Raw genomic sequence first — 57,671 nt, forward strand, 5'->3', positions numbered from 1 at the left:
GCGACGGCCGCACGCGCGGATTCGCTGGGGTCAGCGCAGGCGGCGAGGCGGATGCCTGCACCGGCCTGTTCCAGCGCGCGATAGACGCGGAGATGGTTGCGACCGAAGGCGCGGCGCCGATGACTGCTATGGCCGTGGCGCCGGAATGAGCGGTATGGCTCATGGTGTTACTTCGCTTCGACGGCCTGGCGGCAACGGTTGTAGAGCTCAAGCAGAGCGGTGACCTGATCGTCAGACTTGGGAGTGGAGGTGCCGGCGAATCCGGGTGTGCCGCCGCCGGTGGACTTGACCACGTTGGTGGTGGAAGCGATGAACTTCAGCAGGTCGAGCGCGATGTCTTCAGTACGGCGGGCAGCGCCGGGGATGGGCAGTTCCATGGGTCGGTTCCTCAGTTTCTGAGGATACCCGATGCAACCTTTTGTGTGCTTTGGGCTATCTGTAAGTAACTGATTCTACGTGTGGAACATGAAAGAATGCGCCAAAACACTGGTATTTTGCGGCCGAAGTTGGTAGGCTGACACAGGTTTGAGGGTTCTGCCGATCCCCAAAACCACAGTGCTGACAGGTTTCGGGCTTACCAGTCCACCTGCTGCCCAATCCGCGCGAGGCGCAGGCACACAGTGCCGCACCAGTCGCGCAGCAACCTTCGGGTTGCGCCAAGGCGACGGAAAGATCGCCAAATCCCAAAGAAAGAAGACAGGAAGACAGCGGAGCTCAGGGACATTGTCGTGCGTTTTTGACTGTCGCAATTTGCGACAGCAGGAAGCCGGTAAACCTACCCTGTGACCAGCACAAGCAGAAACACGCGCGCGCTCGTTGATTTTTCTCCGCCCCATTGCTCCTGGCCTAGCAGGCAGTTCATTGATCCACGCAACCGAAATCGGTTCGGAAAACATTCTCCCGGTTCACCCCGCGAAAGTTACTCGCGGATTTCTGTCACTCTCTCGCACCCTGTTCCGCAGCCGCGCTGTACTGCGGTTGGCCCGCAAGCGGCACTCCCTTGCCCTGGGACTGGCTCTGGCCACCGGCGCTGCCGTTTCTGCCGCGTACGCCACGGTTACCGTGGTGGAGCATCAGGTGGAAGCTCGCACCCGTGTTGAGCCTTTGGCCCCCGCGCCTGCTCCTCCCGCCGCTCCGCCGGTGGAACTGACGAAGAAGCGTCATCCGCTTCTGAATTTCCGCGCGACTACCTTCCGCGGATTGGCCTCCTGGTATGGAGATGTCTGGAATGGACGCACCACCGCCAGCGGCGAAACCTTTGACGAAACCAAACTGACCGCCGCACACAAGACGCTGCCGCTGGGCACGATTGTCCGCGTGACCGACATGGAAAACATGAAGTCGGTAATCGTGAAGATTAACGATCGTGGCACACTGGCTCCGGATCGCGTGATTGACCTGTCTTCTGCCGCAGCGAAAGAGCTGGGCATTATTGAGCAGGGATTGGCGAAGGTGAAGCTGGAGATTGTTAAGAAAGCTTCCTAACCGTTTCTCAAAGAGAACTAATTTCATGAAAGGGTCCGCGCTGCGCGGGCCCTTTGTGCTGTTTGTGAACGTTGGGGTCGTTGATTCTTCTTCAAGCCCACGTCTCAAAAGCGAGACGTGGGGCACCCGCATTCTCGTAAGGGAGAAGCATGCGGGTCTTTCAGCTCCGCTTCGCTTCGTTCAGGATGACGCGCTTTGCGCGTTGGAGCTTCGCTGGTGGATGGTTTTCATTCGTTGGAGTTTTGCTGAGTGACAGTCTTCGACCGTATGAGCTTCGCTTACGCAAAGCTGGCTGGGTTCTTTGGCTTAAAGCTTCGAGCCGTCTTGGCAGGATGAAGTTCGTCGGGTTCCTTCGCTTTGCTCAGGATGACGGGCGGAAGAGGATGGCCTGATAGGGCTTTACCTTCATGCGGATTTTTGACTTTCCTGTGTGCGTGCCGGGGACTGGTGTTGCGGTGGTTGTGAGTGGGTCGATCCGTTCTGCGGTGAAGGTTCCTTCGGGTAACGGAAACTCGTACCAGACGGGTTGATGTTCATCCATGAAGTAGAGAATGGTTTGCGCCTGCTTGCCGTCTGCGCCACCGTAGACCGTTGCGTTGAGATAGTACGGCTTGTCCTGTGCGAAGAAGCCCATGCGTGCGTTGGGTGTGAGCGCAGAGTCTTCTACGAGTTTGCGCAGTTGTGCGATGGCTGCGGAGCTTTCACCGTGCAGCGTGCCGCCGTGCGACCACCATAGTGTGGGTGTGGTGTCTTCGTTGAAGGCTTCTTCTGTGTCAGGCAGGTAAGTTTCGCCGTGCGTGACGTAGCAGCCGTTGATGACACCGAGCCAGAAGCGGCGCACCATTTCTGCGGCGCTGATGTTGCCCCAGCGCTTGTTGAGATTGCCCTCGTACTTGCATTCGTCGAAGAGAACGGGCTTCTTCCATGCGGCGAGCCACTGCGGTGCTTTGTCGAACTCGTCGGTCTGCAGGCTGGCGTGTGTTACCCACGGATGCGCGTAGTCATACTGCGTGATGGAGTAATGGATGCTGCGCAGGTGGTGATGCGCGTCTGCGGCTTCGAGGACGTGGAAGAGGCGATCGAAGTCAGCGAGTGTTTTGTGCTTCATCAGGTCCCACTCGTTGGCGAGTGACCACCAAACATTGCGATAAGCACCGAGGCGTGCGACGACATAACGCAGATAGAACGCGTCAGTCTCTGGCGACATGGACTGATAGCCCCAGCGGTCGTAGGGATGGAAGAGGATGAGGTCCGCTTCGATGTTGAGCTTTTGCAGATCGAGGATGCGCTGTTCAAGATGCGCGAAGAAGTGTGGATCGAAGCGCGTGTATTCGTTGGTGTTGCCGTTGCGCGGGAAGGGATAGAACGGTGGCTCGTTGTGGTTGTACTCGTAGTGCTTGGGGAAGATGCACATACGGATTTTGTTGAAGGGTGCGGACTTCAACGTCGCTAGCGTTTGTTGTTGCAGTGCTTCGCTTTGATGGATCCAGGCGTAGCTTGTGGTGCCGAAGGGGAAGTACGGTGTGCCGTCTGCATAAGAGAAATGCTGCTGGTTGTGAACGATGACGGGGCCGTGGGCGTTTGGCAATGGCTTCGTCACGGTGAAGCTGCCGGTCTTGCCTGCGAGCGATGCGTTGTTGCTGACGGTGGCGTAAGTCCATTCGCCTTGCGTGTCGGGCATGAAGCGAACTTTGTATGTGCCTTCACCGTCGTAGAAACTGGGAACGCGGAGGATGCGATGGCCGAGATGGAAGTCGGCGGAGAGATCGACGTCGACGAAGGGATTGCCGTTGGCAGGGCCTTGCAATGTGAGTTCGAAGATTTCCCACTGCGGTATGGGTGCGTGCTGCGGCCGGGCTTTGGGCTGTTGGGCGGTGAGCGTGGTGGGCAACAGGGCAGCGGCAGCTCCGCTGAACTTCAAGGCATCGCGACGAGTGAGGTTTGGCACGGCAATAGCGTATCTGGTTTGCATGACAAAAACTGAGGAACGAAGAAGCGACTTTGTGCGTATGAACCAGAACCCACGCTCTGCGGAAGATTTTCTTTCGCGGTGAGTGTTCCTGTTCTCGAATCTTTCAGGAGTTTCACTATGCGCTTTCGTTCGTATCGCACGCTGCTGCTGGCAGCGTTCCTTGTTCTTGCCGGTGTGCCGTTTGTGGCGCACGCGCAGGAGCCGCAGGCCGCGGCGGTGTGGGACATTGTGAGCATTAAGCCGCATAAGCCGGGCGACGATAACGTGAGCGAACGATATACGCCGTCGACCTACTCAGGACAGAATGTCAGTTTCAAGATGCTGATCAGCCGAGCCTACAACGTGAAGCAGTGGCTGATATTCGGTTTGCCTGCATGGGCCAATGACCAGCGATGGGACATTGAAGCCAAGGTCAGCGACCCGGACATGAAACAGCTACGCAACCTGACGCGCGAAGAACGCCGTGGCATGGTGCTTGCGCTGCTGAGAGATCATGTGGGATTGGTGGCACACCAGGAAACGAAAGTGCAGCCCGTGTTTGAGATGCGGGTGGCACCGGATGGCGCGAAGGTGAAAGAAGTGCCTGCGCCAACCGTTTCCGAGAATGGAGAAAAACCGAGACAGAGTAGCCAAACGACGATTGATGATGGCTCCATTGTGGGCAAGGGCATGAGCATGCTGGAGCTGGCGGATGCGCTGTCATACCAGGTGGAGCGCAACATTGTGGATCGGACGGGGCTGAAGGCCGACTATGGCTACATTGTTGATTTGCACTGGACGCCGGAACAACGAGACAAAGGCAATGACAACGGCAGCGGAACCGATGCTCCTCCACCATTTTTTGAAGCTGTGCGTGAGCAGCTTGGTTTGAAGATGACTCCCGGCAAGGCCGAGGTACCTACGGTGGTGGTGGACCACATGCAAATGCCGGAGGCGAATTAAGTTTCTGCATTCCGATACTGCGCTTGATGCGGATACCATCGTGACGGCGTTCGCGCCTCCACGGACCACCATGCTCACACTGAATCGTTGTCGCCTGTTTGTACTGGCCTTTGCCCTCATCGGCGTGGGCTCTGCGATGTGTCTGGCCCAGACGCCGTACACGGGGCCTTTGCCGGTGTTTGATGTGGTGACGGTGAAGCCGCATAAGCCGGGCGACACCAACACGAATGTGAGCCGCAGCCCTACGAGCCTGCAGGCGACCAACATCTCGTTGGAGGAGATGATTGCGGGCAACTACAACGTGAAGGCTTGGTTGATCTTTGGGCTGCCGCCGTGGGCGGAGTCGCAGAAGTGGGACATTGTTGCGAAGGTCAGCGAACCTGATCCGGCGGTGATGAAGAACCTTTCGCGCGAGCAGCGCAATGACATGGTGAAGGCGCTGCTGAAAGAACGCTTCGGTTTGCAACTGCACATGGACAGCAAGGTGCAGCCGGTGTTTGAGATGACGGCAGTACCGGAGGGCGTGAAGTTTAAGGAAAGCCCGCCACCACCGAAGAACGAAGATGGAACACCGGGTAAGAATCCGGGTGCAAGTTCCAGTTCGTCTGACAGCCACATGGTGATGCATCATGCTCCCTTGCGGTCGTTTGCAGAAAACCTGTCATATCGCGTGGAGCGTACGGTGGTGGACAAGACGGGTATGCACAGCGAGAACGGCTACGACATTGAACTGACGTGGACGCCTGAGATGCTGAACAATGGCGGCGATAACGGATCGGGGCAGGAAGCTCCTCCGCCGATCTTCGAAGCTGTGAAAGAGCAGCTTGGTTTGAAACTGACGCCGACGAAGGCTGAAGTGCCGACCATTGTGATTGACCATGTGCAGATGCCGGATGCGAATTGAGTTTCTGCATTCCTATAAGGCGCGTTGTGCGGATACCATCGTGACGTTGTTCACGTCCTACCAACAACCATGCGCTCTTTGAATCGTTCTCGCCTGTTTGTACTGGCCCTTGCTGTTTGTGGCATGGGCTCTGTGATGTGTGTTGCCCAGATGCCGCTGCCACCGCTGCAGTCCGGCAGTGGCGGGTACACGGGTGAGACGCCACAGTTTGATGTGATCTCAGTAAAACCGCATAAGCCTGGCGAGAACATGATGAGTATCCAATGGGGCGATACGGAATATCACACGAAAAACCTGTCGCTTAAGGGGCTGATCAGCAATGTGTATGACGTGAAGGACTGGCTGATCTTCGGGCTGCCGTCGTGGGCGGAGTCCTCCCGTTGGGACATCGATGCCAAGATAAGCGATCCGGACAGGAAGGCGATTGCAAAGCTGTCACGAGAGCAGAAGACGGCAATGATTGGCGGCATTCTGAAAGAACGCTTTGGACTGGTGGCGCACCAGGAAAGCAAGGTGCAGCCAGTGTTCCTGATGACCGTTCTGCCCGGTGGCCCAAAGTTCAAGGAGAGCGCTGCGCCTCCGCCGACACCGGAAGATGAAAAGCCGAAGCCGCATGGCGGATGGCGCATGGGGCCGGGCACGCTCTCTGCGAAAGAGATGTCGATGCAGTCACTGGCCGATAGCATCTCTTACCAGGTGGAGCGCACCGTCATCGATAACACCGGACTCACCGGCAAGTACGACATGGAAATGAAGTGGACGCCGGAGGACCGTGCCAATGCAGTGACAGATAACGGTGCGGGAGATGCTCCGCCGGCCATCTTTGAAGCTTTGAAGGAGCAGCTTGGGTTGAAGTTGACCGCAGATAAGACGCCTGTGCCTACTGTGGTGGTGGATAAGATTGAGCAGCCTGAGGCGAATTGATTTCTTTGATTTCCTTTTGTGTTGGAGCGACGCGAGAGGAATGCAGGTCCTTCCACTTCGCTCAGGATGACGGCCATTGGCCGTATGAGCTTCGCTGCGATGCTTCGCCGTATGAAGCTTTGCCTTGGGCGAACTTTGTTCGTGTGAGCTTCGCTTTGCGAAGCGGGTTTGGTTCTTTGGCTGAAGGCCTTTGGCGGTATTGATGCGTGAAGCGTGTTGGGATTCTTCGCTGCGCTCAGAATGACGGGCTTTCGCGCCGAGGTCTTCGTTCAAACGCGATGAACCCTTCTATGCTGAATGTATGAGCGATGTGGCGCGCATTCTTGGGTTTGATGTGGGGGAGCGGCGTGTTGGCATTGCTGTAACCGATGCGCTGGGGATGGCGCAGCCTTTGATTACGATGGGGCGCTCGACGCAGAAGGAAGAGTTGCGCAACATTGCTCGGCTGGTGCGCAAACACAACGTTACTGCGATGGTGGTGGGGCATCCGCGCAACATGGATGGCACTGCGAGTGCGCAGACGTTGAAGTGTGAAGCGTATGCGGCTGTGTTGCAGGAACACTTTGCCATGCCTGTTCATCTGCAGGATGAGCGACTAAGTTCCGCAGAAGCAGATGCGTGGCTGGATGCGCGTGGCTATCCTCGCGGGGCGGAGCGCAAGGGTTTGCTGGATCGTGTGGCAGCCATGGTGATATTGCAGGATTGGATGGACGCGCAAGATGGAACGAACATCGCACAGAGCGATGCGCCATAACACTTTTGCAGCAGCGATTGCATGTTGTTACAGGTGCGCAGAGGTACACCCTGACGCAATCTGTGGCAAGGGAAATCGTACCTTTTGATGTACGTATTTCTTACCGTTCTGGCACCTTTCACCAGCTTTGGTGCAAGTGTATTTTTCGTGAAATTTTTGCGTCATGGGGCTTCCAGAGAGAGGTTCTCATCGTGCTACCATCAGGTTCGTTCCTCAAGCAGAGACGGCTTCGTGCCCAGCTTGATTTGAATTTGCATCACATCACTGATCGATAGTTGTCAAGGCTCTATCGACGGTTTTCACAACAGAGACAGACATGCGCATCCGCCGGCAGTGCAGAGCGGAGATGATGTTGTTGTTTCAAAATTTCGCTCGCGGCTGCACTTCCCCCAAGGCGATGCAGCCAAGGTTTGACAGTGAACGCGCCGGACGCTGGTCCGGCAAGGCAAGGAAAGAACCGGATGTCATTTGGACCCACGGCATCGCCCGTAACCACTCCGCAGAACGCCTGGACACGTATCCTAGGCGCGCTTGAGATGAAGGTGAATCGGCAGTCGTTTCATACATGGTTGAAGCCCACGCGCTTCTCGCATGCAAACGGCCGTACGCTTTACGTTCGCATCCCATCGCAACAGTTTCAGCACATTGGCGACCGCTATGCGGACTTAATCCAGGAAGCGATTGAGAACCTGACGCTGGAAGTGGACGACGTCCGCTTTGTGACCGTAGAGGACGACCCCACGACTCCGAAGACGCGTGAGGATGGCGGCTTTGCGCCGCTGCCTTCGCACTCGCCGAATGCGCCGCAGAATGCGTCGTCGCTGGCGCCGGGACGTGGTGCCTCTCCGCAGGCTCCCAGTGCAGAGCAGGCTCGCTTTGACTGGAATACAGCAGCGCAACTGAACCAGCGCTACCTGTTTGAGAACTTCGTGATTGGCAGCGGCAACCAGTTTGCCCATGCTGCCGCACAGGCCGTTGCAGAGCGTCCGTCAAAGGCCTACAACCCGCTGTTCCTGTATGGCGGCGTGGGTATGGGCAAGACGCACCTGATGCATGCCATTGGGCATGAGGTGAAGCGCCGCAATCCGCACGCCAGCATTATGTATGTCTCGGGTGAGAAGTTCACCAACGAGATGATCAACAGCGTGCGTTATGACAAGATGACGGGCTTCCGCGATCGTTATCGCACGGTGGATGTCTTGCTGATCGACGATATTCAGTTCATCAGCGGCAAGGAACGTACGCAGGAAGAGTTCTTCCATACGTTTAATGCGCTGCACGAGAGCATGAAGCAGATTGTGATCACGAGTGATCGTCCGCCGAAGGAATTGGCGGAGTTGGATGATCGTCTGCGTTCGCGTTTTGAGTGGGGATTGATCGTCGACATTCAGCCGCCGGATCTGGAGACGAAGGTGGCGATTCTGCAGAAGAAGGCAGAGAGCGAACGCGTTACGCTGCCCACCGATGTTGCGATGTTTGTTGCAAGCAATGTGCGCACGAACGTACGTGAGCTTGAGGGTGCGCTGATTCGTTTGATTGCGTGGTCGTCACTGCATGGCGTGGAGATTACGCTGGCGACGGCGCAGCAGTGCCTGAAGCAGTTCATTGATACGCAGACACGCAAGATCACGATTGAAGCCATTCAGAAGGCCACGGCGGAACAGTTTGGCATGAAGATCAGCGAGTTGAAGCAGAAGAACAACTCGCGCCAGATTGTGGTGCCGCGGCAGATTGCAATGTACCTGGCGAAGCAGATGACGGAAGCTTCACTGCCTGAGATCGGACGCCAGTTTGGTGGTAAGCACCACACGACGGTGATGCACTCGATTGCGAAGATTGATGAGCAGCGCAGAACGGACAAGGCGCTGAGTTCCACCATCAACAAGCTGATGGAAACTTTGGCTTAACTACTCATGCCGTTTCGACGTCGCTTTCGCGACGTGGTTCTTGCTAAGTGATAACGCTAAAGAAGCCCGGCCTCGCGCCGGGCTTTTGCTTTGTACCAAGATTTCGCTTGCTGAAGTTCACAGAAAGGATGAATAGTCTGACTCAGCGAGATTAGAGAGTTCTTGAGATGGCGACGAGTCGCATTTTCCGAAATTCTTTCCGTGCGAGGACACAACGGCAAAATCGCTGGGATGTGCTTTGGTTTGCTGTGGTGTGTGTTGCCTGGATCGCTGCTCCTTTTGTGTGTGGCGACTGGAAGTGGGGCGCGATTCAGCCGACGCTGATACTCGGTTATGTTCTTGCGACGTCGGGAGCACTGCTGTCAAAGCGCACGCCGGGAGAGCGGAAAGTGTACGTCACTTCGCTGGACGATCGCGCGTTTCTGCACTACGGCAAGACTTTTCTGGAACTAAGCGAAGAGCAGCAAAACGATGTCATGAGTCGTTACCAGGTTGGGGTCTACATCCTGACTCTCAGAAACGAAGAAGACATACAGGCGCGTGCAGACATTTATTTGCGGGCAAAGCATGAGGCTCGAAAGATTCTGCTATGGGCCGCGCCACTGTTTGTGTGCCTTTGCCTGCTTCTCAGATACCTGCAGCTTCATGGCATTCTTCACATGCCGCCGGGAACGTGGGCATCCGTACTGCTTTGCGGCGGATTGACTGCGTGGGTTCTACCGCAGCTTCTGACCAAATGGCGTGAGCCAGATAACCTGCCGCCGTCAGCCTACCTTAAGACCACAGCAGTCTGAAGCAATCCTGCTAGGTGGCGGGGTAGGTGCGGTTCTTCCATTGGCCGCCTTTGCCGCGATAGAAGCGGATGGCGGAGCCTATGGTTGCCGCCATGTAGAACATGGCGATGAGTGGCAACGCCATGCCCCACAAAGGCGGCTGCTGATAGCGCCGCAGGATGGGCTGGAAAAGCGCAGCCATGAGTACCCATGTTGCCGCGCCACACCACATGGTTATGCCGCGTGTATGCAACGCGAGTGCGAGGGGTACGGCGTAAAGCAGCAGCATGCCTGCGACTGTTCCGAGCAGCAGCAGAGGCGAATACTGCAACTGCACATAGGCTGTGCGCGCGATCATCTGCCATATGTCTGCGAAGTGTGGGTACTTGCGCAGGCTTGTGGCGCGCGTGGCGTGGCCGAGCCATGTTGCGTAGCCGCCACGTTTCACTTCGCGCGCCAGTGCACAGTCGTCAATGAGCTCTGCGCGGATGCGCGAGACGCCATCGATCCTTTGCAGCGCGGCCTGCGATAGGAGCATGGTGCCGCCGGCGGCTGCAGCTACTTTGCTGCGTTTGTCTGCCACACGCGCAAAGGGATAGAGCATGGCAAAGAAGAAGACGAATGCGGGAATGGCGAAACGTTCTGGCAGCGTCTTGCAGCGGAGGCGCACCATCTCTGAGACAAGGTCGTAATTACCTGCCTGCGCCGCGGCTACCAACTGCGCCACATGGCTTGATGCGTGCACGATGTCTGCATCTGTCAGCAGCACGTAGTCCGCTTCAGGGGCATATTCCAGGCCCTGCGATACGGCCCACATTTTGCCTGTCCAGCCTGCGGGCAGAGGCTGGCCCTGGACTACGGTGAGGCGCGGGTCTTCTGCGGCAAGGTCGCGAGCAATGTCGCCGGTGCCATCGGTGCTGTTGTCATCGACCAGGATTACGCGGAAAGGCCATCGGTAGTCCTGCTGCAGCAACGCGCAGAGTGTGTGTTCGATGTGCTCTGCCTCGTCGCGCGCGGGAATGACTACCGCAACGCGCGCCATACGCAATGGGGTCACATGATGCGGAAGCTCTGGCCCAGACTGCCAAAAACGTCCATGCGCCACAGCAAGATAGACCCAGGCAGCGACGACGATGGAGGCAAGCACCAGCACACAGTTGATTGTGCGCCGTTTTCACCCAACGTGCGACTACAGCGCGAGCAATAGAATCTTGCCGCCAGCGCCGCCCTTTTCAGCAAAGGTTTGTGCCTCGGCTGCTTCATGCAACGCGTAGCGACGGACGATGGGAAGTTTGAATTTGCCGTCGCGGTAGTCTTCCGCGTAGGCGAGGACACGCTTGGGGTCAGGGTGCGCCATGATGCGAGCGAGGCGGACGCCGGGATGCAGCGACACATCTGGCGGAGGCGTGACCACGGTGCCGCAGACGCCTCCTTCGCGGACGTGGATGAGCAGCGGTGTGGTTGCGTGGGCTCCGGTGGTGTCGGCGATGGCATCGACGGTGCCCATGTTCTTGATGGCGGCTTCGTCGTCCATGGCGAGGATGCCGTTTGTGCCGAGTTCCTTTGCTTCCTCTACCTGCGATGCGCGGACGCCAGCGATGACCTTGGCGCCGAGCGTGAGGGCGCTATGTACGGCGGCGCGGCCCACGCTGCCGAGTGCGCCTGTCACCAGCACAGATTGGTCGGGCTGCAAGGCACAGGCTTCGCGGACGAGCTGATCGCCGGTGAGGACGACGAGGGGCAAGGCTGCGGCTTCGATGGGATCGAGGCCGTCCGGTATGTGGGTGACGTTAACGGCCTTGATGGCGACGAGAGAGGCGTACGTGCCGGAGTTGGGGCTGAAGGCCATGACGCGGTCGCCGACGTTGATGCCTTGCACGTCTTTCCCGATGGCTCGCACCACGCCGCTGACGTCGCGGCCGAGGATGGCCGGGAAGGTGAGCGGAAAGCGCGCTGCTGCTGCGCCAGAACGCATCTTCCAGTCGACGGGATTGATGCTGGTGGCGGCAGTGGCGATGAGTACCTCGTCGTCCGCCATCTGCGGGTCGGGGACGTCGGTTTCATAGTGCAGGTTCTTTGCCGGACCGTACTCGTAGAGGCGCACTGCGTTCATGGCTGGGTTCCGTCCTTTGCTTAGGTCAGATGCTATTGCCATCTTCGGCGAGATAGTTTTTCCATGCCTCGGTTGTGGCAATGCGGCGGATGCGATGGAAGCGACTGCGCATGAGGCGGAGGATGTGAGGAACCATGATGTATCGGGCGACGAGTCTTCCCGCCTGCCCATACGGCAGGCTGAAGTGCAGTTCGTCGTGGAGTTCAGTGACTCCGTTGGGCAGTTCTTTCAGATGATGGTCGTGCTGGAAGGTGCGGAAGCGGCCACCGAGCATGCTGTCCTGCAGAAACGTGGGGTGGACGTAGCCGCTGATGCGAGAGACGTGGAAGTGGCGCATGCCAAGCTGCCAGCCCTCCCATCGGACTGTGTCGCCGGGCTGCACCAGGCCGCTGGTGCGTCCGTGCACGGGCTTCATGCCTAACTCTTCCTGCACAAGCGCAATGGAACAGGTGAGCCGAAAACAGCGGTCGATGGGAGCGGGGATGGTCTCTGTCATCCGCAGGGTGAAGATGCCGTTGTCTTCGGTCCAATTTCGCATTGCACTCTATGGGATGCAGGTGTAGGTCTTACTGTCGCGGTTGCAGCCTTGCCGCGAGAAGATGGCCTCCGCTGCCCAGCACGTGCAGGTTGCTGCCGGTGAAGTAACGCGTGTTGATGGCGTTGCGATCGAGGTCGTGCAGGACTTGCCAGCCGGATTGATGCAGGCGGTGGTGGATCTCGTCGGGCATGAAGAAGAGGCGGAAGGGTTCGCCGGCGGCGGCGACGCGTGCGGACATGGAGTCAAGCGCGAGACGTTCCAGCGGCGGCAGGGCGTGCCGGGGCATGCCGTAGTCGAAGACGAGGACGGAACCGGGGGCACAGCTTGAAAGAAAGTTCAGGGTGGCGGTGAAGCCTTCGTCGGTGAGATAGGGCACAACGCCGAGCCATGCGAAGACTGCGGGTTGCGATGGGTCAAAGCCGGTGCTGCGAAGACGTTCAGCCAGGTCGTCATGGTGGAAGTCGACGGCGACATGGTGCGTCTGCTGGGGTGTGCTGATGTCGTGGTCTTCCAGCAGGCAGAGCTTCCACGCCTGCGTGTCAGGGTGGTCGACTTCGAAGACCTGCACCTGAGGAAAGGGGTTGCGATAGCCAAAGGTGTCAAGGCCCGCGCCGAGCAGGACGTATTGCCGTGCGCCTTCATAGACAGCGGCGGTTAGGGTGTCTTCCGCGAAACGGCTGCGCGCTACCAGAAAGGCTCGCAGGCTGATGGAGTGGGGACGGTTGGGCGCGCGGAGGCCCTCTGCGTCGTGGTTGCTGGTGGTCAGGCCGAGGATACGGAGTGCCAGCGGGTCGTCAAACACGATGGGTTGATCGAAGATCTGGTGTGCGGCACGACGCAGCGCCACACGCCATGCCGTGCGCGAGGGGGTACCTTCACGCATAACTCCATTGCAACACAGCCGAGACACAACATACCCCAGACCCTGTATGGAACAGGGCCTGGGGTCTTCTGTTGCGTCTTGTTACTGGACTACGAGAGTGACCGTGGTGGTTGCCGTGATGCTGGCAGCTCCGCTGGAGGGAACGCCGGTGGCGGTGATGGTAAGGGGATAGCTACCCGCCGCCGTGGTGGTGCCGCTTGTGGAGGTGCTGCTGCTGGAACTACTGCCGCCACAACCAGAGAGGCTAAAGACGCCTGCGGAGAGCAGTACGAGAAGCAGTGCTGCCGGACGAATGCGTTTCCGCAGGAAGAATGCTCCCATAAGGCCAGCGGCAAAGACAGCCATACCACCGCGTTGCCAAGGATTGTGTGTTGGCTGCGAGGACGCAAGCTTTGTATTGAGCGATGTTGCGCTTGCGGAGGTGCAGTTTGCCGTGGACGTGTACACCGTAAGGGTGGACTGGACGGATGCGCCCGATGCGACCGTGACCGACGGCAGGTTGTAGCAACCGATGGTCAGATTGGCTGTGGTGCTGGCCTTGAAGGAAACCGTTCCAGCAAAGCCCGTGCTGGCGATGGTGATGGCGTCTGTGCCTGTGCTGCCGCTGGTAACGGTAAGCGTGGGTGTCGCCGGAGTGAGGGCAATGCTGGTCAACGTAGCCGTGCTGGCGACGGTCAGAGTGATGGTAGCCGTACCGGCGTTGTATGCCGAATCACCGGAATACGAAGCGATCACAGTATGCGTGCAGGTGGTGGTCGTTGTGCTTGTGCAAGCGGGGACGGTGTATGTGTAAGTTCCACCACCGGAAGCGAGCGTGAGAGTTGTGACCGTGGTGCCGTCAATGGAGAGAGCTGCGGTACCAGTGGGTGTGGAACCGGTGCCGCTGACGGCTACAGTCAGCAGATCCGTGGTGCCACCGGCGGGCGTGGTATTGCTAGCGCTCAGGCTTACGTTTGGCGTCAGTTTTCCGCCAGTGCTGGTGGAGGACTTGATTCCCGCGCTCAGGCCGGTGGCGTCGATTGAGCCGAGGCCAGTGACCATGTCGAAGCCAGTACCGGCGCTGTACCCCATGGTGCCATTGGTGGCCGCATTCGTGGACGAGCAGCCGGTGGTGCCGCCTTTGCAGGTGACGATGTTGTTACCCGAGGTGATGTCGTGGAAGATGCTGCTGGCGCTGCTGCCCGCAGCAAATGTGTAGAGCCTGGAGTTGATGTTACCCAGCGCTGTGCCGCCGTTGGCTTGTTCCACGATGGCGAGCATCGCCGCAAAGTTTGGCGCAGCAGCCGATGTGCCTCCGAAGACGTATGTGCCGGAAGAGCCTCCGAAGGTGGTGCCATTTGTGCATTGATACGTTCCGACGACGCAGACGAGATATCCGTTGGTCTGCGGGGAAGAGGGAAAGGCTACGTCAGGAAGGTCACGATGGCCATCCGCGAGAACCCCTGTTCCGGTTTGCCAGGAAGGTTTGCCAAAGAGTGCGCTGGCACCGCCGCCGCTGGCAGAAAGCGCGCTCGCAGTGGAATCATTCCATGCAGTTTCCGGAATGTACCCAACCGCGGAACCACCGTAGCTGTTGTTCGAGGAACTCCAATAGGTAGAGGTGGTGCCGGTTAGCGTGGTGCCTCCGACCGCCGTTACATTGGGCGATGATGCCGGATAGGAGACGGACAAGCCACCCTGTGCGACCGTAACGTTGCCATTGTTGTCAGGTGTTTCGCAGGCCGTGGCTCCCCAGTCGCCCGAGGAAACGAGAATGGTCTGGCCTTGACTGCTTGCCTGCGCCAGAACAGGCTCCAGCACCGTGTTTGCGTATGAGGTGGCGTCACTCTCGCAAGCGCCATAGCTCAACGTGAGAATGGGAGCCAGATTCTGATTGATGGCGTAAATCATGGCGTCAAAGACACCGTTGTTCGGATTAGCGTTTGTACCGATGCCTGTGTAGATAAAGAGCACCTGCGCTCCGGGAGCAGAGCCGCTGGCGTACTCGAGATCCAATTCGCTTTCCTGCTCATCGGTGGCAGACAACTGGCCTGCGGTACCGGTGTTTGGTACCAGCACCATGGTGGGGAGTTTCTGTGTTTGCCCGGTGAGTTGCTGGAAATACGTAAGCTGGGCCGAGGTAACGGTGGATTGGCCAATTACGCCAATCTTGATTCCGGTGCCGTCATATCCCTGGGATATCAGGGTGTTCATGCCGAAAATCTGCCGGAAGTCCCACGGCACCAGATAGTGCGAACCGGAGCCGGCCGTGTATTTCGGAGTGACGAGAGGGGACTTCTGGATGGGCTGGATGTGATAACTGCTGATGCCGGTGATGCCGCTGACTACGCCCGCCAGGGATTGCGGCAGGGTGATGGCGGTGCTGTTTTCAAAGTAGTCCTGATTAGAGCGATGGAAGCGCTGCAGGGTGGTACTGAAGGCGCTCTCGACGGCGGACGCAGTGCCGGAGAAGACGATGCGGTTGCGGCTGGGCGCGACATCGTCCACGGTGAAGCCCTTGGATGTGAGCCAGTCCTTGACGATGGCCAAATCAGCATCCGATAGGCCGAACTGTTCGCCGAAGGTCTGCGGCGTGAGCCATTGGTGATACTTCGGTGAGGATGGGTTCTGCTGGTCAGCCAGTAGCTGTTGCAGTGCGGCGGCCTGCGCGTCTGTGGGCTTCAGCACCAGCGACATGCCCGTGAGCTGTGTCTCTCCACCGAGATGGCCCAGGACGGAGGCGGTCTTGACGCGCGGGGAGACCGTATCGGGCAGCGACACCCTGGGGTCCGACGACGAGGGCAGCGAATATAACCGGCGCGCTACCTGGCTTCCTGCAAGGGCGGGAAATGCCGTGGCGGCGAGCAGAGCAGCTGCAGCGATAACGCTGCGGAAACGGCGACTGGGGGCAGAGATAAGCGTCATTGAGCGGCCTTGGTTCTGTGGTTCGATGATCGAAGTCGGAGCAACATAAGACACGGGGGCAAGACCGCAGGGTCTGCGATCATGCCGTTGGACGGTGGTTCTACTCAGCAGTAAACACGGTCATCAGGATTCTGTCGCGCAGGTCGATAGGAACAATAGCTCCAACTGAACCAGTTTGGGACAGATCAGGCGGTCATCCAGGTGAAGGCGCGATCCAGATAGGCCTTTGTGTCCTTGCGCGAGACCACGGCGTCAAGGAAGCCGTGCTGCAGCAGGAACTCTGACCGCTGGAAGCCTTCGGGCAGCTTCTGCCGGATGGTCTGCTCGATGACGCGGGGACCGGCGAAGCCGATGAGGGCTCCGGGCTCTGCGATGTTGAGGTCGCCGAGCATGGCGAAGGATGCCGTGACGCCGCCGGTGGTGGGGTCGGTCATGAGGCTGATGTAGGGAATCTTCTCGTCGGCGAGGCGTCCCAGCGCGGTGGAGATTTTGGCGAGTTGCATGAGGCTGACGATGCCCTCCATCATGCGTGCGCCACCACTGGCGGAGATGATGACCAGAGGGCTGCGCGTATCCAGCGAACGATCTACGGCGCGAGCGATGGTTTCACCAACTACAGCGCCCATGGAACCGCCAATGAAGCCGTATTCCATGGCAGAGATGACGACGTTGTGGTTGCCGAGCTTGCCTACGGCGTTGACGATGGCGTCGTTGAGACCGGTTTTGGACTGCGCTTCCACCAGACGCTTCTTGTAGGGCTTGAGGTCCGTGAAGTTCAGCGGGTCGGTCGACTTGAGGTCGAGGTCGACGAGTTCGTAGCCGGGTTCCAGCAGCAGTTCGATGCGCCGACGTGCGTCCATCTTGAAGTGGTGGCCGCAGTGGGGGCAGACCTGAAGGTTTGCATCCAGTTCCGCGCGGAAGATCGCCTTGCCGCAATCCGGGCACTTGACCCACAAACCTTCGGTACGGACGGTACGCTCCGCCTCCGAGACGATCTCATTGCCTTGCCGTTTGAACCAAGCCATCGCGTTCCCTAGTGTATCTGTTTTGGCGGAGGCAGGGATTGCGGGGATAGGATATGGCAAAATGATGCTTCCTGATCGCACCCGGATCAGGAAGCATTTCAAAGCGAAGCAGGGAGGTATCGGTTTACGGACGTGGCACATCAGAGAGTGCGAGGCGGACGTATTTGATGGTTTTGCGGTTGTAGGTGTAGGTCATCAAGAGATCACCGTTGGCCGCTTCGACCATTGCGGGGTAGGAGTATTCGCCGGGTTCCGATTCCAGTGTGCGGAACATGGTGAAGTGTTCTCCGTCTTTGCTGACCGCGAGGTTGAGCGGTGTACGCGCGGTGGTGGTGTTGTTGTAGATCAGGACGACACGGCCATCGCGGAGTATCACCGCATCAATGCCGGAGTTTGGGTTGGGTACTTCCAGCGGTTTTGCGGGAGTCCATGTGAGGCCGTTGTCATAGGAGTCAGCGATGGTGACGCGTGCCGTTTTGGATGTGGAGCGTGCGTACAGGCGCAGATGCTTGCCGGAGACCTGAAGAACCGTGGGCTGGATGATGCCCTGCGTGAACTTCCAGTCGTTTGATCCAGGCACATCTTTTACGGCATTGGATTTGCCGTCGCCGTAACCCTTCTGGTCCAGGTCTGCGGGCGGAACAATGGGACCGATCTTTGCCCATGAGGCACCGTTGTTGGTGCTGCGCTCAATCCATACGGCCCATGTGCGATAGCTTTCAATCGATGATCCGCTGACGATGGTGCCGTCGGCCTCAACGAGTGGCTTAGTACGGATGGGGCCCAGCAGGCCTGCCGGAAGATGTTCCGGTGCAGACCATGTTTTGCCGTTGTCGAGGCTGTACATGCGTCCCGCGCTCCACGTGGCGGGGCTAGGGCCGAATTTGTAATAGAGCCACAGGCGCCCGTCGTGCGTGTAAAAGAGCACGGGGTTGTAGCAGGGCGTTCCCGGTTCGCGAACTACTTCTACTGGCTTCTCCCACCCTGTGCTGGTGCGGGTGGCTGCCCAGATAGCAACGTCTGATTTGCCCTCAGCGGTACCGCCGAACCAGGCGGACATGACGTTGCCATTCTTCAGTTCGACCACGGTGGAAGCATGACTGGAAGGAAAGTTGGTGGAGCCGATGTCATAGATGAGTTCGCTTGCCTTTTGTGCCCACGCCGAGGCAGAGCAGAACAGGAGCAGAAGCAGACCGCGAGTCGTCAGAGTTGAGAGACGCAATGGGTGTCCTCCGATGGAAGCAGTAAGAATGTTTCTCCATTGCGACGCTGAAAAATTTCTCGGCGTCGCAATGGAGTACTTCATAATGAGTTCGATTTTGTGCGTGTTGCGATCAGAAGGACAGACGCAATGCGAACTGGAGAATACGAGGATCGTAGGCTGAGGTGATCAATCCGAAATTGCCTGAGCTCAAGGTGTTCGTAGGTGTGGAGAGGTTGGTGTGGTTGAACACGTTGAAGGCTTCAAAGCGGAAGGCCATCTTCACATGCTCTGCGATACCGAACTCCTTGAGCATGCCCATGTCGACATTGGTGAAGGCCGGGCCACGCACGGAGTTGCGGCCCGTGTTGCCCTGTGTGCCCAACGTGGGTTGCGTGAATGCGGCGGTGTTAAACGCCTTTGCCTGCGTTGCAGCCGTGGAGCGTTTGCCAAGCGATACGACTGCACCGGGAACCAGGTTCGCGCGCTGGTTGGGCGTGCCCGTCAACGCGTTGTCCTGACCGGACAGGATGCTGAAGGGATAGCCACTGGTGTAGTTGAAGATCATGGTGTGTTGCCAACCACCGAGGACAGTACGCGCGATGGCGTTGCCACGCGGTGAGGGTAGACGGACGATCGAGGTTACGTTGAGCACGTTGCGACGATCGAAGTCTGCAGGGCCAATGTCATACCGAGAGTTGGTGGGAATGGCGCGCGCGCTGGATAGCGTCTTGGTATCAGACCAGCTATCGACGGCGTGCCCCAATGTGTAATTCGCGAGCAGCGAAATTCCATGACTGAAGGTGTGGCGCACATTCGTTTGAAGCGAACCGTAGTGCGCGGAGCCTGCAGGTTCAAGGATGGTGCTGGCACCCATTGCAGGCGCGTATGGACGACGCTGGTTTGTGTTGGCAGTGCTGGATGAACCCGGCGTGTAGACAGCCGCGTTTAACTCACGCGCGATTGGAAGCTTCGATGCTTCTGAACCGGCATACGCGAGGCTGAAGATTGTTCCCTTGCCCAGGTCCTGTTGTAGCTGCAGATTGAACGACTGCGTATACGCGTTGCGCATGCGCTGGCTGTACACATACTGCGTGGTGTACTGCGGGAACGTGGCGTTGCTGGAAGGTGGCGTGGGATACGGGAAAGGGCTGGTGGTGCCAGCGTATGGATTCTCTGTGCTGTTTGCCGCGGAGCTCGTGAGCGTGATCACAGGTGCAAAGGGCGCCTGATCCGTTTGATTGTTGGTTGTGATGGTGTTGGGCTGATCGTAGAAGATGCCGTAACCGCCACGCAGGCTGGTTTTGCCGTTGCCAAACACGTCGTAGGCAAAGCCCACGCGTGGAGCAAAGTTTGTGTACGTTGCAGCGAAGCCGCCGTGCGGGACACCGGGATCACCCACGAACAATACACCTACGGGGGCGTTGGGATAGAGCGTGCTGTGTGTGCCGGGTGACCATACGGCCAACTTGTTATTCAAGTCGTAGTAGGGAAGGAACGGCTCATAACGTGCGCCGAAGTTGAGCACAAGTTTCGTGTTCACCTTCCAACTGTCTTCTGCGAATGCAGCCCAGTGGTTGTAACGCGTGTTCTTGTATTCGCCTGCGCCTTGCAGGAAGGTGCTGAAGCGACCCAACAGGAAATCCGCAAAGCTGTTGGTTGTGCTGGCAGCAACTGTGTTTGGATTTGGCGTGTAGCTTTGCGCTGCGAATGTGTACGTGGGGTTCTGCTGGAAGTTGTTAATGTTGTCGCCGGTGCCGAAGTAGTATTCGCCGCCAAAGCTTAAGGAATGACGTGCGAGATTCCAACGCACGGTGTCGATGCCCTGATATTCGTCGCGGATGAATGCGTTGGTGTCACCTGTAGCCATGCCGAAGAAGTTGGACACGGAGAAGATGTACTCCGTCTGACCTGGTGGAACATAAATGTTTGCGCCCAATGCTGGTAGTGTTTGCGATGGATATACCGGCGTGTTCTTGTAGTAGTTGTGCAGGTAAGCGAACGATGCCTGATTCAGCAGACTGGCGCTGAAGATATGCGTGTCGTTGGCTTGATAGCGCTGATAGATCCAGTTGCCTGCGTTCTTCAACGCGAGGTAGTTGCCGGGGTCGAGAAAGCCTTGCGCATTCTGCTCAGACCGGAAGAAGCTGCCAGACAATGTGTTCTTTGATCCGAAGTGCTGATCGATGCGCGCTAGCAACTGCAGGTCGGACGTGTTGTTCAGGCCTTTGAAATAGACCGTCTGACCACCCTGCGCGTTGACCGGTGTTCCTGCAGGAGCGACCGGAACAAACTTCAGGATGGCTTGCGCTACCGGGCTGATTAGTGGGATCTGTTTGTTCGCATAGGTGCCGCGAGCAGGATCAAACGGAATGTACAGCGGGTTTGTTACCGCAGAAAAATCACCGGCGCGCAGCGCTGCGCTGGGAACGATTGCGCTGCTGGAATTGGGTCGCTGGTGTACCAGCGTTTCCTGCAGCGAGAAGAAGAAGAATGTCTTGTCGCGACCGTTGTACAGATGCGGCAACAACACGGGACCACCGAGTGTTCCACCAAACTGATGGCGCTTCAAACCATCGTCAGACTTTACGCCGTTCGTCACCGCAGAGAAATGATTTGCGGCGTTGAACATGTTGTTGCGGATGTATTCAAAGGCGCTGCCGTGCAACTGGTTTGTGCCGGACTTGGTCACCGCATTGACTACGCCGCCGGGCAAACGACCGAACTCTGCGCCGAAGTTGTTCGTCTGCACGCTGAACTCCTGCAGCGCATCCGGATTGGGCATGGGCGCGGGCGCGTTGACGTAGTTATCGTTGTTGCTTGAGCCATCCAGAATGTAGTTTGTGGTGTTGGAACGATTGCCGTTGATGGAAATGCCGCTGGCACCCGGATACGTGTTGCCGCTGGTGACGCTGGCGCGCGGATCGCGCACAACGCCGGGTACGAGAAGAATCAGTTGTAACGGATTGCGCCCATTCAGCGGAGCTTCCTGAATGGTGGCTTCGCTAACTGTTTCCTTCAACGTGGAGGTCGTGGTGTCCACCGTGTTGGAGATGGCTGCAACGTTCACCACTTCCGACGTTTCGCCGATGGTAAGAGCGGCATCTGCGCGGCTTTGGCCGTTGATTTCCACGCGCAGCGCCTGAATCTGCACCGCCTTAAAGCCTTCGGCAGAGATGTTGATGTTGTAGATGCCCGGCGGGACTTTCACAGTGAAGGTGCCATCAGTCAACGCTGTGGCTGTGGTGGCCGCCGAGGTTCCTACGTTGGTGACTACGATTTTTGCGCCGGGCACGATGGCGCCGGTTGGGTCTTTTACCGTACCAACAATGCTGCCGTTCAGATCCTGTGCTTCGGCCCGCAGGCCGGTCATGGTGACAGCGCACAACGCCAGGGAAGCAGCAACGAGCGGAAAGCGTAGCCGATTGAACATAGGTATCGAAAGCCTCATAACGGATCGGGGGGTGATGTTTCGCTTCGCGAACTGCGTACGTCGCTCAGGTGAAGCCCACCAAAATTATTTTTTGAAGAATGGTTTTGTCAACACATATTCGACGATATGTCGACATATCGTGTGCGACGGATGCTCCCGTCGTCCCCGGAGGCAAAAACTGCCCGAGATATGGCTCCGCTCACGGCATCCTGTGGACACCGCTATGGCACTTTTGAGGACAGGTTGAGGTTTCTACAGGTGGGGTGGCTAGCGCGTGCTGTCTATGCGTAGCCAGAGATATTGCAGCGTAGCAGGGATCGTTGCGATGACTTCATTGCCACGCAGCGTTGCGGTTCCTTTCCCTGCCAGGACCGTCAGCTTTGCGTTTGCAGACAAACCTGCGGGTAGTTGCGTGGTCCACTGTGCATTGTGATTTGCTTCGCGGAAGAGCAGCAGGTAGCCACCTTTTCCATCGTTATCCGTAGAGGCGAAGCCGGTCCATGACACGCCGTCAGGTGCGTTGCCGATGGGTTCAATGGCGCCGCGGAAGAGGCGCTCGCGTTCACGCTTCCATGTGCTGACGAGTGGTGACGCGGATGCGATGTATGCCGGTGGCAGGCTGGAGGTTTCAAACCAGCCAAGCGGGCTGGAGAACATGACGCTGGCAAAGAGTGCGTCCGGCGTGTAGTTTGCGGGTGCCAGTGGATCGTCTGCATAGCGCTGCGTGTTGCGCGTGTTGTTGAGGAACTCCATACGCAGGCGGATGGGATCGACAAAATCTGAGAGTTGCCAGAGGTTGCGCAGCGTCAGATGCGGATAGTAGCGATGAAAGTCTGTATAACGATTTTCAACGAATGTGGTGCCACCTTCGATCATGCCGAAGTAGCCGGGGCGACGGCCTGCGGTGACGTCGAGATCAATGGTGATGGCGCCTTTGCTTTCCGCGAGGATGCGATCAAACATCTGCTGCACGTGTTGCTCTGCCGTGGGTGTGCTCATGACGATACTGTCGAACTTGAAGTACAGCACGCCATCGTTGCGCCACAGTTCCAATATGCGGTTTGCGTCGCGTTGCCAGTTGGCGAAATCATTGGAGGAATCGGGCGCGTACCAGAGACCGAACTTCATGTGGTGTGTTGCGGCCTGCTGTACGAGAGGCTTTAATCCTTGCGGGAAGCGTTGCGGATCAACATCCCAGAAGTGCGACGAGTTGGCCCAGAAGCCGCTCCACACACCGCCGCTTTTTACTGCGGAGTTCATGGATTTGCCGTATTGCCAGCCATCGTCAATCTGAACGGCATCGACGCCCAGCTTTGCGCCTGCATCGATTTCTTTTGCGATGAACTCTGCGTTGATGCGTGCATCGCGATTGCGATCGCCCCAGGTGTTGCTGAGGAAGGCTGCATCGCGTTGCGGTTCGTATGTGCGGAGTTGGCGTTGATAGGTGTGCAATGCGCGGATGCGTCCGCTGCGACCACCGGAGTATGCAAGCACTGCGAAGGGATAACCAGCGCCGCTGAATCGCACGGTTCGATCCGATGCCATCATGCGTAGATCGAATGGCGATTGCTGTGCGCGTGCCTCGGGCAATGGAGCTTGTTTCAGGAAGATGAGGCCTGCGCCGCTGAGAACATCTTCGACGTACACTACGTTGCCCCGCGCGAGGATGTCTTCTTCATTGTTCATGAACATCCATTCGCGCGTGCTGACGAGTTGATTGTGCGTGTCTGTTACGTCGCGCAATGTGACTTCTGTGAGGCGAAGATGTTGCGGTTGCAGAGAGAATTCGTCGATTGCAGATTCGCTGTCTTTCTTTGCTTTAGCTGCTTCGGCTTCTTTGCCATTGGCGATGGTTTGTGGTGTGTTGTTTTGTGAGGATGCGTCTGCGGGTGCGATGAAGTCTTCTTCAATGCCGGTGGCATCAGGGAAGATTTTCATGCGTAGATGCTGATCGGAACCGATGTCGATGCGGAGTTGCAGCGAGGCTGCTTCTACAGCATTGGTGCGACCGTTTTCTGCGTGAATCTGTATGGCTGCGTCAGATTGTGTTCCTGCGATGCGTGGCGATGGTAGACGTGAGGGGCCTGTGAGCCACTCCTTATGCGCGTCGCGATCCTGAAAGGATGTGGCGTAGAGATGGCCGTTGCGAATCTGCCAGCGACGTTCGAAGTGTGTGTTGCCGACGGTGAGTTCTGTTGCCGACCAGCGCGCGTAGCAGCCCTGGAAGCTGGCTGTTTGTGCCGATGCGGAAGCGATGGCGAGTGATGCGGTGAAGAGCAACAGATTTCGCAGCGTGCGGTGGAGGCAGAAGCTCATGGCAGACAGCATAGCCTGCCATGAGCGGATTGCCTTCCTGCGTTATGTGATGCGATGAAGGTTGCAGTGGGCTTCAACTGCGCGAACGACGATGGTGTTTCGGTGTGGTGGCCGGAGAAACGTCCGAAGACGTGACCGGTGGAGTGGTCGACACCGGAGGAGCCGACACGCCAGCAGAGCTGTAGATCGACGCAAGGATGGGATCGTTTTCCTGCCAGTAATCGACAAGCCCCATCAGGATGTCGCCCTTACTGACCTGTTGTGTCAGCGCGGGGAGATAGCTGTTCAGCGTGGCCTGCGATACATCGTTCACTAGGTTCACGCCAAACGCGTTGGGATAGTAGTTGTAGACGGAAGCATCGGTACCGATGTCGGTATGGAAGATGAAAGAGTAGAACGGCGCGGTGTATGCATAGTAACGCGGCGTGCTTTCTTCCGGAATGAACAGGAATGCGGGGTAATCGGTGATCAGCTTTTGAAAGATTGCCGGATCGAGTGTTCCGCCATTCGTGTCGACGGTGGAGTCCACATAGAACATGGTGACGCCCCATCGAGAGTTGGCGTACGCGGCCTTTTGCTCAAGGTTCGCGATGATCTGGTCGTTGGACGTGAGGAAGTTCTGGGTGGCGCGGCCGTCGCCGCTGAGGGTGAAGACCTGCGGACGGAGGCACACGCCAACCTTTAGGCCAGCGCCGGTCATGATGCCGAAGTACGCATCGTCAAGCCTTTGCCCCTGGTAGGGCGATTGCGGATCGAGCACCGTAGACTCCATCTCTGGAGCAACCGTAGCCACCTGGTCTGGCGAGCAGACGTAGCTGGTGTCTTGCGGGTACTGCTGGCCCTCGATATCCCACGTCATCACACCCTGGCCGTTCATTGCGCGCGTGTTGACTACGTTGGCCTGTGCGACCGCAAGCATGCGATTCTGGAACGCCTGCAGACCAACAGATGTAGTCACATCGACCGATGCGTCGTTGAAGTATCGGCGCGGATTGGTTGGAAAGCCGCCGGGCTGCGTCTTGTCCGAGCCGTCTTGTGGCGAACTGGCGAGGAATGCAGTTCCAATGAGGCGGTGATCTGACCAGGTCATCTGGCTGGGATAGGTCTTCGCGAAGCTTGCATACGCGTCTGAGGCGTTGGGAGTGGTGTTGGCTGCTGCAAAGCGCAGTGACACGGTATACGTGAAGCTGGTGCCGGGCTGCACGGGACGGTCGTTGTGCGGCAGGAAAGTAGCAAGACCATCAGGCGCGGTGGACGTCATCAACGGGCTGTAAGCGTTCGCGCCAGCCTGTTTCCAACCGGTATACATTGGCTGCGATTCGTCTGGTAATACGGCTGAAACGACACCGGAACCGAAGTCCGCAACGCTGACGCCGGGCCCTGTGGTGGTAATGGCGTACTGGGTGTAACCGTTGAAGTTTTTCGGATCCTGCGGGAAGTGCAGCACCAGCGGATAGATCTCAGCGCCGTCAAAGATCAGGCCGGAACTTGCGTTGTTTGTCTCCGTGACGACCATGTCCAGTTGGTTACCGTTCTGAACGAACTGGGTCGCGATGGAACCCCAGTTGAAGTAATAGGTTTCCGTGTTGGAGGATGCGTCCCAACTGGTGCCGTTGTTGCTTTCACCCCAGCCGGACTGGGAATCGGTGCTTAGATTGCCAGCCAGGTCTGTGGCCTTCATGTGCCAGATGTGAAAACTGTCAGAAGGATTGGCGCCCACATCTGCGAGGGTTTGACCGTTGAACGAAAGGGTTTGTATGCCCTTCGCGCCGTAAGTGAGTTGCAGGGACTGTGCGGCTGCAACGGACGGCAGCAGCGCCAGCAGCAAAAGACTTAGCCAGCCACTATGTTTCGATTCTGGATTCAAAGTGGACATGGCGTGGGACATCAGGCCACGCAGGCCTGCGTGCACTTGACGATGTGACATGATTCTTCCTTTTTCAAATTGTGCCGAGGCGGCTACGCGTGGGTTCTGGTCTCTGCGCGATCGGCTGGATTACGCCGGGGGAAGCGTTGGGGAGATGGTTTGAGTCTAGTGCAGCAAAAATGGGTAAATTTCATCCATTAGGGTGACTCATAAACTCCGGTGAAGCGCAATATCTACGCAATTCTCCTGGAGAGAACTCTACTCCTTCGCGTTAATACTCCGTAGGCGCTGAGAGATTGCGGAAGTACCGGATATGCAAGAAGCCCGGCGCGAGGCCGGGCTTCTTGAGTCTTTGTCTTCTGCACGAACACGCGCTTAACGCGTCGAGGCCTCCAATGGCAGATCGTCAGATGCGCATAGGCATCAGGATGTAGCGATACTTCTGGTCTTCGTTGGAGTCTTCCGGGCGCATCTGGCCTGCGGATTGTGCGTCCTTGAATTCGAGACGTACTTCGCCGGTGTTGCCGATGGCCTTGAGGAAGTCAATCAAGTAGGCCGAGTTGAAGCCAACTACGAGTGGATCGTAGTTGTATGGCGTTTCGATGGAGTCTTCCGATTCGCCCGCGTCTGTGGACGAGGACGAGATGCGGAGTTCGTTCTGCTCCAGGCGAATCTTGATGGCACCGCTGCGCTCGTCCGCAAACTGCGATACGCGCTGCAGTGCGCCCATGAGGTCTTCGCTGCGCACGATAACGAACTTATTGTTGTCGCGCGGCAGGACGGCTTCGTAGTTGGGGAACTGGCCGGTGAGTTTGCGGCTGGTGAGAACGCGTCCGCCGATGCGGAAGAATAGCGTGGTCTCATCGTCAGCAAATTCGATGAAGTCGTTGTCTTCACTGGTGGGCGTGTTTGCGAGCAGAGAAGAGAGTTCACCAAGCGCTTTGCGCGGGACGAGTGTCTTCTTTTCGCCGGAGACACCTTCCAGTGTTTCGCCAAAGCGCTCCACGTGGGCCAGGCGGTGGCCATCGGTTGCGACCATGGCCATGGACTCTGCCTTGAGCACCAGCAGCGCGCCGTTGAGCGTATAGCGCGACTCTTCGCTGGAGATGGAGAAGATGGTCTTCGAGATCATGCTCTTCAGCGACGGTGCTGCAATCTTGACGGAACCCACTGCAGGAAATTCCGGCACCTGCGGGAAGTTGGCGCGTGCCATGCCCACCATCTTCGTGTTGGAACGACCGGCACGGATCTGCACCCAGTGGTTGTCCATCAGCTTGATGGAGATGTCACCTTCAGGCAGCAGACGGATGTAGTCATACAGCTTGCGCGCAGGGACCGTGCATGCACCGGACTTCTTTACGCGTGCGGGACAGGAGGTGCGCAGGCTCTGATCGAGATCCGTCGCCGTGATGGTCAGACGCTCTCCGTCCGCCTCAAAGAGGAAGTTCGACAGGATGGGAATCGTCGTCTTCCGTTCCACGACGGATTGTGCGGCGGTCAGTTCGCGGAGCAGTTCCGCACGCGTGACCGTGATATCGAGATTGCCGGTTGGAGCGGCGCCGCTGGTTTCCATCGAAGGGAGCGAAGCAGTGGTGGACACGGGAGAGACCTCCGAGAGTTCAGGACAAATCTGTGTGCGGCGGCATCGGTTTGAGTCAGCTACGGAACGGACTGTGGGCCGGGTGCCTGAGTGGATTTCAGCGTATCACCGCGCTGCTGCGTTTCCCAAGGGTGGTTTTGATCCCCGGTTACAAAGCTGGTGCGTGATGGTTTTGACAGGATTGATCGTAACGAGGAGGGGGATGTGGAAGGCACGGCACAAACCGTGGAAAGCAGAGACACAGCCCTGGGTGAGCTCCTACCTGGCTGATGCGAGGACTGCTTTTAAGAACCTGAGTGAAAAGAAAAGATTGAGATAGTCGTCGTCATCGTTTGGCGAGGAAATGTGGATGAATGGCATATCTCACTGTTATGGCGTGAGTTAAGTGGTGTACGAGATTCAGAAAAAGTGTTCATGAAGAACGGAAGATGTGTGTCGCCGGGTGGACATTTCAAATGATGTGACCGGCTTTACACGTCTTCCACAGGTTTCCTCACAGGCAATGTGCACGGAGGGGCCGTGTGGAAGTGGAAACCGAGTGCCGAACCGCGTGATTGCGGTGTTTATTTGGCCTTTTATATCCACAGGCGCGGCGTTTGGCCTGAGGAATACCGGGTTTGTCCACTGTTTCCACAGGGTTTCCAGGATTCTGTGGATCGCCGGTCCCAATTGATTTTTGCGGTTGGGGAAGATGTGAAGAATTTGTTACGGTGAGCATCGGAAATGGTGCAAAGAGCAAGATGGCGATGAAAACGACGATTCTGGCGATAGGGATGCTGATGGCGATGCAGATCAGCGGGGCACAGCAGCAGGCGGTGGTGGCGACTCCGCGCCCGGCACCTGCGCCGGGAGTGATTGCGTCACACCCGGACTGGCCGAAGGCGAACCCGGAGGATGTGAAGTCGCCTGAGGCGATCATCCAGGCGCTGTCTGACACCATTTCTGGCGAGGCGAGTAAGGCGCGCGACTGGAATCGCTTCAAGAGCCTGTTTGTTCCGGGGGCAGGACGGATGATGATCGTGCGCCACAGCAAAACCGGGCCTGCGGACCTGACGATTCTCTCCACCGACGATTACCAGGCGCGTGCGGGAAACCAGACGTTCTACGAAAAGCCCATTGCGTATGAGAAGCAGAGCTTTGGGCACATGACGCATGTGTATGAGTCGTACGCGATCTTTCACACGCCCACGGACACCACGCCACAAACGCGTGGCGTGAATAGCTGGGAGTTGATGAACGACGGTACCCGGTACTGGATTCTGCAGGTGTATTGGGATACGGAGCGCCCGGATAATCCGATCCCCGCGGCGTTGGCAAAGTAGCCTCTGTTCCAGAGGCAGTCGTGACGTCACAACCGGTATTCCAAATGCTTTGGCGTGCTGAAAATACAGCTCCGACACTGTTTGAATTCACAGTACCTTGTTGCACTTGAGATGTGTGTACTGACCTAGCGTTTGCGTTGCATTGTGAAAGAAACGCAATCGCCAATTGTCTTTCCTGCAGGGGAGGAACGAGATGGTCGGGACCTGTTTCAAGCAGTGTTTAGCGGTGGTTTTGAGTTTTCTGTTGGTCTTCCCCGCATCGGAACTGAATGCTCTTGCTCAAGAACAGGCACCGGCGCCAGCCGCGGACTCCGCTCCGCAGCCTGCACCACTTTCTGAAGCTGAGTTGGAACAGATAGCGGCGCCGATTGCGCTTTATCCTGATGCGCTGGTTGCGCAGGTGCTGGGAGCAGCAACGTTTCCCGATCAGGTAACTGCTGCACACGATTGGCTGGAGCAGAACAAGAAGCTGACCGGTACGGCGCTCTCGCAGGCCGTGGACAAGCAGCAGTGGGACCCTAGCGTGAAGGCGTTGACACAGTTTCCGACTGTGCTGGACAACATGGTAAAGAACCTGAGCTGGACCTCGTCGCTGGGCGAGGCGTACCACACGCAGCCTGCACAGGTGATGTCGGCGGTTCAGTCGTTGCGTAAGAAGGCAAAGGCTGCTGGAAATCTGAAGACGGGTTCGCAGATCACGGTGGTGCAGCAGTCACCAGATGTCATTGTGATTCAACCGACGAATCCGCAGGTGGTGTACGTTCCCCAATACAACCCCACTGTGGTGTACGGTGCGCCGGTGCAGACACCGGGCTATAGCACTGCGGCTGTTGTGGGAACGGCGCTACTTGCCTTTGGTGTTGGCATTGCCGTGGGTGCGGCCATAAACAGTAGCTGGGGTTGGGGCTACTGGAACTGCAACTGGCATGGCGGAGCGGTTGTTTACCGAAGCGGTGTTTACTACGGCAACAGAGCATGGCGCGGCGGAGTGTATGGCTCCAGCGTGACGGCCTATGGACCGTATGGCGCGGCTTCTGCCGGAAGAGCTTATAACCCCACCACTGGAACCTATGCGCGTGGTGCAGCCGTTTCCACGCCGTACGGGACGCGGGCAGCAGGACAGGCCTACAACCCGTACACCGGAACGGCTGCGCGCGGCGGTGCTGTTGCAGGACCGAATGGTGCGGCTGCCGCAGGGCAGGCTTATAACGCTCGCACTGGCGCTTATGCTTCCACGCACCAGGTAGCGAACGCGTATGGAAATGCGGGAAGCTCAGTCGTCTCAAGGAACGGCCAGACGACCTACACGCAGCATGAAACCACTGCGCGCGGTAGTGTTGCTGCTGCCGAGAACTCTCGCGGTGGTGCCGCTGTTGCTGGGACCGGAGCGCGTGGAAACAGTGCTGCCGCAGTTCGGACTGCCAATGGCAATAAGGCAGTCGACGTCAACGGGCATGTCTACACCAATGGAGGCGGTAACCGTGGCTATGGCGCTCAACGGGCCGGCGGAGCTTTTGGTGGAGGCGGCACCGGCTGGCAAGCGAGGCAGGCAAGTGCACGCGGCGCGGCAAGCCGCGGTGGTGGTGGCTTCCGTGGTCGCAGGTAGCGTTTACGAGAACAGTTTCTGGAGAAGGGAAGATGTCGATGCAAAACCGCACAATTGCGCTTTCGGCCCGGGTGCTGGCGTTCACGCTGTTTCTTCCGCTGGCTGCTTGTCATCGCTCTGCGAGCAACACGCCGGCAGAGTCTTCTACGAAAACGTTCGCCTCTCCTGACGACGCTGCGAATGCTCTTGTTGCAGCGGTGAAGTTGAAAGATGAAGGCACTATCCAGGCTATCTTCGGGCCGGAGACGAAGCAGGTGATCTATTCCGGTGATTCGGTTGAAGACAAGAATGCTGCAGCGGAGTTTATCGCTCGCTATGACGAGATGCATCGTTGGCGCAGGCTTGAGGATGGCAGCGAGTCGCTGGTGATTGGTGCGGATAACTATCCGTTTCCGATTCCGCTCAAGAAGGGTGGCGATGGCAAATGGTTCTTTGATACGGCAGCGGGAAAAGAAGAAGTGCTTTCGCGGCGTGTGGGGCAGAACGAGTTTGACGTAATAGATATTGCGCAAGGCATTGCTGATGCGCAGGCGGAATACTTCGCGCAGTCGCATGATGGTCAGCCTGCGAAACAATATGCGACGAAGTTTCTAAGTGATCCGGGTAAGCAGAACGGACTTTACTGGAAGACCAGCGAAGGACAGCCGCCGAGCCCGCTTGGTCCTTTAGCTGATTCTGCAACCGCTGAGGGATACACGGCAAACCCGGCGGGGCAAACGACGTTTCACGGCTATCTGTTCAAGATGCTCAACAGCCAGACGGATAAAGCCCCGGGTGGCGCGAAGTCATATCTCGTGGATGGAAAGATGACGAATGGTTTCGCCTTCGTTGCGTATCCAGCGCAGTATGGGAACTCAGGCGTGATGACGTTCATCATGAACCAGGATGGCGTGCTGCTGGAGAAGGATCTGGGAGCAAACACGGTCCAGACTGTTACTGGGATGACGGCGTTCGATCCTGATTCAAGTTGGAAGATCGTTCAGTAAGTTACCTATTGCGCTTCTGGTTCTGGTGGAATCGATACGCTGGGGAGAACCAGCGATGGCAGGATTGTTGTGACTGCTGCGTAGACGAGCAGTCCTCCGTAGAGAGCATCGGGAATATGGAAGGCTTCGTGGAGAACGCCTGCGATGACGAGTGTGAAGATCAGCGTTGGTTCCAGTGCGATAGCGACGCGAAAAGAAGCCTTCGCCGTTCTGCGCGAGAGATAGCGTGTCTGCAGCCAGTTCTTGCCGAGCCGTATTGGCATCACGATGACGGCGAGCAGTACTCCATAGAGAAGCGACTTGAGAACGAGTGCGCCAGCTGGGACATCCATGCCTTCATGAAAAAAGTAGAAGGGGATGAAGAAGGAAGAGAACAGGCGCACAGCGTGCAGGTTTTCGTCTGAGGCAAGCGTGGCCATGCGTGTCTTGAGAAGACCTGCAATTAAACCTGCGATGAATGCTCCGATGAGGTAATGGATGCCCATGTTCTGCGTGATGACGGCGCAGACGATGCCAACCATGAGTAGAAGAGAAAACTCAGAACCGGGCGCATACGGAACGATGTATTTCCCGAAGAACAAAAACAGAAACGGTGTAACAACGATGAGTAGAAGAAGAATAAGCGCGGACGTTCCAAGTGCAAGCATGGAGCCCGATTGCGAGAGGAAGAAGAGCAGGATGAGCGCCATGATTTCGCCTGCGATGGCGTTGATGCTCACCTCCATTTGCTCGCTGGGGTCAAGGCCGGAGTGAGGTAGTGTGTCGAGGATGAAACCGGTGGATGGTGTTAACAGACCAAGCGAGAGCAGCGTGGCTGCCTGCCATGACATATGGAAATAATGAATGCCCACCCATGCGAATGCAGTGAGAAAGAGTGCGCGGCTGACGAGGTATCCACTGAGTCGTGGAAGCTGTCGTCGGATCTCGACGAGATCTACCTCAAGACCGGCAAGAAGAAAGAGCGCCGCGATTCCTAAAGTGGCGACGACAGTTTGAACAGGGTCGCCGACGATCCGCTTGAAAAAGATGGCGACGACAATGCCGAGAGCAAAGCAGGTGAGAGGCGCAGGTATGCGGAATCGCTGGAGTGCACGGGGCACAACCAGCAGGCCGAAAATCAAGATCAGGTACGTCACCGTCTGGGCTGGTATGTGCATAGCGCTATCTAACTACGGCTTGTCCTTGAGGGATACTGCTTCGTTGTACAGCATGTCGCCTACGACTTTATGTGCGGCGGTGGAGGGGTGGCCTTCGTGATAGAAGAAGTAGGTTTCGGGTGTGGCGCACGGGGTGGGATCTTCGTTGCGCAGAGCGCGACCGGCGCACTTGTCTGTGGTGTTGGTGAAGCCGTATTGCGCTGGATGCGTGATGGCCTGATCGAAGAACGAACCCCAGTTGCTGAGTGCGATTTGAATGTCGGGGTATTTTGTCTGCATCTCTTGCGGCAATGAGGTGAGTTCGGCGTTGGCCCGTTCTCCTGCTGTTGCGAATTGCGGAATCTTCACCGGTAGTAACGCGACCGTGAAGCGTCGTGCACCGAGGGAGTAGAGCGTGTCGATGAGCGCTTCTTCATTGGCGCGTGTTTCGCCTGCGGGGAGTGAGCGATCATTCAGACCACCGAGCAGGAAGAACATGGTTTGCTTTGCATCGAAGCGTACATCGCCTGCTTTCACTAATGCAGAAAATTCGTCGACCTGGTTCCACATGCCTCGACCTAACAACTCATGATGCGGGCCATAGCTGCCCTTGCCTTCTCCTGTGCGCGCGCCGCTGACGGCGAAGTTGAGACCTTCGCGGATGGGGTGTTCGGTCTGTGTCTTGGGATCGCCGAAGTAGGTGAAGGGAATGTTGAGGCGCTGCGCCAGATAGACGATGGCGGTTGGGCCGTTGCCGTCAACGTAGCCTGCGCCAGAATCAGAATAGCTGTCGCCGAGACGTAGAGCTGCGTGTACGGCTTGCTTTGTGCGTGGCACAGCAAGGGGACAAAGAGCAGGAGAGCAAGCAGTCGCGCAGCCATCTTCATATGCGACGAAGTATAACCGTCGCGCAATGCGAGAACAGCAGAAGAGGGTTGCGATGATGTATCGCAACCCTCTGTTGTTGTTGCTGTACGGTGACTACTTTGTGACGGATTCGCTCATGGTGCCGCGGTGTGTTCCTGCTTTCAGACCGGCGAGGATCTGCTGCAGGAAGTCATTGGCAGCGCCGGGATTGTTGGGCAGGAACAGCGTGTTGGTTCCGCTGCGAATGCCGATGTCCTTCAGCGTGTCAAAGTACTGCGTGAGCAGGACAAGCGCCATGACATCTTCTGCGGTGGCACCGGGAACGGCTTCGCGGAAGTGTTCGATGGAGGCACGCAGGCCGTCGATGATGGCCTGGCGTTCTGCAGCGATGCCGCGGCCCTGCAGGGCTTTGCTTTCTGCTTCTGCTTCCGCCTGCTTCACCTTCAGGATCTTGTCGGCCTCACCACGCGCCATGGCTGCCACCTGGCTGCGCTGTGCGGCGTTGATGTCGTTCATGGCTTCTTTCACCTTGCTGTCCGGGATGATGTCCGTGACCAGCGCGGTGAGAATGTTGAAGCCGAAATCGTGCATGGTGTGATCAAGCTCTGTCTTCACGGCGATGGAGATGCCGCTCATCTGCTCGAAGGTTTCGTCGAGTGTGAGTTTGGGCACGTGGCCGAGGATGGAGTTGAAGACGAAGCTTTCAATCTGCTTTTGCGGCCGCGAGAGGCGATAGAAGGCGTCGAAGATTTTGTCGTCGACGACCTGGTACTGCACGCTGACAGGAATCTGCACGAAGACGTTGTCGCGTGTCTTGGTCTCAACAGAGAACTGCGCCTGCTGTACCTGCAGATCGACGAAGAAGACACGCTCACCGTATGGGATAAGTACGTGCAGGCCGGGGCGCACGATGCGATGGAATTTGCCAAAGCGTTCCACAACACCGGCCTGCGAAGTGCGGACGGTGTACAGAGTCTTGAGCAATGTGAAGAGGGCAATAAGACCAAGAATGACGAGGATAATTCCTGCGAACGGAAAACCTGAGGCTTCCATGAAGAATGGCCCCTCCGGGCCGAGTACACAACGACTTTCTGACCGATGTTATGGCCATAGCTAAGCATATTCCTTTTTGAATAAGACAATGCAAGGGTTGTGACGGTGCTTCTTTTTGCCGCGGCGTATGTCTTGGCTCTCCTGATGCGTTGTAGTGGAGGATAAGAATGCAGGTCCTTCGACTTCACTTCGTTTCGCTCAGGATGACGGTACTTCGTACCGTTTGAAGCTGCGCGTCAGAGCTTCGCTTTGCGAAACTGGTTCGGGTTCGCAGCTGGAAGAAGGTTGAGCTTTCGTTTCGATGCAGAACGACGTTGCTTCTTTTTGTTGCGGCATAGAATCTAAAACGTCATGCCGACACACTTCTCTCCTGCCGCGATTCGTTTTCTGAAAAGCCTGAAGCGCAACAATGATCGCAACTGGTTCAACGATCGCAAGAGTGTGTTTGAAGCGGAAGTGAAAGCACCGTGGCTTGCGCTGATTGACGAAGTGAATCATGCGATGGCGGACTTTGCTCCGGACTGTGTGAAGCCCGCGCCGAAAGCGATGTTTCGCATCTATCGCGATACGCGTTTCAGCAGCGACAAGAAGCCGTACAAGACGCATGTGGGTGCATGGTGGTCGCCTTCTTCACTGGCCAAGACAAGCGGTGCGGGGTTCTATGCGCACATTGGTGCAGACGACGTTGTCGTTGCAGTGGGTGCATTCATGCCACAGCCGGAGCAGATGTTGGCGATTCGCAGGCATCTGCAACAGAACCATGAAGCGATGCGCGCGCTGATGAATGACAAGAAGCTGCGCAAGCTGTTGCCGGACCAGGAGACGATGCCGCTGACGCGTGTGCCGAAGGGCTTTGCGGCGGATGATCCGGCGGCGGAGTATTTGCGTGATCGGAAGTGGGGACTGTCTGTAACGCTGCCGGCGGAGGTGGCGACGACAGCGAAATTGCACGATGAGATTGTGAAGCGCTTCCGTGCTGCGACCCCTTTGGTTGCCCTTCTGAATGCTCCGCTGTTGGTGAAGACACCGCGGCGAACGTTCTTCTAAAAAGGCCCGGGCCGGGAGCATCCAACTCCTGGCCCGGTAGCGGAGAGGGCCGCTTTCGGAGAGAAGTTAATTCTGCGGAGGAGGGCCGCCGCCGGGGCGTCCCATGGGCATGGATGCGACGTAGGAATCGAACTTGGGTTTCTGGTCGTCGGTGAGCATGTCCTTGATCTTGGTGTTCTCGTCTTTGCGCATGTCCATCATCTTGGAGCGCATGTCGGGGTCCTGCGCGTCGCGGAGGGCCTGCATCTTCTTCTGGTCTTCGGTGTAGAGCGCCAGGATCTTTGTCTTCTGATCCGGGGTAAGGGTGACGGCCTTGTCGATGGCCTCAACGCGTTGCTCGGGGCTCATCATGCCGCGGCCCTGGGCCAGCATCGGCGTGGAGCAGAGTGCTGCGCTACAGACAGCCACGACGCCGAGGCGGGTGGCGAAGGTACGGATCGTTGTCATGTTCATGGCAGTTCTTTCTTCACTCAGCAATACTCTGGCCGGAGATTGCGACGGCCGGAGTCTGAGCCTAAAGACGGGTGAGAGCGCGCGATTGGTTTCAGAAAATCCAGCGATTTTTGCGGCCAGAAGTGCAGTTTTGGAACTCTGAATGTACCCGGATGGGCACCTTTCCACAGAAAACCCGATAAAAACCCAACAAAACCGGAAAAAACCAATGTTTACCGATTGACAACCGGTTCGCGAAAGTCCATCTTGATATGCGGAACGGTTGTGGAACCCGCATGAACACTGGCGATTTCTGCAGGCGGAACCACCACCTACGATCCAAGAGATTTTCTCAAAAACGAAGGAGTACCACCAATGGCAAAGGGACTGACCAAGACCGCACTGATCCGCACCATCGCAGAACAGCTCGAACTGCCCAACAAGCAGGTTGCCCTGTTCTTTGACACGCTGGCTGCAACCGCCGTGAAGGAAACGAAGAAGAACGGCGAGTTCACCATCCCCGGACTGGGCAAGCTGGTGAAGGCAGAGCGTAAGGCACGTACCGGCCGCAACCCGCAGACCGGCGAAGCCATCAAGATCAAGGCGAAGACCGTTGTGAAGTTCCGCGTGGCTAAGGCTGCGAAGGACGCAATCGCTCCGGTTAAGGGCGCTGCTGCCAAGAAGTAGTTTTGCCGCGGAGCAGACGCTTCGCACAAGCACACAAAGCCGCGACGGCCATGCGCTGTCGCGGCTTTTGCTTTGCCTTGTCGCTGACGTATAAGGGAGTCGCCATGCATTCCTTCTCTCGCCGGCGCTTTGTTGCACTGTCTGCACTTGCTGCTTCGCATGCTTATGCTGCGCCTCGTAGTGCTGAGCCACATTCGCTGCTCTCGCCCTACAAGCTGGATCGGCTTGTGTTGGGGCCGTCACATGAAGAGAACGCGTATGACAGCAAGAGCGTCGACTGCCCGTTTGTGTTTCGCAATGGCAACCTCTGGTACATGACGTTTGTTGCCTTCGATGGCATTGGCTATCAGACGGGTCTTGCCTCGTCAGAAGACCTGTTGCGATGGAAGAAGGTGGGCTGCATTCTGCGGCGCGACGCAAGCAATCCTGGGCTGAAGTACAACGTGGCGATGAACTGGATTCTGCGTGAGAACGATCTGGCATCGCAGGGGCGTATTCAGCGTGTGCAGGAAAGCTACGTGGGCGCGTATCACGCGTATCCTTCGCAGGGATATGAGAGCGGCGCTGCGGTGATCGGGCTGGCGCACAGCAAGGATGGTCTTGTGTGGACGCCGGGTGAGATTATTCTGCGTCCGGAAGATGGGGCAGCGTGGGAACGTGGCGGCCTGTACAAGCCGTGTCTGCTGCGCGATGGCGATATGTTCTATCTCTTCTACAACGCGAAGGACCACACCACGGGACCGTGGCATGAGCAGACGGGCGTGGCGATGTCGCGTGATCTGAAAACGTGGACGCGCTACGAAGGGAATCCCATCCTGCGCAATGGGCCAGCAGGGTCATATGACGTGCACTTTGCCAGCGATCCATGCGTGCTGAAGAACGGCAGGGAATGGGCGTTCTTCTACTTTGGACTGGATGACAAAGGTGTGGCACGCGACCTGGTGGCGAGTGGGCCAGATCTATTCCACGCAACGAAGCAGGAAGCGCCCGTGGTGGATGTGGGTGCGCCCGGATCGGTGGACGGCATCTACGCGCACAAGCCGTCTGTCGTAATGCACAACGGCGACCTGTATCACTTCTATTGCGCTGTTGGTGGCGACCGGAAGAATCCGTTGCGCGGCATCTCCGTGGCGCGCTCGCGGCCTTTCAGCGATGCGGAGCGCGCGTTGGCGACGACTTAGAACTCAGACTTTGGAATGAATGCGCGAAGGACGATGGATATACCCAGCGAGATGATGATGCCTTGCATAACGTGTGGCACCGTGTTCTCCCAATTAAAGCCATCAGCCCATCCCAGTGCGGCGAAAGAGACGGCAGTGCCCAGCATGTAGAACTCGCTGAGGATGCCCTGCTTCCAGTCTGGCTGGTTTATACCGGAAGACGTGCATGGCCTTACCGAAGGGATGATGCGTGGGACCTCTTCAACATAAGCCCGATAGGTTTCACCAAGGTGGCCCATCAGGTATGGCTCTTCGCGGCCGATCAAGCGCAGTTGCAGAATCGTGATGAGGATGATGCAGAGGGCTGCTGCCTCTGGCCGCATGAGGAACGCAATGGCAACGGTGTGCAGGATGGTGCCCAGATAAAGCGGATTGCGAACGAAACGAAATGGGCCGTCTGCAATGACTCGATTTCCTTCCATGCCTCCGTTCTTAACGGTGGAGGCTCCAAGATAAGAAGCGCCCCATGTGCGCAACAGAGCACCTGCGAAGGCAAAGAGCAGAATGAGAATCAGCGTGCCGTTCCAGAAGTGTGCGAAGCGTACATACTGCGGCTGGGAAAGATTGTTTGCGATGCGGAACCACACGCTGCCATTACGAATGAAGCTCCACAGCGCAATGCCGTGGAAACCATTGTGATAATCCGGCCACGGGGCTGCAAAACAGAGCGTGTAAATCAACCCATGAATCAGAAAACGGTGCTTGTACTCGAACGGTGTGGCTTGCATCATGATGTAGCGTACTTCCAGTCCTAAACGTTTAGGAGTTATCTCCTAAGAATTTAGGAGATAGCGGTGGCGATCTCTGCGGCGAACGTTAATTTGCGGAGAGCATGGTCAACAACGTGTCAAAATCTTCCAGGTTGCTGTACTCAATGACCACACGCCCCTTGCCGCGAGTGTCCTCAATGCGAACCTTCAGACCGAGCGAACGCTGCAATTTGTCCTGCGCTGCTTTCACATTGGGATCGATCTCGGGTTCTTCGGCGGCTTTGACCTTGCCAAGTTTACGCTCGGGATCCAGCAGCCCCTTCACATAATTTTCCGTGCCACGGACGGACAGGCTGAGAGCCTGAATCTTCTGTGCTGCAGCCAGGATCTGCGCTTCCGATTCCAGTGCCAACAGTGCGCGCGCATGGCCGAAACTCAGATCTCCGCCTTCTACCTTCTCCTGTACAGCCTGGGGCAACCGCAGGAGTCGCAGGAAATTGGCCACAGAGGCGCGCTCTTTGCCGGTGCGCTGTGCCATCTGTTCCTGCGTCATTTTGAATTCGCGCCCCAGACGCTCGTAAGCCCGAGCTTGCTCCATGGGATTCAGGTCAGCACGCTGCAGGTTTTCTACGATGGTCATTTCCATCGCCTGCTCGTCGGAGACCTCGCGGATGACGACCGGGATCGTCTTCTTGCCGGCTCGCTGGGATGCCAACCAGCGGCGTTCGCCAGCAATTAACTGATACTTACCCGCAGACAAGGCGCGCACGATGATGGGCTGCACTACGCCGGTGGCCGCAACGGACTGGGTCAGTTCGTTCAGCGCCTCTTCATCGAAGCGGGTACGCGTTTGAAAAGGGTTGCGGACGATGGCCGTGACGTCCACTTCCAGCGGTTTGCCAGAGGGTGCTGCGGGAGCGGCTGGTGCTGGGGCGGCGGCGGGAGCGGTCTGCCGGGTGGGGAGCAGCGCCTCCAGCCCTCGTCCAAGGGCCCTGCGCTTGGGATCCTGTGTTTTTACGTCGGACATGATGTGGTTCCTGTCTTTAACCCACTAGGGGCAGTCGTTACTCTTCAGATTCTTCGTCGGGTACGTGAACTACGGCTCCAGCCGGATTGCCTTCGGTTGTGAAGACGCCATTGCGGGCGAGCAATTCGCGGCCGAGATCGCGATAGGCCTCGGCGCCGCGAGACTTGGCGTCATAGGCGATGACCGGCAACCCGTGGCTGGGTGCTTCTGCCACACGTACATTGCGGGGAATAGTTGTGGTGTAAAGCTTGTCGCCGAAGAAGCCCTTGATGTTTTCTGCTACTTGCTGCGAGAGCGAGGTGCGCGGATCGTACATGGTCAGTACGACGCCTTCCAGCCCCAGATCTGGCTGGAATGCCGCAGCTACGCGGTCAAGGGTTCCGGTTAATTCGGAGATGCCTTCCAGGGCGAAATACTCAGCCTGCATGGGGACCAGGAGTGTGTCGGCTGCCACTAAGGCGTTCAGAGTCAGCAAATCAAGCGCGGGTGGGCAGTCCAGGAAGATGAAGTCATAGGAGTCGCGAATATCTTCCAATGCCTTGCGCAGACGAAATTCGCGTTCCGTCTGCTGAGCCAGATCAAAGTTGGCACCAATGAGGTCTTTGGAACTGGGAATCAGCCGGAGATTTTCGATTCCGGTGTCTACCGTGACTTCTGCGGCGGTGACTTCGCCCAGAAGCAGATCATATACAGTCTTACGGTCGGGATCGCGGCCTACGCCGAGACCGCCGGAAGCGTTGGTCTGCGGGTCGCAATCGACCAGCAGAGTCGACAGGCCATTGAACGCAACGGCTGCCGCAAGATTGATCGCGGTCGTGGTTTTTCCCACGCCACCCTTCTGGTTGACGACTGCTATGACTTTGCCCATGGCGCTTCGCCAGAGTAGCAGGAAGGTGGTTGACTGAGTATTGTTCCACGTGGAACACCTGAGGAGATGCTGTGGAGAACGTTCCACGTGGAACACTGATTCTGGTGTTATTGCCCGTGATTTGAGCTTTCCAAACGTTTCCACAGGGATACACAGCCCTGTGAAAGTGGAACGGTCAAAGAACACTCCAATGCCCATCCCGGAAGGGATTCCGCACCCTCCAGCGGGAGGTAGCGCAGCATGGCTCCGTTATTCTTTACGCGTGTTTCTGCGACTGGCAGCATGGCTTCGGTGTGATCGACGGCGCGGAGGGCAACGATATCGAAGGTGCGTTCCGCAGGCATCGCCTCTACACGGTTGGGCCAGACTTCGGCGTCGATACTGAGTGTGCGTACGGCTTCCCTTAGAAACGAAGCCTTCTTGCCCTGCGACTCTGCCAGGGTGATCTTCAGCTTAGGACGGAGTAATTGCAGCGGAATCCCGGGGAATCCAGCACCAGAACCGAAGTCAAGCAGGGTTTCCGCGCCGTTCAGGAGGCGTCCTGCGTACAGGCTTTCTCCTATTTGTCGCTGCACCAGCATTTCCGGATCGCGCACGGCGGTCAGGTTGGTCTTCTGGTTCCAGCGGAGCAGAAGCATGAGATAGACTTCGAGCTTTTCGAGCGTCTCGGCAGGAAGGTGTTCCGCATAAGGCGCAAGCAGAGCAGCGATATGGTCGCGGGATGGGACGTAGAGCATGGCTCAGACTCCTGCTGCCGCTTTTAGGAAGTCGGCGAAGATTGCCCGCGATGCTGCGCTGGAATCCACCGTTCTTTCCGGATGCCACTGTACTCCTATGAGCCAATGATTTGGATCAAAACCTTCTACAGCTTCGATGATCGCGTCCTCAGGGCATCGGGCGACCACGCGTAGATTGTCGCCAGGCGATGCGATGGCCTGATGATGGCTGCTATTCACGGGGATGCGCGCGAATTCGTCATCCACTGCGGTCGATTCACCGGATTGCTTCAGGATGCGCCCAAGGCGGCTGTCCTGCGAGAATTGTGCGGCATGGGCCACGGCTACGGCGCGGCCAGCGCGATGGTTTACCGGGACAGGCGAGCAATCCTGAATGAGCGTGCCACCGTAATAGACATTCATGGACTGGGTTCCGAAGCAGATGCCCAGGAGCGGCTTCTTTGTCTCCTCCGCCGCTTCGAACAGGGCTCGGTCAGTCTGGTCGCGCAGGGGATCGGGATCAGCAGAAGCGGGATCGCGATCATGCCCGTAACGGACGGGGTCAATGTCGGCACCGCTGCCCGGTAGAAGGATGCCGTCGGCCTGACGTGCCATCTCCTTTAGATCCGCTACGGAGTGGTTCATCGCCACCTTCACTGGCTCACCACCTGCGGCTTCCACGGCAGCGGCGTATTCCGGCCAGCTTTTGGCGTTATAGGGCTCGTCGAAGCTGGTTGGGATCGGGATCAGGATGCGTGGGCGGTTCATCTCCTGATGATACGCCGCTTATTTCTACTGCATGATGAATGTTCCACGTGGAACATCTAGAGCTGGCTGCTGGGAATCTTTGCCTGGTTTTCCGGGACGGACTCGGGCTGCGTGAGCTTCGAGTGGCGGTAGTATTCCGCGGAAATGGCATCCATCAGCCGTTGTGTCAGAGATTCGGCATCTTTGGTGGTCATGCCGGTGGTCTCAATGGGATCGCAGGCGACGAGCAATAAAGGCCGCGGAGCCAGATGGTAGGTGTGCATGGGCAGAAGTTCATAGGTTCCGACGAGCGCCAGTGGCACTAAGGGAACTTGTGCCTTGATGGCCATGAAGGCCGCGCCTTGCAGGAATTGGTGGATGTGGCCGTCGGAGGAGCGTCCACCATCCGGGAAGATCAGCAGCGGCATGCCGGACTTCAGCGTTGCCACGCCGCGCATCAGCCCAGCGACCATCGACCGCATGCTGGACTGATCGATAGGAACCTGGCCGGAGCGGGTGAGGTGCCAACCGATGAACGGGATCTTGAAGAGGTAATGGTTCGCCAGGATGCGGAACTGGAAGGGCAGCGAACCAAACAGCGCGGGCGTATCCATATAGCTGAGGTGGTTGCTGGCGAAGACGGCGGCTCGGCCCAGGTGCAGGTTTTGCGGGTTGACGACCTTCATCGGCGAGAGCGCGATTCCCAGCATCAGCTTTGCCCATAGCTGTGCGATGGCGTGCTGCTGGCGTCCCGACTTATCCCACAGAGATGCCAGCAGCGAGAGCGAGCCGCAGGCCACTGTCACGAACAGCATCAGGGGAATAAAGATCAGGTAAGAAGCCCAGGGCAGCAGCCGTTTCATCCGCGTCGCTCCTTCAGCCATGTCTTGGCTTCGGCCACCAGGTATACCGAACCCGATACGATTACGCTTCCGGCGCGGTCTACCGCCTTGTTCATAGCATCGGCCACGGAGGCGCAGACTTCGGCGGTGGTATCCAGTTCAGTGGCTACTTCGGCCAGCGCTTCAGCGGTTGCTGCGCGTGGGCTGTGGATAGGAGCCAGCAGGATGCGGTCGTCGGGACCATCGAAGAGTGGGAAAAGAATCTGTGCCATTTCCCGGATGGACTTGTCTTTCAACGCAGAAAAAACAAGTGTGCGCGGTGCAGGCAGATGGTCGCCGTCGATCTGGCGGGAAAGGTGGCTGCGCAGCGTCCATGCTCCGGCGGGGTTATGCGCGACATCCATGAGCATCGTGATCTGCGTTCCGGGAATTGTGATGGATTCCAGGCGACCGGGCCAGCGTGTCCGTTGGATGCCGCTTTCAATGGAGCGCGGCGTTATCCTTGTAAGCTGTTGATTTGTAAGTAATTGTTCGGAGACTGCAATTGCAAGAGCGACGTTCCGACGCTGGTGGTCGCCCAGTAGCGGGCTGGCCACTGTAATGCCTTCTCCCTGAATTACCAACGGGTAAGATATATCGCCAGTGATGCGGTCAGGCAGATAGGCGGCGGCATTTACGCCCGTAACATCCAGCGATACAGCTACTTCACCGATGGCGGCGTTGGCCTCAGGATGCTGCGGCAGAGTGACCAGGCGGCCCTTGGGGCGAAGGATGCCGGCTTTCTCACGAGCGATCTCTGTCAGCGTATTGCCGAGCCATTCCGTGTGGTCCAGCGAGATATCCGTGATGACGGAGAGCAGCGGTTCCACGATATTGGTGGCGTCAAGGCGGCCACCAAGGCCAACTTCGAGAACCGCGATGTCGACCTTGGACTCGGCAAAGGCGACGAAGGCGATTGCTGTGATGACCTCGAAGAAACTTGGCGCGTGCGGCAGTTTGCCTTCACTTACAAGCTGCGTTGCTGTGGCTTCAACCTTTGCGAAGGCTGCTGCAAAGGCGTCGTCGCCGATTTCTGTCAGCGAGTTTTCGCCGGGTGTTGTGCCGCTGATCTGAATGCGTTCATTGGGTCGTAGAAGATGCGGCGAGGTGTACAGGCCGATGCGGTAGCCGGAGACGCTGAGAATGCTGGCGAGTGTTGCAGCAGTGGAACCTTTGCCGTTGGTGCCTGCGATGAGGACGGACGGATAACGGTTCTGCGGATTGCCCAGAGCCTCCGCGAGTACGCGCATGTGAGCAAGCTCAAATTTGCGACGCGGAGCGCCAGGCGCGGCAGGAGCAAGCTCGCCGCTCAGGGTGTACAGCTTACTCACTGCTTCTTCGTACTGCATGCCTTGGTCATTGTACAAAGCCAACGCGTTAAACCACGGCTGGCTTGTTTGATTTGGATTTTCTCGTCGCTTGTGCGATGCCATTCTCGTGGTGCGAGAGGAATGCAGGTCCTTCGGCTTCACTTCGTTTCGCTCAGGATGACGGTCTTCGACCGTATGAGCTTCGCTTTCGCGAAGCTGGTTTGCGTTTTTTAGCTGAAAGCTTCATGCTGTCTTGGCTGGACGAGGGGTTGTTGGGCTTCTTCGCTGCGCTCAGAATGACGGTCTTTGACCGTACGAGCTTCGCTTGAGGACAAGCGTTGCTCTCAGATGTGAGTTATTAGCGTGGAGCGCGCGGGGATTTGGTGGTTTTTGCTTTGTCCAGGCGCGTGCCGATGGCTTCGAATGCGGGTGTGGGGCCGGTCCAATGTAGTTGGTCGACGTTGGTGAAGAGTGGCAGGTCTGTTTTGAGTGTGGCGAGATTGCGGAAGAGTAGCGCGTTGTCCCACTCGTTGCGCAGCGTGTCGTTCATGCCGCGTGGATTGGCGATGGCGAGTTGCCAGTCTGCGATGTCTTTGGGGATAGCTTCGAGGTGACCGAATTTTGCGAGGACTGCGGCGGTGCCCTTCGCTCCCCATCCGCGCAGGCCGGGATAGCCGTCTGCGGTATCGCCCACGAGGGCAAGATAGTCAGGAATGGAGGCGGGTGGGACGCCGAACTTTGCAATGACTCCGGCTTCGTCGCGGATTTCGCGTTTGCGACGATCCATCTGCACCACGCGGTTTCCCCGCACGCATTGTGAGAGGTCTTTGTCCGGTGTGCAGATGAGAACGCGTGAGACGCGTGTATCTTCTGCGGCAATGCGGGCTGCAGAGGCGAGTGCGTCGTCTGCCTCTTCGTTCTCCATGGCCCAGGTGACGATACCCATTGCCTGTAAGGCTTTTTCCAGCAACGGGAACTGCTGCCAAAGATCAGGGTCGATGCCTTCGCCTGTTTTGTAGCCGGGCCATAGATCGTTGCGGAAGGATTCGATGACGTGATCGGTGGCCACGCCGATGTGTGTGGCGCCTTCCTTCGTCATCGCGAGGATCGATGCAAGTACACCTTTCACCGCACCGACTTCATTGCCGTTCTCGTCGCGCATGGAAGGCCAAGCGTAGAAGTGGCGGAAGAGTTCGTAAGTGCCGTCGATGAGATGGACTTCCATGGTGGTAAGCGTACATGGAACGCGCTATAGGGAAGGGTCGATTTTGCTATGGGTAAAAGGCTTTCTTATGGCCGCGCGCGGCTACGCGGTGATAAGAGCGTTTACGAGGAGTAATGAATCACCTGTGGTTTCCTAACCACCCCAATAGACTACAAACAGCCAGTAACGGGCCGGACAGAGCGAGCGCCAAGCGGAGCTTCCCCTTGCCAAATGCTCCCAAGATGCTCGCAGCAAGAGCTGACAGAAGCCCGGCAAGAAGCACTCGATCTTCAAGCGGATTGAGTGAGAAACCGCCTTGACCATCAGAGACTAGGGGGAAGGGAGCGGTCCAGGAACAAACAGTGGATGCGAGCGCAATCAGCGCTGCAACGCAGCCGATAGCTAGTATGACTCTACGCGGTGACTGATTCTCAGTTCTGTCGTCCATGATTTGTCTGGCGTTTATGCGGAGTTGGAAGTCGTCCCATCTATTTGGCTGCTTACAGCTTCGATGCTTCGTCCGATTTTTTCGCCGCCGCGCCCTTGTTTCCCATTGCGGCAAGCACCTGAGCGTGGAACATGAGTTCCCACTTTAAAGTTTTCGAATATGGTCCATGCAGATCCTGCCCAGCAGGGCCATTCAGTGCATCATGCTCGAACTTTTCAGCTTTCTCTAAGTCTTGATCTGCTCCATGCAAATCGCCGGCGTCTGCTCTAGCTTGACCTCTTACGAAATACGCTGCGTTCGAACCAGAGCCGTCATCGAAACCCATCAATACCACTGCAACTGCCTTGTCACCGGCCTTTATAGCATCTTGGTATTCTTGGGCTTGTATCAAAGCAGTTGCGTAGAAGACGTAGGCTCCGCGTCGAGTGATCGGATGAGTTTTTGGGTCGTACTTGTCCGCTTCGTCGGAGACCTTTTTGCAGGCTATGACAGCATTTGCAGCGTCGTGCTTGCTGACGTAGTTCCTACATTCCTGATCGAGGGCCATAAACTGCTGCGTGACGCTGTCGTCAGGCCTCGTGTCTTTCGCGGTCACCGTCACATCCTGAGCATGAGCGAAGACACCTCTGAGGATGAATGCAGCCGCAAGGATAGACAATTTCATGGACCGAGTTTATCAAGATAGCTCGATTAGTAACGTGAAGTTAGCATGTCGTCATCAATCCATTGGTGCGAGAAGAGCGCTTAGCAGCACCTAGCGACTCATAAAATGAATGGAAACCGCTCGCGAGGATGTTGCTAGTGCACAGGCACAATGATGGAAGCGCTGGAGATGCAGATTACGGCTTGATCGGAAAAGGGTACACGGCATATCGTCGTCCTGACCCTGCTATCGCGTCATTTCTTGAGAAAGCCCTTGGTGACGCAGTGACTGTGCTGAACATCGGCGCGGGAGCGGGCTCGTATGAACCAACAACGCGTCATGTGACTGCGGTCGAACCGTCTGCTTCCATGCGCGAACAGCGGCCGGCTCACCTTAGCAGCGCAATCGATGCCATGGCAGAGGCGCTGCCTTTTGAGACAGATTCTTTTGATGCGAGTATGGCAACGTTCTCCGTCCATCAGTGGTCGGATCTCGAGAGAGGACTTGCAGAAATGCGACGCGTCACCAAGGGACCGGTGCTCATCCTCACCTGCGACCCCGCCGCTCTTCGCGACACCTGGCTGAATGAGTATGCTCCGGAGATGATTGCTGTAGAAGCACGGCGGTATCCCGGCATCGACAGGATTCGCAAAAGCCTAGGCTCACACGTGACCGTCTCGACCGTGCCTATTCCGTTGGACTGCACAGATGGCTTCAGCGAAGCGTATTATGGCCGCCCGGAGCGCCTTCTTGATCCCGGGGCAAGGCGCGCGAATTCTGCATGGAGCTTTGTAGATTCAGCGGCTGAAACACGCTTCGCTGACAAGCTTGAATCCGATCTGAGAACAGGTGTCTGGGACGACAAATATGGCGCGCTTCGCCACTTGCATTTCTTCGAAGGATCGCTTCGCCTTGTTGTTGGAAGAAAGGAATGAATTGTAAGTAACGCGAAGTCGGCTTCTCGCCATCAACCAACAGTTAGTTTCCCTTCAGCATCTCCATACATAGAATCTGTCGCCTCAGCGCATTCTGATGATTTGGGCGTTCCCAATCGGACTACACTAGGTCACGCTGCTTGCCTCTAGTGCATTAGGGCCTCTTCTTGAGACAAGCGCAGCGTTGTACGGCAGCCAGTCTGGAGTCAGAGTGTCCAAGTGCGAAAGCAATCGAGCTGTTTTTCGGAGCGTTCCGAAATATCAATCTGAAGCGGACACCATGCGCCTGCTTCCATCGTGCCGAGGCGAGAACAGGCCCCCTCACGTTTCGGTGATCTCACAAGATCCCACCGATGTCAGCTCACGGGATATGTGACGATGTCGCGCCTATCTCCAACTCCTCAAGACGAGAAGCAACTCATTCGGGTTGATGTCATTGCGTTCCAAATTGACGACCGATGTCGTATGGAAGTGCCATCGCGGTGTTGGGCGATTCAGTTCCCCTCGGCAAAGTCAATGCTCAGGCATGCACGGAAGCGGCTGCTTACAGCTTCGATGGTTGACTTGCGTCGCGGTCTTGAACAGGGTGGCTCGTTCCCTATCTACATTAAGTTCGAGCAAGCCACATTGCTCGGAATACCTGTCCGTGAACGACCCAGGCCCAAGAGGATGTTCTTTCGGTACACCTGGGCATTACAGGACTGGCGGTACAGCTTGAGAAGATTTCTGCGCAAGAGGTTCCACTACAGCCGTTCGCCAAGAGGGCACAGACGATAGGCAGATGGAGCCGATGGCCTTCTATCTCGAGCGGATTGACGCGTACCTGGCACGTATTCTGCTGTCTTGATACAAGGGTGTGCCATCGGCGTTTCCTATTGCTCATTGCTGGTAGCGAAGCTCTACGACACGGAATGGCTCATTGCGCTTGCAAGTTATTCGGCGCGTAGCGCTTCTACAGCGTTCACTTTTGCTGCACGCGATGCGGGAATAGCGGAAGCGATGATGGCTGCACCCAGGATGGCTACGGCGGATGCGATGAATGCGAGTGAGCCGGGCTGATGGATCTCTGTGACGTATCTGGCGACCACACGTGAGAGTGCGAAACCGATCGCGATGCCTGCGCCTACTCCGATGGCCGCCATGGCCACGCCTTCTACCAGCACGATGGAGAGAATGTTGCGCCGCTGAGCGCCCATGGCCATGCGGATTCCGAACTCGCGTGTGCGTCCGCTGACAGAGAACGCAAGAACGCCTGCCACACCCACCACGGAGATTAAGAGGGCCACCAGGGCGAATCCGCCGAAGACAATCGCGTTGAGGCGGTCGGGTGTGAGCACTTCTGCGCGAACATCTCCTAGCGTGCTGGCTTTTTCAACGGGCTGGTCCACGGATAGTTCGTGAACAATTTGTGTGATGGCAGGGACCACGGAGTATGCGTCCTGCTTGGTGCGCACGAAGAGACGGCCAGTCCATCCCTGTTCCTGTTCGACGGGCTCATAGATGGTCATGGCCGGCGCGGGGATGATGTTTTCATCGTCGAAGTCGGGCACTACGGCGATGATTCGTCTTGGTTCGGGACTGATGCCGACGAACTTGATGACGCCGTCTGTCCACCGCACGGTACGGTTGAGTGCATCCTGTCCGGGGTAGAGCATTTTCGCAAGGCTCTGACTGATGATGACAACGCGTTCCGCATCTGCACGGTCGCTGTCTTTAAAGTCGCGACCTTCTTTAATGGGCACACCGAAGGTATCGAAGAATCCAGGCGACACGACGCGGAACTTTGCGCGGAAATCTTCGCCGTTGTCGCGCTTGGCTCCCTCTGCGGCGAACTGAAAGCTGACGCCCAGGCCGCGGTCGTCACGCCAGGGTGTACCAAAGCCTGAAGACACGTGCTCCACTCCAGGCAGTGCTCTGACGCGACGTTGTACCTCGCGATAAAACTCATCCACTTGCAGGGGTGTCTTTCCATACGACATGAGTGGAAGATTCACTGCGAGGACGTTGGCCGAATCGAATGGTGGCCGTGTCTGCTCCAACACAAAGAGAGTCTTCATCAACACGCATGCTCCGCCAAGCAGCAGGAACGAGGCTGCGATCTGCGTTACGGCAAAGATGCGGAGGCGTCGGCTGCTGCCGCCGGCTACGCGTGCTCCACGACCGCTGAGGCCACCTTGTGGTGAGTCCGCTGATGGGAGTCGAGGAATGAACGCCAGAAAGACAGCCGCTGCCAACGCCAGCGCAATGCCGAACCACACCATACTGAAATCGAGCGTGAGGTCATTGGCACGCGCGGAAAAGCGCGATGCATAACGCCCCAGCACGGCGACCATCGGTATGGCGAGTGCCACTGCAGCGATGGCTCCGCTGCCGCACAGGATGAGGCTTTCCGCCAACAGAGAGCGGCGCAGAGTGGAATTGCTTGCGCCGAGTGCTGAACGTATCGCCAGTTCCGGTTCGCGGCGCACGGCTCGCGCCAGTACAAGATTAGCCACGTTCGAACTGGCAATGACGAAGAGCAGGCCAGAAGCCGCGAACAGTATCCACAAGATCGTATTGGCGCGCGCGTTGATCTGATCGTGCATGCGCGTTACGTTGATTTGGTAGTGGTCTTCTGGCTTGTAGACCTCAGGGTGCGCGGCCACCATCGCGCCGTATGTGGTTTGCAGTTCCGCGCGCGCATTGTCCAGGGTGGCGTTGGGAGACAATCGCGCAAAGACCTCGGTCATGCGATGCTCACGTCCCGTCACCATCGTTGCGGAGAGGTGATGCGGGCTGGTGACCAGGTTGGCAATGATCTCGGTTGAGACGGGGTAGGGAACGGATGGCTCCAGAACGCCAACCACGGTCGCGGACCGTGCGCCGGTGGGGCCTTCCAACCGCACGGTCTTTCCAATTACGGTGGGATCGGAGTGCAGCGATGCTCTCCAGAAGTGATAGGTCAGCACCACTGCTCCAGCGGCGTTCTGACCGTCATCAGCGGGAGTCAGCAGACGTCCGAGCACGGGATGCAGGCCCATGACTTCGAAGTAGTTCCCATCCACCACGCCTGCGGGAATTTCTCGCGGCGTGCCCAGGCCCACGACTGTGAAATCAACCTCGGAGAATGTGCCCAGTTCCTTAATGGATTTCAGGCCGGTGCCGATGTCCTTAATTTCAGGGACGGAGAACGTTGCGTTGTCCTGGCCGAGACCGGGTGCGCTCTGGCGCAGATAAAGCAGACGGCTTTCGTCGCTGTTTGCCAGCGGGCGCAGCAGCACGGCGCGCACAACGCTGAAGATGGCGGCGTTGGCACCGATACCCAATGCCAACGTAAGGGCCACTGTGATCCACAGCGCGGGGACTCGCGCCAGGGAACGCGCGGCAACTTTCAGATCGCGGAAAAACGACATCACGCACCTCGGTCAGGCGGGGTCGGGGTTGGCCGCCTTTACTAGTCGACGAACGGCTGGACAACAATTCTACAAATCGTTCCGGAATTTTTTGCACAACACTTTTACGATTGGGTCAGAAATCGGAATAGCGTGTCGATGTCCTCGCCGATTTTGTAGGCGGGTGGTAAGCGTGAGGATGATTACCGTTGTGGAAGTGGCATGAGCAGGGAGAAGACTGTGCCAGCGCTCTTCTGTTGTGTGTTGCTGCGTACGCGCATGGACCAGCCATTCTTCTTTACGATTTCGTCAGTGACCCAGAGGCCAAGGCCAGTGCCCGTTTCGCCTTTGGTAGTGACGAAGGGCTCGAAGATCATTGGCAAAACGTGTTTTGGGATGCCATGACCGGTGTCCGCGATAGAGAGACGCGCTTTTGCGGCTCCATCCCCGGAATAATGTTCGATTGAAACACGGAGACGCAGCTTTCCGCCGTTACGCATTGCGTCGAGTGCATTGCCGATGAGATTGGCGACGACCTGGCGAAGCTCACCTGGGCTGGCGATGATCGGGAGTGAGGACGGCGCTACTTCTTTTTTGACTTCGACTTTCGCGGCAATGAGACGTGAGTGATATAGCGTCAGTACGGAGTCGAGGATGTTGATGAGGTCGACCTGCGTGGGCTGGTTCGGCTCTTTATAGAAGCGCAGCGTGTGCTTCGCAATCTCAGTCACGCGAGCGAGTTCGTTCTCTGCCTGCTGGAGGTAATTCTGTGCCGCATCTGTGAGGTTTTCGCTACGAGCGAGATAGAGCAGGTTAGTGACGGATTCGAGAGGGTTATTGATCTCATGCGCGATGCTGGCAGCGAGGCGTCCTGTGACGGCGAGTTTTTCTGAACGGCGCAAGGCTTCCTGAGCGCGTTCGACCTGGGCGATTTGATCGCGGATTTGATACTGCCTTTCGCGTCCGCGAAGAGCCAGTTCGAGAGTACTGGAGAGCGTTTCCGGTCGTAGTGGGCGTTCGAGAAGAACCACGTTACCGAGAGGAAGACGAATCTTCCTGAGACGTTCGCTTTCCATGGTTACGCGGCCGCCAGCGACGAGGATGATGAGCGGGAAATCTGACCATGAAGGTTGATTCATGAGGGTTGGCTTCAGAGCTTCAATGGCGTTGCCGCCCAAGGCCTCCTCCGCCACGATGGCGGAGGCTGCTCCGACCTGGATTTCGTTGCAGAGATCGTCTACCGAGCTGGTAACGTGACACGGCTTTCCAAGCTTCTCGATGAAGTTCGCGATCAACTGCGCATCTCGACCGATGGGGGCAAGGATGATGGTGCGGTGTTCACGTTGCGAATTGTTATTCACCGGGGTCAGAGACTTTTCCGATCTCGCCAACGTAGGTGGGGGTGCCGGAGAGTAGTCCTTCAAAGTCCTTCAATGGCGGGCCGACGCGGATGGAGTTCTTTTCAAGGATGAGTTCGCGAATGGTGCGTTCGTGAGAGCCGCTGCGTTTTTTAAGAACGGAAATAGCCTGGCGGATTGCACCGGCGTTTTCGAAATATCGGAAATAGATAACAGTGTCCGCGAGATAACTGACGTCTACGGTGGTGTTCATGGCGCCGATGAAGCCGTGCTGTGCGAGCGTAAGAATGGTTGTGACGCGCTGCTGCGCAAGATATGCGAGCAATTCATGAAGTTGCAGCGCCAGGAACTGTTCGTGCGGCATGGCGTTAAGAAAACCGTTCATGCTGTCGATGACAACGATGCGCAGGTTCTCTTCATCCACCATGCGACGGATGCGCGAGACGAATTCGCCGGGGGATAGTTCCGCGGGATCGATCTGATGGATTTCGAGCGACTTGTTCTCGATAAGTTTTGTTGGGTCTATACCAAGGTTCTTGGCGCGGTCGATAAGTGTTCTTTTGGACTCATCGAAGGTAAAGAAGACTGATTTTTCACCGCGCATGGCTGAGGTGTATGCGTACTGCATGGAGATGGTCGATTTGCCACAGCCTGCGGGGCCAATGAGAAGCGAGCTTGTACCGGAGTCAAGTCCTCCACGGAGAAGGTCGTCGAGTTCGGTAAGGCCGCTCAGAACCTGCTCTCGCTCTACATCAGGCGTGTGCTCGGATGCGATAAGACGCGGATAGACTGCAAGCCCGCCGGTGCGGATGGTGTAGTCGTGGTAGCCCTCGCGGAAGTGAGAACCGCGAAGCTTATGAACTTCGAGACGTCGACGCTTAATACCGAAGTCACGTTCGAGGCTCTGCATCTTAATGACGCCATGCGCGATGCTTTGCAGCTGCAGGTCATTCGTACTGCCTTCGGCGGTACGGTCATCCAGCAGGAGCACGGTGCAGTTGCGACCGGCGAAGTAGCGCTTGAGTGCAAGAATCTGGCGGCGGTACTTGAGTGGATCGCGAGCCAGCATTCGGAATTCGGACAAAGAATCGAAGACGACGCGTTGCGGATCAACTGTTTCGATTTGTTTCAGGATCGAGGTAATCGTGTCTGCGAGTTCGACTTCAGATGGGTGAAAGACGGTGTACTGCGCCTCAGCAGAGAGGTCCTCGTCATCAGGAACCATCTCGTAGATCGAAATGTTTGAGATGTCCCAGCCGTGGGACCGAGCGACCTGCTCCAGTTCGAGCTTGGACTCAGAGAGGGTAACGTAGATGCCCTTTTCTTTGACACGACTCCCCTCCAGAAGAAACTGGAGGGCGAGTGTGGTTTTACCAGTACCGGGATCACCTTCGACCATGTAGAGGTGACCGCGAGGGAGGCCCCCGCTCAGAATGTCGTCGAGACCTTGAACGCCGGTCGAAAGACGAATTTCGGAATTATCCGGGCTGATGGAACTGAGATTTGAATTTGTGTCTGTGGTCTTCACTCATTTATCCAGAGCTGCAATCGCCTATTTTTTAAATCCTGCCAAACTCATTTCATTCGGATTATTGGCAGATGATTCGGGTTGGCTCAGTTGTGCGACAAATGGCCTGGACATAGGCGACGGTTCCGGGCACGCTACTTTCTGAACCTCTGCGGTGCCAGTTTTCATTGGCGCGTTGCGGTGCGTGGGATTTCCTTCCACAAGCTCAGAAACAGAATGACGGCGCGCAGGTGTGCGTTGCGGTTGTGTTCAGGTAAGCTGCAAACCAAGCACACATTGTTACGCAAGGGTTTCTGGAGGAGCGTTGGCGATTTCTAGTCACGGCGAGGTCCGTACCTCGGCCGCATCAGCGGAAGGCAAGTACACAGTACAACTGGCGTTGATCGTTGCGCTCTTCGGTGGCATTGGATTCATCACGGCGATGAACGATGTGTTGGTGCCACACTTCAAAGACCTGTTCCAGCTCACGAATGTGAAGGCGCTGCTGGTGCAGTTCGCATTCTTTGGCGCTTACTTTCTGTTGGCCATTCCTTCGGGCAAAATTGTTGGTCGCATTGGATATCGCAACGGTATGGTTGCGGCGATGGCTGTGATTGGCTGCGGCCTGATGCTGTTTCTGCCGGCGTCACTGCTCATTACGTATCCGCTGTTTTTGTTTGCACTGTTTGTAGTGGGTTGCGGATTGGCGCTGTTGCAGGTGGCGGTGAATCCGTACATCAGCGCGCTGGGCGATCCTTCGAAGGCAGCTTCGCGATTGAACCTGGCGGGCGGATTGAATTCGCTGGGTGGAACGCTGGCTCCGCATGTGGGCGCCATGTTCATCTTCGTGGCTGCAGGTGCGACGACGGCGGAGTTAGCCCGCAGTGTCCGTATGCCCTACGTGGTGCTGGGGCTGATGGCGTTTGCCATGGCGCTGGTGGTGCGACTGGTGCATCTGCCGGAGATTATTCCGCAGGCCGAGGCAGGCGAGAAGCTGCAAGGCAGCGCGTGGGATTTTCGCCAGTTGCGGTTTGGTCTGCTGGGAATCTTCTTTTATGTGGGCGCGGAAGTGACCGTGGGCAGCCTGATCATCAACTACCTGGGGCAGCCGTCAATGGGCAGCATGCCGCATCTGCAGGCGGCGAAGTATGTGTCACTGTATTGGGGCGGCGCCATGGTGGCGCGTTTCGCAGGCTTTGTGGTGCTGCGGCATGTGAAACAGTCGCATGCGCTGGCGTTTGTGAGCGCGTTCGGTGTGTTGGCGATTACGCTGGCGATTCTGGGGCATGGGTCGCCTGCGATGTGGGCGATTGTTTCGTGCGGTCTTTATAACTCGGTGATGTGGCCTTGCATCTTCCCCATGTCGATTGAGGGACTTGGCAAGTACACGAGCCAGGCGTCGGGCCTGCTGGTGATGATGATTGTGGGCGGCGCGGTGGTGCCAGAGATCCAGGGCTGGGTGGCCGACCACTATGGCTATCAGCGGAGCTTCCTGGTGGTGCTGGTTTGCTACGCCTATGTCCTTTTCTTTGCGTTGAATGGGCATAAGCCGGGAAAGAGCAGCGAGGGATTGCTGGAAGCTCCTCCGGTTGGGGTTTAAGTATTTTCCTTCGGGGTTGACCATCTTTATCCGCGTTATTTGCAGGGGCCTGACGGCCCCTGCTGGCGTTTTGGGCTTTCTTTGTCGCTTTTGAGCGCACTTCGCACCGAGCGGGATGTCAGAATCGGACTCTCTGAAGTTGCCGGTGCAGGCCTGTCTCTCGCTGTGCTTACCAGTTTGTGTGCGAGGGTATTGCGTCGTATGGGGCTGCATGTATGCTTATTTTGCTCGTTTAATTAATTCTTTTTCCTGGGGTGAGGGCCGTGGGTCTGGTTTCTGCTCTTCGCTTTTCTGTTCAGCGCGCGGCGGTGCGTTGTGCGGGTGTGGGTGCGCTTATGTTGTGCACCGGTGTAACAGCGACCACGCAGATGCAAACTGCTGCTCCCAAGCCGAAGACTCCGGGCAATGACTGGATTCAGCTCTTCAATGAGAAGGATCTGACCGGATGGACTCCGATTGGCGCGGAGAGCTGGACCGTGGAAGGCGACGGCCTCCTGCACGGCAAGGGCCTGACGAAGGCTTACGGCTACCTGGAAACAGATAAGGATTACAAGGACTTCCAGTTGTCGCTGCGTTTCAAGTGCGTGGGCGATGGCAACAGCGGCGTGTTCTTCCACACGAGCTTTGATGGCGTGGATGCCAAGACGGGCATGCAGTTTGAGATTGACTGCACCATGATGCACCACACCGCAGGCGTGTATGCCGAAGATGGCCGTGGCTGGGTGGTTTGGCCGTCGCCCGAGAATGAAGGCGTAGTGCGCAAGGGCGAGTGGAACGATTACCTTGTTGAAGTTGTCGGCAATCGTTATCGTTCGCGTTTGAATGGCGTGCCCATGGTGGACTTCACTGACCCGAAGCCGGGCGCTCCGGATGGAAAGATTGCACTGCAGCTTCATGCAGGCGGCGCGGGCAATATGCAGTTCAAGGACATCTGGATTCGCGATCTTTCCAAGCGCTAACTGTTCTCAGTCATCGCAACACTGTTTCTTTGCCAAGGATTTTCTGAATGCGGAAATGGAATTTCAACCGAAGTGTTCACCGCCTCACTGTTGCGGGCGCGCTTCTTTCTTTTGCAGCATGCGGGTCGTATGCCGCAGCGCAGCATATCGAAACGTCTACGTTTAACCAGGCGCCCAAGCGTCCTGCAGAAGATCCCAAGCTTGTGGAGCAGGGCAAGCTGGTCTATACGCAGAAGTGCGCATCGTGCCATTCTGCCGATCTGCGCGGTACGGATACGGGCGTGAACATTCTGCGTTCGCAACCTGCGCTGACCGATCATGGCAACGATCACCTGACGCCCATCATGCTGGGGCAGTGGACCGGCATGCAGACGCATAAGGTGGATATCTCCAATGCGGATGCGCTGGCTGTGGGTGCTTACATTCGCAGCATGTTGGCGTTGATTGGAAGCCAGGGCCGTCCGCCGTATGACGCGCAGAAGCAGCCGAACATTGTGGTGGGTGATGCAACCGTGGGCAAAGCAACGTTTGCAAAGACGTGCGGTTCCTGCCACTCCGCAGATGGCGACCTGAATGGATTTGCCAAGCGGGTGCCTTCGCCGAAGTTGATGCAGCAGGCATGGCTGCGCGGCACGTTCCTGGGCGCTAAACCGGTTGTGGTGACAGCGACTGTGACGGAGCCGGGCAAGACTGCCGTGAGCGGAACACTGATTCACGTAGATGACTTCCTGGTGACGCTGAAGGTGGAAGACGGCACGCAGAAGACGTTTGTGCGTAACGGCGCAGTGCCGAAGGTGGTGGTCAAGGATCCTCTGGATGCTCACCGCAATCTGCTGCCCAAGTACACGGACAAAGACATTCACGACATAACGGCTTACCTGGTGACCCTGAAGTGATGGCGCGACGACTTCTTACCCTTGCTGCTGCCCTGCTGCTGGCTCCGTTGGCGCCCGCGCAGAATGTAACCAACGCGGATATCGCAAAGCCTCTGCAGAACGAGTGGCTGACCTACAACGGTGACTACACCGCGCGTCGCTACAGCGCATTGACGGCTGTGAACCGGCAGACGGTGAAACATCTGTCGCTGGCGTGGATGGCGAAGATGACACCGGGCGATCAGCTTGCTCCGCTGACCGGCTACAGCAAGGTGCGTCCTACGCTGATAACCGGTGGCGAAGGTGCCGGCGGATTGGGTGCTGGCGGTATCAAGGGCACCATTCTGCAGCACGATGGCATCCTCTATGTGACACAGCCGGACAACACGTATGCAGTAGATGCTCGCAGCGGTGAAGTGCTGTGGCATTACTACTGGAAGACGCGCGGCGGCACGCACATTGGCAACCGCGGTGTGGCTCTGTACAAGGACTATCTCTTCTTCGAGACTCCGGATGATTATCTTGTGTCGCTGGAAGTAAAGACGGGCAAGGAACGCTGGCACAAGAAGATTGCCGATGTAGAAGGCGGATACTTCTCCACTCCTGCGCCGATCG

The 57,671-nt window shown here is 57.3% G+C and carries 47 protein-coding genes (1 of these 47 running past the window's edge); 18 read left to right on the plus strand and 29 right to left on the minus strand.

Annotated elements, in window-relative coordinates; all coding sequences use genetic code 11:
- Nucleotides 1-167: 167 nt before the first annotated feature.
- Nucleotides 168-377, minus strand: a complete 210-nt coding sequence (locus tag JAO32_RS01740) for a hypothetical protein (protein WP_334236874.1) — start codon at nucleotides 375-377, stop codon at nucleotides 168-170.
- A gap of 484 nt (nucleotides 378-861) precedes the next feature.
- Here JAO32_RS01740 and JAO32_RS01745 point away from each other — a divergent pair, with 484 nt between their 5' ends.
- Nucleotides 862-1,485 carry a septal ring lytic transglycosylase RlpA family protein gene (locus JAO32_RS01745; protein WP_334236876.1) on the plus strand — a complete coding sequence of 208 codons (624 nt, stop codon included), beginning with the start codon at nucleotides 862-864 and terminating at the stop codon, nucleotides 1,483-1,485.
- Nucleotides 1,486-1,846: 361 nt separating this feature from the next.
- Here the strand turns inward: JAO32_RS01745 and JAO32_RS01750 are convergent, their stop codons facing one another.
- On the minus strand, nucleotides 1,847-3,457 hold the full coding sequence (locus JAO32_RS01750; RefSeq protein ID WP_334236877.1) for a DUF5060 domain-containing protein: 1,611 nt from the start codon (nucleotides 3,455-3,457) through the stop codon (nucleotides 1,847-1,849).
- Between the two features lie 117 nt (nucleotides 3,458-3,574).
- Here JAO32_RS01750 and JAO32_RS01755 point away from each other — a divergent pair, with 117 nt between their 5' ends.
- From JAO32_RS01755 to JAO32_RS01780, 6 genes are all read left to right on the plus strand, one after another.
- Nucleotides 3,575-4,399: a TIGR03435 family protein gene (locus JAO32_RS01755; protein WP_334236879.1), complete on the plus strand. Its 825-nt coding sequence runs from the start codon at nucleotides 3,575-3,577 to the stop codon at nucleotides 4,397-4,399.
- A gap of 40 nt (nucleotides 4,400-4,439) precedes the next feature.
- Entirely contained in the window at nucleotides 4,440-5,303 is an 864-nt protein-coding gene (locus tag JAO32_RS01760) for a TIGR03435 family protein (RefSeq protein WP_334236881.1), read from the plus strand.
- 78 nt (nucleotides 5,304-5,381) lie between these two features.
- Nucleotides 5,382-6,227 (plus strand): TIGR03435 family protein, encoded by an 846-nt coding sequence (locus JAO32_RS01765; protein WP_334236884.1) that lies wholly within the window; start codon nucleotides 5,382-5,384, stop codon nucleotides 6,225-6,227.
- 301 nt (nucleotides 6,228-6,528) lie between these two features.
- Complete coding sequence (gene ruvX / locus JAO32_RS01770; protein WP_334236886.1) at nucleotides 6,529-6,981, plus strand: Holliday junction resolvase RuvX; 453 nt, start codon at nucleotides 6,529-6,531, stop codon at nucleotides 6,979-6,981.
- Between the two features lie 461 nt (nucleotides 6,982-7,442).
- Nucleotides 7,443-8,888, plus strand: a complete 1,446-nt coding sequence (dnaA, locus tag JAO32_RS01775; RefSeq protein ID WP_334236888.1) for a chromosomal replication initiator protein DnaA — start codon at nucleotides 7,443-7,445, stop codon at nucleotides 8,886-8,888.
- 233 nt (nucleotides 8,889-9,121) lie between these two features.
- Nucleotides 9,122-9,682 (plus strand): hypothetical protein, encoded by a 561-nt coding sequence (locus JAO32_RS01780; RefSeq protein ID WP_334236889.1) that lies wholly within the window; start codon nucleotides 9,122-9,124, stop codon nucleotides 9,680-9,682.
- A 10-nt stretch (nucleotides 9,683-9,692) separates the two neighbouring features.
- Here the strand turns inward: JAO32_RS01780 and JAO32_RS01785 are convergent, their stop codons facing one another.
- The 11 genes from JAO32_RS01785 to dnaN form a co-directional block, all read right to left on the minus strand.
- The gene (locus JAO32_RS01785) at nucleotides 9,693-10,814 is read right to left on the minus strand and encodes a glycosyltransferase (protein WP_334236892.1); all 1,122 of its coding nucleotides are present in this window, start codon (nucleotides 10,812-10,814) and stop codon (nucleotides 9,693-9,695) included.
- A 36-nt stretch (nucleotides 10,815-10,850) separates the two neighbouring features.
- Complete coding sequence (locus JAO32_RS01790) at nucleotides 10,851-11,774, minus strand: NADP-dependent oxidoreductase (protein ID WP_334236894.1); 924 nt, start codon at nucleotides 11,772-11,774, stop codon at nucleotides 10,851-10,853.
- Nucleotides 11,775-11,799: 25 nt separating this feature from the next.
- Nucleotides 11,800-12,312, minus strand: a complete 513-nt coding sequence (locus JAO32_RS01795; protein ID WP_334236895.1) for an SRPBCC family protein — start codon at nucleotides 12,310-12,312, stop codon at nucleotides 11,800-11,802.
- A gap of 28 nt (nucleotides 12,313-12,340) precedes the next feature.
- A complete protein-coding gene (locus JAO32_RS01800) occupies nucleotides 12,341-13,195 on the minus strand; it encodes a class I SAM-dependent methyltransferase (protein WP_334236896.1) in 855 nt (284 codons plus the stop codon).
- A gap of 81 nt (nucleotides 13,196-13,276) precedes the next feature.
- Nucleotides 13,277-16,153 carry a protease pro-enzyme activation domain-containing protein gene (locus JAO32_RS01805; protein WP_334236898.1) on the minus strand — a complete coding sequence of 959 codons (2,877 nt, stop codon included), beginning with the start codon at nucleotides 16,151-16,153 and terminating at the stop codon, nucleotides 13,277-13,279.
- Between the two features lie 131 nt (nucleotides 16,154-16,284).
- The gene (accD, locus tag JAO32_RS01810; RefSeq protein WP_334236901.1) at nucleotides 16,285-17,124 is read right to left on the minus strand and encodes an acetyl-CoA carboxylase, carboxyltransferase subunit beta; all 840 of its coding nucleotides are present in this window, start codon (nucleotides 17,122-17,124) and stop codon (nucleotides 16,285-16,287) included.
- Between the two features lie 124 nt (nucleotides 17,125-17,248).
- Nucleotides 17,249-18,346 (minus strand): sialidase family protein, encoded by a 1,098-nt coding sequence (locus JAO32_RS01815; RefSeq protein WP_334236902.1) that lies wholly within the window; start codon nucleotides 18,344-18,346, stop codon nucleotides 17,249-17,251.
- A gap of 112 nt (nucleotides 18,347-18,458) precedes the next feature.
- Entirely contained in the window at nucleotides 18,459-21,758 is a 3,300-nt protein-coding gene (locus JAO32_RS01820; RefSeq protein ID WP_334236904.1) for a TonB-dependent receptor, read from the minus strand.
- A 267-nt stretch (nucleotides 21,759-22,025) separates the two neighbouring features.
- Nucleotides 22,026-24,074 (minus strand): alpha-galactosidase, encoded by a 2,049-nt coding sequence (locus tag JAO32_RS01825; protein WP_334236906.1) that lies wholly within the window; start codon nucleotides 24,072-24,074, stop codon nucleotides 22,026-22,028.
- Nucleotides 24,075-24,147: 73 nt separating this feature from the next.
- Nucleotides 24,148-26,001: a hypothetical protein gene (locus JAO32_RS01830; RefSeq protein WP_334236908.1), complete on the minus strand. Its 1,854-nt coding sequence runs from the start codon at nucleotides 25,999-26,001 to the stop codon at nucleotides 24,148-24,150.
- Nucleotides 26,002-26,347: 346 nt separating this feature from the next.
- The gene (gene dnaN, locus JAO32_RS01835) at nucleotides 26,348-27,514 is read right to left on the minus strand and encodes a DNA polymerase III subunit beta (RefSeq protein WP_334237315.1); all 1,167 of its coding nucleotides are present in this window, start codon (nucleotides 27,512-27,514) and stop codon (nucleotides 26,348-26,350) included.
- 737 nt (nucleotides 27,515-28,251) lie between these two features.
- Here dnaN and JAO32_RS01840 point away from each other — a divergent pair.
- The 3 genes from JAO32_RS01840 to JAO32_RS01850 all read left to right on the plus strand — a co-directional run bounded on the left by JAO32_RS01840 (nucleotide 28,252) and on the right by JAO32_RS01850 (nucleotide 31,455).
- Entirely contained in the window at nucleotides 28,252-28,863 is a 612-nt protein-coding gene (locus JAO32_RS01840; RefSeq protein ID WP_334236910.1) for a hypothetical protein, read from the plus strand.
- Nucleotides 28,864-29,089: 226 nt separating this feature from the next.
- A complete protein-coding gene (locus JAO32_RS01845) occupies nucleotides 29,090-30,469 on the plus strand; it encodes a DUF3300 domain-containing protein (RefSeq protein ID WP_334236911.1) in 1,380 nt (459 codons plus the stop codon).
- A gap of 32 nt (nucleotides 30,470-30,501) precedes the next feature.
- Entirely contained in the window at nucleotides 30,502-31,455 is a 954-nt protein-coding gene (locus JAO32_RS01850; RefSeq protein ID WP_334236913.1) for a DUF2950 domain-containing protein, read from the plus strand.
- Nucleotides 31,456-31,460: 5 nt separating this feature from the next.
- On the opposite strand, the gene JAO32_RS01855 is transcribed toward JAO32_RS01850, so the two are convergent.
- From JAO32_RS01855 to JAO32_RS01865, 3 genes are all read right to left on the minus strand, one after another.
- Nucleotides 31,461-32,612, minus strand: coding sequence for a cation:proton antiporter (locus tag JAO32_RS01855; protein WP_334236915.1), 1,152 nt, complete (start codon nucleotides 32,610-32,612; stop codon nucleotides 31,461-31,463).
- Between the two features lie 12 nt (nucleotides 32,613-32,624).
- Nucleotides 32,625-33,428 carry an SGNH/GDSL hydrolase family protein gene (locus tag JAO32_RS01860; protein ID WP_334236917.1) on the minus strand — a complete coding sequence of 268 codons (804 nt, stop codon included), beginning with the start codon at nucleotides 33,426-33,428 and terminating at the stop codon, nucleotides 32,625-32,627.
- 144 nt (nucleotides 33,429-33,572) lie between these two features.
- Nucleotides 33,573-34,511, minus strand: a complete 939-nt coding sequence (locus JAO32_RS01865; RefSeq protein ID WP_334236919.1) for an SPFH domain-containing protein — start codon at nucleotides 34,509-34,511, stop codon at nucleotides 33,573-33,575.
- A gap of 351 nt (nucleotides 34,512-34,862) precedes the next feature.
- On the opposite strand from JAO32_RS01865, the gene JAO32_RS01870 reads away from it, so the two are divergent.
- Nucleotides 34,863-35,558 (plus strand): DUF2461 domain-containing protein, encoded by a 696-nt coding sequence (locus tag JAO32_RS01870; protein WP_334236921.1) that lies wholly within the window; start codon nucleotides 34,863-34,865, stop codon nucleotides 35,556-35,558.
- Between the two features lie 66 nt (nucleotides 35,559-35,624).
- Here JAO32_RS01870 and JAO32_RS01875 read toward each other — a convergent pair whose 3' ends face one another.
- On the minus strand, nucleotides 35,625-36,011 hold the full coding sequence (locus JAO32_RS01875; RefSeq protein ID WP_334236923.1) for a hypothetical protein: 387 nt from the start codon (nucleotides 36,009-36,011) through the stop codon (nucleotides 35,625-35,627).
- A gap of 354 nt (nucleotides 36,012-36,365) precedes the next feature.
- Here JAO32_RS01875 and JAO32_RS01880 point away from each other — a divergent pair, with 354 nt between their 5' ends.
- Both JAO32_RS01880 and JAO32_RS01885 read left to right on the plus strand, forming a co-directional pair.
- Nucleotides 36,366-36,677, plus strand: coding sequence for an HU family DNA-binding protein (locus JAO32_RS01880; protein WP_334236925.1), 312 nt, complete (start codon nucleotides 36,366-36,368; stop codon nucleotides 36,675-36,677).
- 104 nt (nucleotides 36,678-36,781) lie between these two features.
- A complete protein-coding gene (locus JAO32_RS01885) occupies nucleotides 36,782-37,858 on the plus strand; it encodes a hypothetical protein (RefSeq protein ID WP_334236927.1) in 1,077 nt (358 codons plus the stop codon).
- On the opposite strand, the gene JAO32_RS01890 is transcribed toward JAO32_RS01885, so the two are convergent.
- From JAO32_RS01890 to JAO32_RS01930, 9 genes are all read right to left on the minus strand, one after another.
- Nucleotides 37,855-38,628 carry a methyltransferase family protein gene (locus tag JAO32_RS01890; RefSeq protein ID WP_334236929.1) on the minus strand — a complete coding sequence of 258 codons (774 nt, stop codon included), beginning with the start codon at nucleotides 38,626-38,628 and terminating at the stop codon, nucleotides 37,855-37,857. The two genes, JAO32_RS01885 and JAO32_RS01890, sit on opposite strands and share 4 nt — an antisense overlap.
- Nucleotides 38,629-38,713: 85 nt before the next feature.
- Complete coding sequence (locus JAO32_RS01895; protein WP_334236931.1) at nucleotides 38,714-39,634, minus strand: ParB/RepB/Spo0J family partition protein; 921 nt, start codon at nucleotides 39,632-39,634, stop codon at nucleotides 38,714-38,716.
- Nucleotides 39,635-39,671: 37 nt separating this feature from the next.
- Nucleotides 39,672-40,502 carry a ParA family protein gene (locus tag JAO32_RS01900; protein ID WP_334236933.1) on the minus strand — a complete coding sequence of 277 codons (831 nt, stop codon included), beginning with the start codon at nucleotides 40,500-40,502 and terminating at the stop codon, nucleotides 39,672-39,674.
- Between the two features lie 107 nt (nucleotides 40,503-40,609).
- On the minus strand, nucleotides 40,610-41,239 hold the full coding sequence (gene rsmG, locus JAO32_RS01905) for a 16S rRNA (guanine(527)-N(7))-methyltransferase RsmG (protein ID WP_334236935.1): 630 nt from the start codon (nucleotides 41,237-41,239) through the stop codon (nucleotides 40,610-40,612).
- Nucleotides 41,240-41,242: 3 nt separating this feature from the next.
- Nucleotides 41,243-41,986, minus strand: a complete 744-nt coding sequence (locus JAO32_RS01910; protein WP_334236937.1) for a gamma-glutamyl-gamma-aminobutyrate hydrolase family protein — start codon at nucleotides 41,984-41,986, stop codon at nucleotides 41,243-41,245.
- 56 nt (nucleotides 41,987-42,042) lie between these two features.
- Nucleotides 42,043-42,828 (minus strand): lysophospholipid acyltransferase family protein, encoded by a 786-nt coding sequence (locus JAO32_RS01915; protein ID WP_334236938.1) that lies wholly within the window; start codon nucleotides 42,826-42,828, stop codon nucleotides 42,043-42,045.
- A complete protein-coding gene (locus JAO32_RS01920) occupies nucleotides 42,825-44,195 on the minus strand; it encodes a bifunctional folylpolyglutamate synthase/dihydrofolate synthase (protein ID WP_334236940.1) in 1,371 nt (456 codons plus the stop codon). The genes JAO32_RS01915 and JAO32_RS01920 overlap by 4 nt, the downstream gene beginning before the upstream one ends.
- A gap of 319 nt (nucleotides 44,196-44,514) precedes the next feature.
- On the minus strand, nucleotides 44,515-45,381 hold the full coding sequence (locus tag JAO32_RS01925; RefSeq protein WP_334236943.1) for a 5'-3' exonuclease: 867 nt from the start codon (nucleotides 45,379-45,381) through the stop codon (nucleotides 44,515-44,517).
- A 479-nt stretch (nucleotides 45,382-45,860) separates the two neighbouring features.
- The gene (locus tag JAO32_RS01930; RefSeq protein WP_334236944.1) at nucleotides 45,861-46,472 is read right to left on the minus strand and encodes a hypothetical protein; all 612 of its coding nucleotides are present in this window, start codon (nucleotides 46,470-46,472) and stop codon (nucleotides 45,861-45,863) included.
- Nucleotides 46,473-46,654: 182 nt separating this feature from the next.
- On the opposite strand from JAO32_RS01930, the gene JAO32_RS01935 reads away from it, so the two are divergent.
- Entirely contained in the window at nucleotides 46,655-47,386 is a 732-nt protein-coding gene (locus tag JAO32_RS01935; RefSeq protein ID WP_334236946.1) for a class I SAM-dependent methyltransferase, read from the plus strand.
- A 932-nt stretch (nucleotides 47,387-48,318) separates the two neighbouring features.
- Here the strand turns inward: JAO32_RS01935 and JAO32_RS01940 are convergent.
- From JAO32_RS01940 to JAO32_RS01950, 3 genes are all read right to left on the minus strand, one after another.
- Nucleotides 48,319-50,778 carry an ADOP family duplicated permease gene (locus JAO32_RS01940; protein ID WP_334236948.1) on the minus strand — a complete coding sequence of 820 codons (2,460 nt, stop codon included), beginning with the start codon at nucleotides 50,776-50,778 and terminating at the stop codon, nucleotides 48,319-48,321.
- Between the two features lie 182 nt (nucleotides 50,779-50,960).
- Entirely contained in the window at nucleotides 50,961-52,118 is a 1,158-nt protein-coding gene (locus JAO32_RS01945; RefSeq protein ID WP_334236950.1) for a sensor histidine kinase, read from the minus strand.
- Nucleotides 52,111-53,643 carry an ATPase domain-containing protein gene (locus tag JAO32_RS01950; protein ID WP_334236951.1) on the minus strand — a complete coding sequence of 511 codons (1,533 nt, stop codon included), beginning with the start codon at nucleotides 53,641-53,643 and terminating at the stop codon, nucleotides 52,111-52,113. The genes JAO32_RS01945 and JAO32_RS01950 overlap by 8 nt, the downstream gene beginning before the upstream one ends.
- Before the next feature lie 304 nt (nucleotides 53,644-53,947).
- Between JAO32_RS01950 and JAO32_RS01955 the strand changes: the two genes are divergently transcribed.
- The 4 genes from JAO32_RS01955 to JAO32_RS01970 form a co-directional block, all read left to right on the plus strand.
- The gene (locus tag JAO32_RS01955) at nucleotides 53,948-55,222 is read left to right on the plus strand and encodes a sugar MFS transporter (RefSeq protein ID WP_334236952.1); all 1,275 of its coding nucleotides are present in this window, start codon (nucleotides 53,948-53,950) and stop codon (nucleotides 55,220-55,222) included.
- A gap of 263 nt (nucleotides 55,223-55,485) precedes the next feature.
- Nucleotides 55,486-56,181: a 3-keto-disaccharide hydrolase gene (locus JAO32_RS01960; protein WP_334236954.1), complete on the plus strand. Its 696-nt coding sequence runs from the start codon at nucleotides 55,486-55,488 to the stop codon at nucleotides 56,179-56,181.
- A gap of 47 nt (nucleotides 56,182-56,228) precedes the next feature.
- Nucleotides 56,229-57,077, plus strand: a complete 849-nt coding sequence (locus JAO32_RS01965; protein WP_334236956.1) for a c-type cytochrome — start codon at nucleotides 56,229-56,231, stop codon at nucleotides 57,075-57,077.
- On the plus strand, nucleotides 57,077-57,671 hold the 5' end (the start) of the coding sequence (locus JAO32_RS01970) for an acido-empty-quinoprotein group A (protein WP_334236958.1). Its footprint extends 1,067 nt past the window's final position; the window shows 595 of its 1,662 coding nt (coding positions 1-595); the start codon lies at nucleotides 57,077-57,079; its stop codon lies off the right edge, out of view. Before JAO32_RS01965 ends, JAO32_RS01970 begins: the two co-directional genes overlap by 1 nt.

It is taken from the genome of Terriglobus sp. ADX1 (genome assembly GCF_036877645.1).
In the GTDB taxonomy this organism is placed as follows: Bacteria; Acidobacteriota; Terriglobia; order Terriglobales; family Acidobacteriaceae; genus Terriglobus.

What these genes read in the sequence shown, in the direction of transcription:
- JAO32_RS01740 (WP_334236874.1), bottom strand. Translation starts at nt 377, where the DNA reads ATGGAACTGCCCATCCCCGGCGCTGCCCGCCGTACTGAAGACATCGCG.
- JAO32_RS01750 (WP_334236877.1), bottom strand. Translation starts at nt 3,457, where the DNA reads ATGCAAACCAGATACGCTATTGCCGTGCCAAACCTCACTCGTCGCGAT.
- JAO32_RS01755 (WP_334236879.1), top strand. Translation starts at nt 3,575, where the DNA reads ATGCGCTTTCGTTCGTATCGCACGCTGCTGCTGGCAGCGTTCCTTGTT.
- ruvX (WP_334236886.1), top strand. Translation starts at nt 6,529, where the DNA reads ATGAGCGATGTGGCGCGCATTCTTGGGTTTGATGTGGGGGAGCGGCGT.
- dnaA (WP_334236888.1), top strand. Translation starts at nt 7,443, where the DNA reads ATGTCATTTGGACCCACGGCATCGCCCGTAACCACTCCGCAGAACGCC.
- JAO32_RS01790 (WP_334236894.1), bottom strand. Translation starts at nt 11,774, where the DNA reads ATGAACGCAGTGCGCCTCTACGAGTACGGTCCGGCAAAGAACCTGCAC.
- JAO32_RS01795 (WP_334236895.1), bottom strand. Translation starts at nt 12,312, where the DNA reads ATGCGAAATTGGACCGAAGACAACGGCATCTTCACCCTGCGGATGACA.
- JAO32_RS01800 (WP_334236896.1), bottom strand. Translation starts at nt 13,195, where the DNA reads ATGCGTGAAGGTACCCCCTCGCGCACGGCATGGCGTGTGGCGCTGCGT.
- accD (WP_334236901.1), bottom strand. Translation starts at nt 17,124, where the DNA reads ATGGCTTGGTTCAAACGGCAAGGCAATGAGATCGTCTCGGAGGCGGAG.
- JAO32_RS01820 (WP_334236904.1), bottom strand. Translation starts at nt 21,758, where the DNA reads ATGTTCAATCGGCTACGCTTTCCGCTCGTTGCTGCTTCCCTGGCGTTG.
- JAO32_RS01825 (WP_334236906.1), bottom strand. Translation starts at nt 24,074, where the DNA reads ATGAGCTTCTGCCTCCACCGCACGCTGCGAAATCTGTTGCTCTTCACC.
- JAO32_RS01830 (WP_334236908.1), bottom strand. Translation starts at nt 26,001, where the DNA reads ATGTCACATCGTCAAGTGCACGCAGGCCTGCGTGGCCTGATGTCCCAC.
- dnaN (WP_334237315.1), bottom strand. Translation starts at nt 27,514, where the DNA reads ATGGAAACCAGCGGCGCCGCTCCAACCGGCAATCTCGATATCACGGTC.
- JAO32_RS01850 (WP_334236913.1), top strand. Translation starts at nt 30,502, where the DNA reads ATGTCGATGCAAAACCGCACAATTGCGCTTTCGGCCCGGGTGCTGGCG.
- JAO32_RS01855 (WP_334236915.1), bottom strand. Translation starts at nt 32,612, where the DNA reads ATGCACATACCAGCCCAGACGGTGACGTACCTGATCTTGATTTTCGGC.
- JAO32_RS01865 (WP_334236919.1), bottom strand. Translation starts at nt 34,511, where the DNA reads ATGGAAGCCTCAGGTTTTCCGTTCGCAGGAATTATCCTCGTCATTCTT.
- JAO32_RS01870 (WP_334236921.1), top strand. Translation starts at nt 34,863, where the DNA reads ATGCCGACACACTTCTCTCCTGCCGCGATTCGTTTTCTGAAAAGCCTG.
- JAO32_RS01875 (WP_334236923.1), bottom strand. Translation starts at nt 36,011, where the DNA reads ATGAACATGACAACGATCCGTACCTTCGCCACCCGCCTCGGCGTCGTG.
- JAO32_RS01880 (WP_334236925.1), top strand. Translation starts at nt 36,366, where the DNA reads ATGGCAAAGGGACTGACCAAGACCGCACTGATCCGCACCATCGCAGAA.
- JAO32_RS01885 (WP_334236927.1), top strand. Translation starts at nt 36,782, where the DNA reads ATGCATTCCTTCTCTCGCCGGCGCTTTGTTGCACTGTCTGCACTTGCT.
- JAO32_RS01890 (WP_334236929.1), bottom strand. Translation starts at nt 38,628, where the DNA reads ATGATGCAAGCCACACCGTTCGAGTACAAGCACCGTTTTCTGATTCAT.
- JAO32_RS01895 (WP_334236931.1), bottom strand. Translation starts at nt 39,634, where the DNA reads ATGTCCGACGTAAAAACACAGGATCCCAAGCGCAGGGCCCTTGGACGA.
- JAO32_RS01900 (WP_334236933.1), bottom strand. Translation starts at nt 40,502, where the DNA reads ATGGGCAAAGTCATAGCAGTCGTCAACCAGAAGGGTGGCGTGGGAAAA.
- rsmG (WP_334236935.1), bottom strand. Translation starts at nt 41,239, where the DNA reads ATGCTCTACGTCCCATCCCGCGACCATATCGCTGCTCTGCTTGCGCCT.
- JAO32_RS01910 (WP_334236937.1), bottom strand. Translation starts at nt 41,986, where the DNA reads ATGAACCGCCCACGCATCCTGATCCCGATCCCAACCAGCTTCGACGAG.
- JAO32_RS01915 (WP_334236938.1), bottom strand. Translation starts at nt 42,828, where the DNA reads ATGAAACGGCTGCTGCCCTGGGCTTCTTACCTGATCTTTATTCCCCTG.
- JAO32_RS01920 (WP_334236940.1), bottom strand. Translation starts at nt 44,195, where the DNA reads ATGCAGTACGAAGAAGCAGTGAGTAAGCTGTACACCCTGAGCGGCGAG.
- JAO32_RS01925 (WP_334236943.1), bottom strand. Translation starts at nt 45,381, where the DNA reads ATGGAAGTCCATCTCATCGACGGCACTTACGAACTCTTCCGCCACTTC.
- JAO32_RS01930 (WP_334236944.1), bottom strand. Translation starts at nt 46,472, where the DNA reads ATGAAATTGTCTATCCTTGCGGCTGCATTCATCCTCAGAGGTGTCTTC.
- JAO32_RS01940 (WP_334236948.1), bottom strand. Translation starts at nt 50,778, where the DNA reads ATGTCGTTTTTCCGCGATCTGAAAGTTGCCGCGCGTTCCCTGGCGCGA.
- JAO32_RS01965 (WP_334236956.1), top strand. Translation starts at nt 56,229, where the DNA reads ATGCGGAAATGGAATTTCAACCGAAGTGTTCACCGCCTCACTGTTGCG.